The organism is Cereibacter changlensis JA139 (genome assembly GCF_003034985.1).
In the GTDB taxonomy this organism is placed as follows: Bacteria; Pseudomonadota; Alphaproteobacteria; order Rhodobacterales; family Rhodobacteraceae; genus Cereibacter; species Cereibacter changlensis.
Map to the genome: position 1 here is coordinate 1 of NZ_PZKG01000021.1, position 50,055 is coordinate 50,055.

At 65.4% G+C, this 50,055-nt stretch carries 41 protein-coding genes and 6 pseudogenes; 13 read left to right on the forward strand and 34 right to left on the reverse strand.

Going from position 1 to position 50,055, the window contains the following annotated elements:
* Window positions 1–263 (reverse strand): transposase (locus C5F48_RS06795; protein ID WP_146170564.1); only part of this gene is annotated, 263 nt, incomplete at its 3' end.
* Between the two features lie 813 nt (window positions 264–1,076).
* On the opposite strand from C5F48_RS06795, the gene repA reads away from it, so the two are divergent.
* The 3 genes from repA to repC all read left to right on the forward strand — a co-directional run bounded on the left by repA (window position 1,077) and on the right by repC (window position 4,686).
* The gene (gene repA / locus C5F48_RS06800) at window positions 1,077–2,285 is read left to right on the forward strand and encodes a plasmid partitioning protein RepA (RefSeq protein ID WP_107663157.1); all 1,209 of its coding nucleotides are present in this window, start codon (window positions 1,077–1,079) and stop codon (window positions 2,283–2,285) included.
* Window positions 2,285–3,307, forward strand: a complete 1,023-nt coding sequence (gene repB, locus C5F48_RS06805; protein WP_107663158.1) for a plasmid partitioning protein RepB — start codon at window positions 2,285–2,287, stop codon at window positions 3,305–3,307. The genes repA and repB overlap by 1 nt, the downstream gene beginning before the upstream one ends.
* A 254-nt stretch (window positions 3,308–3,561) precedes the next feature.
* Window positions 3,562–4,686, forward strand: a complete 1,125-nt coding sequence (gene repC / locus C5F48_RS06810) for a plasmid replication protein RepC (RefSeq protein ID WP_170139727.1) — start codon at window positions 3,562–3,564, stop codon at window positions 4,684–4,686.
* Between the two features lie 1,465 nt (window positions 4,687–6,151).
* Here repC and C5F48_RS25665 read toward each other — a convergent pair.
* From C5F48_RS25665 to C5F48_RS06825, 4 genes and pseudogenes are all read right to left on the reverse strand, one after another.
* The gene (locus C5F48_RS25665; protein WP_146170565.1) at window positions 6,152–6,331 is read right to left on the reverse strand and encodes a hypothetical protein; all 180 of its coding nucleotides are present in this window, start codon (window positions 6,329–6,331) and stop codon (window positions 6,152–6,154) included.
* A 345-nt stretch (window positions 6,332–6,676) separates the two neighbouring features.
* Window positions 6,677–7,840, reverse strand: a complete 1,164-nt coding sequence (locus tag C5F48_RS06815; RefSeq protein WP_107663160.1) for an ATP-binding protein — start codon at window positions 7,838–7,840, stop codon at window positions 6,677–6,679.
* A gap of 38 nt (window positions 7,841–7,878) precedes the next feature.
* A pseudogene (locus C5F48_RS06820) lies at window positions 7,879–8,691 on the reverse strand (recombinase family protein).
* A gap of 305 nt (window positions 8,692–8,996) precedes the next feature.
* Window positions 8,997–11,885, reverse strand: coding sequence for a bifunctional diguanylate cyclase/phosphodiesterase (locus C5F48_RS06825; RefSeq protein ID WP_107663161.1), 2,889 nt, complete (start codon window positions 11,883–11,885; stop codon window positions 8,997–8,999).
* A 424-nt stretch (window positions 11,886–12,309) separates the two neighbouring features.
* Here C5F48_RS06825 and C5F48_RS06830 point away from each other — a divergent pair, with 424 nt between their 5' ends.
* Window positions 12,310–13,017: a sensor histidine kinase gene (locus C5F48_RS06830; RefSeq protein ID WP_107663162.1), complete on the forward strand. Its 708-nt coding sequence runs from the start codon at window positions 12,310–12,312 to the stop codon at window positions 13,015–13,017.
* 542 nt (window positions 13,018–13,559) lie between these two features.
* Complete coding sequence (locus C5F48_RS06835; protein WP_107663163.1) at window positions 13,560–13,838, forward strand: hypothetical protein; 279 nt, start codon at window positions 13,560–13,562, stop codon at window positions 13,836–13,838.
* A gap of 214 nt (window positions 13,839–14,052) precedes the next feature.
* Here the strand turns inward: C5F48_RS06835 and C5F48_RS06845 are convergent, their stop codons facing one another.
* The 4 genes from C5F48_RS06845 to C5F48_RS06860 are packed head-to-tail and all read right to left on the reverse strand — an operon-like array spanning window position 14,053 to window position 15,963.
* Window positions 14,053–14,457 (reverse strand): OsmC family protein, encoded by a 405-nt coding sequence (locus C5F48_RS06845; protein WP_107663165.1) that lies wholly within the window; start codon window positions 14,455–14,457, stop codon window positions 14,053–14,055.
* Window positions 14,454–14,681: a thioredoxin family protein gene (locus tag C5F48_RS06850; RefSeq protein WP_107663166.1), complete on the reverse strand. Its 228-nt coding sequence runs from the start codon at window positions 14,679–14,681 to the stop codon at window positions 14,454–14,456. The genes C5F48_RS06845 and C5F48_RS06850 overlap by 4 nt, the downstream gene beginning before the upstream one ends.
* 11 nt (window positions 14,682–14,692) lie before the next feature.
* On the reverse strand, window positions 14,693–15,691 hold the full coding sequence (locus C5F48_RS06855) for a permease (RefSeq protein ID WP_107663167.1): 999 nt from the start codon (window positions 15,689–15,691) through the stop codon (window positions 14,693–14,695).
* Window positions 15,688–15,963: an ArsR/SmtB family transcription factor gene (locus tag C5F48_RS06860; protein WP_107663168.1), complete on the reverse strand. Its 276-nt coding sequence runs from the start codon at window positions 15,961–15,963 to the stop codon at window positions 15,688–15,690. Before C5F48_RS06860 ends, C5F48_RS06855 begins: the two co-directional genes overlap by 4 nt.
* A 342-nt stretch (window positions 15,964–16,305) precedes the next feature.
* Here C5F48_RS06860 and C5F48_RS25090 point away from each other — a divergent pair, with 342 nt between their 5' ends.
* Window positions 16,306–16,473, forward strand: a complete 168-nt coding sequence (locus C5F48_RS25090; protein ID WP_170139726.1) for a hypothetical protein — start codon at window positions 16,306–16,308, stop codon at window positions 16,471–16,473.
* Between the two features lie 35 nt (window positions 16,474–16,508).
* Entirely contained in the window at window positions 16,509–24,839 is an 8,331-nt protein-coding gene (locus C5F48_RS06865; RefSeq protein WP_107663169.1) for a glycoside hydrolase family 94 protein, read from the forward strand.
* Between the two features lie 42 nt (window positions 24,840–24,881).
* On the opposite strand, the gene fnrL is transcribed toward C5F48_RS06865, so the two are convergent.
* From fnrL to C5F48_RS06880, 3 genes are all read right to left on the reverse strand, one after another.
* Window positions 24,882–25,628 (reverse strand): transcriptional regulator FnrL, encoded by a 747-nt coding sequence (fnrL, locus tag C5F48_RS06870; protein ID WP_107663170.1) that lies wholly within the window; start codon window positions 25,626–25,628, stop codon window positions 24,882–24,884.
* Window positions 25,629–25,806: 178 nt separating this feature from the next.
* Window positions 25,807–27,135: a ferredoxin reductase family protein gene (locus C5F48_RS06875; RefSeq protein WP_107663171.1), complete on the reverse strand. Its 1,329-nt coding sequence runs from the start codon at window positions 27,133–27,135 to the stop codon at window positions 25,807–25,809.
* A 228-nt stretch (window positions 27,136–27,363) separates the two neighbouring features.
* A complete protein-coding gene (locus C5F48_RS06880) occupies window positions 27,364–27,603 on the reverse strand; it encodes a hypothetical protein (RefSeq protein WP_107663172.1) in 240 nt (79 codons plus the stop codon).
* Window positions 27,604–27,778: 175 nt separating this feature from the next.
* Here C5F48_RS06880 and C5F48_RS06885 point away from each other — a divergent pair, with 175 nt between their 5' ends.
* Window positions 27,779–28,510, forward strand: coding sequence for a Crp/Fnr family transcriptional regulator (locus C5F48_RS06885; RefSeq protein WP_107663173.1), 732 nt, complete (start codon window positions 27,779–27,781; stop codon window positions 28,508–28,510).
* A gap of 185 nt (window positions 28,511–28,695) precedes the next feature.
* Here C5F48_RS06885 and C5F48_RS06895 read toward each other — a convergent pair whose 3' ends face one another.
* From C5F48_RS06895 to C5F48_RS06950, 13 genes are all read right to left on the reverse strand, one after another.
* Complete coding sequence (locus C5F48_RS06895) at window positions 28,696–29,508, reverse strand: F0F1 ATP synthase subunit gamma (protein ID WP_107663175.1); 813 nt, start codon at window positions 29,506–29,508, stop codon at window positions 28,696–28,698.
* Window positions 29,501–31,015, reverse strand: a complete 1,515-nt coding sequence (locus C5F48_RS06900) for a F0F1 ATP synthase subunit alpha (protein WP_107663176.1) — start codon at window positions 31,013–31,015, stop codon at window positions 29,501–29,503. Before C5F48_RS06900 ends, C5F48_RS06895 begins: the two co-directional genes overlap by 8 nt.
* Window positions 31,005–31,757: a F0F1 ATP synthase subunit B gene (locus C5F48_RS06905; RefSeq protein WP_170139725.1), complete on the reverse strand. Its 753-nt coding sequence runs from the start codon at window positions 31,755–31,757 to the stop codon at window positions 31,005–31,007. Before C5F48_RS06905 ends, C5F48_RS06900 begins: the two co-directional genes overlap by 11 nt.
* Window positions 31,754–31,999, reverse strand: a complete 246-nt coding sequence (locus tag C5F48_RS06910; RefSeq protein WP_107663177.1) for a F0F1 ATP synthase subunit C — start codon at window positions 31,997–31,999, stop codon at window positions 31,754–31,756. Before C5F48_RS06910 ends, C5F48_RS06905 begins: the two co-directional genes overlap by 4 nt.
* Window positions 32,000–32,680: a F0F1 ATP synthase subunit A gene (locus C5F48_RS06915; protein ID WP_107663178.1), complete on the reverse strand. Its 681-nt coding sequence runs from the start codon at window positions 32,678–32,680 to the stop codon at window positions 32,000–32,002.
* Window positions 32,680–32,934 (reverse strand): N-ATPase subunit AtpR, encoded by a 255-nt coding sequence (locus C5F48_RS06920; RefSeq protein ID WP_170139724.1) that lies wholly within the window; start codon window positions 32,932–32,934, stop codon window positions 32,680–32,682. The genes C5F48_RS06915 and C5F48_RS06920 overlap by 1 nt, the downstream gene beginning before the upstream one ends.
* Window positions 32,935–32,942: 8 nt before the next feature.
* Window positions 32,943–33,224: an AtpZ/AtpI family protein gene (locus tag C5F48_RS06925; RefSeq protein WP_107663180.1), complete on the reverse strand. Its 282-nt coding sequence runs from the start codon at window positions 33,222–33,224 to the stop codon at window positions 32,943–32,945.
* Entirely contained in the window at window positions 33,221–33,640 is a 420-nt protein-coding gene (locus C5F48_RS06930) for a F0F1 ATP synthase subunit epsilon (RefSeq protein ID WP_107663181.1), read from the reverse strand. The genes C5F48_RS06925 and C5F48_RS06930 overlap by 4 nt, the downstream gene beginning before the upstream one ends.
* The gene (gene atpD / locus C5F48_RS06935) at window positions 33,637–35,049 is read right to left on the reverse strand and encodes a F0F1 ATP synthase subunit beta (RefSeq protein ID WP_107663182.1); all 1,413 of its coding nucleotides are present in this window, start codon (window positions 35,047–35,049) and stop codon (window positions 33,637–33,639) included. Before atpD ends, C5F48_RS06930 begins: the two co-directional genes overlap by 4 nt.
* 550 nt (window positions 35,050–35,599) lie before the next feature.
* On the reverse strand, window positions 35,600–36,277 hold the full coding sequence (locus tag C5F48_RS06940) for an ABC transporter ATP-binding protein (protein WP_107663183.1): 678 nt from the start codon (window positions 36,275–36,277) through the stop codon (window positions 35,600–35,602).
* Window positions 36,274–36,696, reverse strand: a complete 423-nt coding sequence (locus C5F48_RS25990) for an ABC transporter permease (protein ID WP_308812744.1) — start codon at window positions 36,694–36,696, stop codon at window positions 36,274–36,276. The genes C5F48_RS06940 and C5F48_RS25990 overlap by 4 nt, the downstream gene beginning before the upstream one ends.
* 18 nt (window positions 36,697–36,714) lie before the next feature.
* Entirely contained in the window at window positions 36,715–37,488 is a 774-nt protein-coding gene (locus tag C5F48_RS25995) for an ABC transporter permease (protein ID WP_245941510.1), read from the reverse strand.
* Window positions 37,488–38,489 (reverse strand): efflux RND transporter periplasmic adaptor subunit, encoded by a 1,002-nt coding sequence (locus tag C5F48_RS06950; protein ID WP_245941509.1) that lies wholly within the window; start codon window positions 38,487–38,489, stop codon window positions 37,488–37,490. The genes C5F48_RS25995 and C5F48_RS06950 overlap by 1 nt, the downstream gene beginning before the upstream one ends.
* Window positions 38,490–38,875: 386 nt before the next feature.
* Here C5F48_RS06950 and C5F48_RS06955 point away from each other — a divergent pair, with 386 nt between their 5' ends.
* The 3 genes and pseudogenes from C5F48_RS06955 to C5F48_RS26000 form a co-directional block, all read left to right on the forward strand.
* Window positions 38,876–39,832 carry a DnaJ C-terminal domain-containing protein gene (locus C5F48_RS06955; protein WP_107663184.1) on the forward strand — a complete coding sequence of 319 codons (957 nt, stop codon included), beginning with the start codon at window positions 38,876–38,878 and terminating at the stop codon, window positions 39,830–39,832.
* Complete coding sequence (locus C5F48_RS06960; RefSeq protein WP_107663185.1) at window positions 39,829–40,176, forward strand: hypothetical protein; 348 nt, start codon at window positions 39,829–39,831, stop codon at window positions 40,174–40,176. The genes C5F48_RS06955 and C5F48_RS06960 overlap by 4 nt, the downstream gene beginning before the upstream one ends.
* Before the next feature lie 145 nt (window positions 40,177–40,321).
* Window positions 40,322–40,659, forward strand: a pseudogene (locus tag C5F48_RS26000) (transposase); the annotation flags it as partial.
* An 83-nt stretch (window positions 40,660–40,742) separates the two neighbouring features.
* Here the strand turns inward: C5F48_RS26000 and C5F48_RS26005 are convergent.
* The 8 genes and pseudogenes from C5F48_RS26005 to C5F48_RS07000 all read right to left on the reverse strand — a co-directional run.
* Window positions 40,743–41,285: pseudogene (locus C5F48_RS26005) on the reverse strand (histidine phosphatase family protein); the annotation flags it as partial.
* Window positions 41,282–41,434, reverse strand: coding sequence for a hypothetical protein (locus C5F48_RS25670; RefSeq protein ID WP_211314674.1), 153 nt, complete (start codon window positions 41,432–41,434; stop codon window positions 41,282–41,284). The gene C5F48_RS25670 and the pseudogene C5F48_RS26005, both read right to left, overlap by 4 nt.
* Window positions 41,413–42,174 carry an ABC transporter ATP-binding protein gene (locus C5F48_RS06975; protein WP_211314673.1) on the reverse strand — a complete coding sequence of 254 codons (762 nt, stop codon included), beginning with the start codon at window positions 42,172–42,174 and terminating at the stop codon, window positions 41,413–41,415. Before C5F48_RS06975 ends, C5F48_RS25670 begins: the two co-directional genes overlap by 22 nt.
* A 258-nt stretch (window positions 42,175–42,432) precedes the next feature.
* Window positions 42,433–42,909 carry a hypothetical protein gene (locus tag C5F48_RS06980; RefSeq protein WP_211314672.1) on the reverse strand — a complete coding sequence of 159 codons (477 nt, stop codon included), beginning with the start codon at window positions 42,907–42,909 and terminating at the stop codon, window positions 42,433–42,435.
* Window positions 42,910–43,033: 124 nt separating this feature from the next.
* Window positions 43,034–43,297 (reverse strand): hypothetical protein, encoded by a 264-nt coding sequence (locus C5F48_RS06985; protein ID WP_107663186.1) that lies wholly within the window; start codon window positions 43,295–43,297, stop codon window positions 43,034–43,036.
* An 83-nt stretch (window positions 43,298–43,380) separates the two neighbouring features.
* A complete protein-coding gene (locus tag C5F48_RS06990; protein ID WP_245941508.1) occupies window positions 43,381–43,686 on the reverse strand; it encodes a hypothetical protein in 306 nt (101 codons plus the stop codon).
* Entirely contained in the window at window positions 43,683–44,462 is a 780-nt protein-coding gene (locus tag C5F48_RS06995; RefSeq protein WP_111467528.1) for a hypothetical protein, read from the reverse strand. Before C5F48_RS06995 ends, C5F48_RS06990 begins: the two co-directional genes overlap by 4 nt.
* 163 nt (window positions 44,463–44,625) lie before the next feature.
* Window positions 44,626–44,805, reverse strand: a pseudogene (locus C5F48_RS07000) (transposase); the annotation flags it as partial.
* Between the two features lie 400 nt (window positions 44,806–45,205).
* On the opposite strand from C5F48_RS07000, the gene C5F48_RS07005 reads away from it, so the two are divergent.
* Complete coding sequence (locus C5F48_RS07005) at window positions 45,206–49,180, forward strand: autotransporter domain-containing protein (protein WP_170139723.1); 3,975 nt, start codon at window positions 45,206–45,208, stop codon at window positions 49,178–49,180.
* A gap of 74 nt (window positions 49,181–49,254) precedes the next feature.
* Here C5F48_RS07005 and C5F48_RS07010 read toward each other — a convergent pair.
* A pseudogene (locus C5F48_RS07010) lies at window positions 49,255–49,920 on the reverse strand (IS3 family transposase); the annotation flags it as partial.
* Window position 49,921: 1 nt separating this feature from the next.
* On the opposite strand from C5F48_RS07010, the pseudogene C5F48_RS26010 reads away from it, so the two are divergent.
* Window positions 49,922–50,055, forward strand: a pseudogene (locus tag C5F48_RS26010) (IS30 family transposase); the annotation flags it as partial.

Sequence of the window (50,055 nt, forward strand, 5' to 3'; positions counted from 1 at the left end):
GCCGCTTTCTTGAGGATGTCACGCTCCGCCCGAAGCCGGGCGACCTCTTTCTTCAAGGCTGCAATTTCGGCCAGATCGGCCCGCATCTGCCCGTTCCCGGGGAACGCTGTGGCAGGGGTTGCGGTCAGTTCACGCATCCAGCGACGCAGCACGCTCTCCGCCACGTCAAGGTCACGGGCCGCCTGCGCTACCGCTACGCCACGGTCCGTCACCAGTCTGACGGCCTCGATCTTGAACTCACGGCTGAACTTCCGTCTCGTCATATCTGCACTCCAGTTCCTTGGGCACGATCTTATCTTCGTGTCCACGAAACCGGCAGCAGCTCATCAGGAGGATATGGTGCTGGCAACAGGCGTGGGACAGCGCTATCTGATCGAACTGGAAGCGGGCAAACTGTGAGCTGCTACCGCCGCTCAATCTGCCGCAGGCGAAGAACTAACTATGAGAGGCTGGTTCGAGACCGGCATGGTCGCAGATCTCACGCTGGGAACAATGGGGCCGAGCATGACTTTTGCGTCGGACTGGCTCTGTCTGGGCGATGCCTTTCAGGTCTCGCGGACCCAACCGCAGGCGGGCCGCGCGCAAGAGGTGCTGGAAATTCGAGTCTCGGGCGCTCTGTCGCCGCGAACAAAGACTTCTTTCGCACCTGCGAGCTCATCTTGTGGCGGCTCGTCCGAATCAACCAAGGCCACCCGCTAGGTTCAGCGATCGCCGGGCATTCTGTCGTGACAGGAAGCCGCGACGGGCTGCTCCGCCCGGCAATCGAATTTCTCAATGAAATCATCGGGCTGGAGGACCAGCTTTCCTGACGACCAGACGACCGGCAGCGGAGAACCTCTAACTCTCCAGGAAACTCCTTCATCATCAATGACTTACGAGATACGTTTTATCTACTGCATGAAGATGCTGCGGAATAATCCACAGGCCACCCCAGAAATTGGTTGCCCGTTCGGCACATGAGTGGCAATTCTGCTCATAGATGCCCCGGCTTCTCTTGTATGGAACTAGCCATGCACCGAGGGCTTCGCCATACAAGATCGAGCAAGAGCCCGACGACGGGCCGAAATGAGGGCAGTATGAACGAAACGAGCCTCCTGAGGCGGACGTTTGATTCAGACCGGATCACCGAGTTTGCGGAGAGCTTGGCGAGTTCGCTCGACCGACAGATGAAGAACGCCTATCGGCCCGAGGAGCGCAAGACCCTCCGCCTCTTCTCCGCGCGCGAGGTCTGCGAGCTCACGGGCATATCGAACTCGAACCTCAACACGCGGCTGGCGGACGATCCCGATTTCCCGCAACCGGAGACCGACGCGCGCGGCCATCGCTGGTTCAGCGCGGAGAAGATCGACCAAATCCGCGATCACATGTATCGGACGGGAAAGAACGTCCTGAGCTACCGGCCTGGCAGGCAGCCCGGCGACGCCATGCAGGTAATCTCGGTGGTCAACTTCAAGGGAGGCAGTGGGAAGACGACCACGGCCGCCCATCTGGCGCACAAGCTTGCCTTGGACGGATACAGAGTGCTGGCGCTGGATCTGGACGCGCAGGCGAGCCTGACGACGCTGTTCGGCTATCGTCCCGAACTTGAATTCCAGGAGCGCGGGACGATCTACGACTGCCTGCGCTACGATGAGGAACAGGTCGGCATCGAGCATGTCATTCTCAAGACCTACTTCCACAATCTCGATCTGGCGCCGGCGGGCCTTGTGCTCGCGGAATACGAGACGAACACGGCCTACGCGCTGAGCCAGCGCATCACGCCCAACTTCGCCGAGCGTCTCTCGATCCAGCTGGAACGAGTCCAGGATCGCTACGATGTGGTGATCATCGATTGTCCGCCCCAGTTGGGGTTCACCACCTTGACCGCCCTGTCGGCTTCATCCGCGCTCCTGGTGACGGTGGTGCCGAGCATGCTCGACATCGCCTCGATGTCGCAGTTCCTGAGCCTCGCCGGTGATCTGTTCAGGACGATCCAGCATCACACCAACAGACCTGAGCCGATCTCGTGGAACTTCGTGAAGTTCCTGCTGACCAGGTTCGAACCTTCGGATGGTCCGCAGACCCAGATGGCCGCCTATCTCCGGACGATCCTGAGGGATGAGGTCTTGACGAACCCCATGCTCAAGTCGACAGCCATCAGCGACGCCGGCATGACCCAGCAGACGGTGTTCGAAGTCGATCCGACCAAGCTGGTCCGCAAGACGCTCGACCGCGCCGTCCAGAGTTGCGCTGCGGTCACCGACGAGATCGAGGCCCTGATCCAGAGATCGTGGGGGAGAGTCTGATGGGCAGAAAGAACATCTTCGAGGCCGCCATCGCCTCCCCTGCCCCGCCATCGACCAACCCCTCGTCCCTGCGGCGGCCGGAGGCTCCCTCTATGGCGTCTCTGGGCAGCAGCCTGCGCGAAATGGCGGCCAACGGGATCCAGGATCTTGATCCCGCGCAGATCGACATGTCCGGCATTCAGGACCGCCTCGAGTTCGACGCCGAAGAAATCAGCAAGCTCGCAGAGAGCATCCGAACGCACGGGCAGCAGGTGCCCATCCTTGTGCGGCCGCATCCCGACCGGATGAACCGCTTCACGATCGTCTACGGTCGGCGGAGACTTGCGGCCATCCGCAGCCTCGGAAACGGCACACGCATCAAGGCCATCGTCCGCCATCTCGAAGATGATGCAGCGGTCATCGCGCAAGGCCAGGAGAACAATCTCAGGATCGACCCGTCCTTCATCGAGAAAGCGCTTTTTGTCGGCGAGCTCCGGAAGGCCGGATACGAGAACCAGGTCATTCAGGACGCCCTCGGCGTAGACAGAACCGCCATCTCCAAGATGATGACCGTCGTCGAGAATGTCCCCCACGACGTGATCCTGTTCATCGGCGCAGCCCCTGAACAAGGTCGCCGTCAGTGGACGGAGCTTGCGCAGATCGCAAGAGATGAAGCTATTGATATTGCTAGCCTTATCCCAACCGTGGCACCGGAAGGGAGCACGGGCGCGCAGCGCTTCGAGATCATCATCGAGGCTGCCAGAGACAAATCTGCCGCTTATGCGGCAAGGCTTGCCGAGCAGAAGAATGCCACTGTGCCCGCGGTCACAGTGGCAAAATCATCTTCAGGCGGCCGCCCGGCGACGAAGCGTTTCGACCTTGGCGGTCGACATGTCGGGACCATGAAGAAGACCGGCCGTAGCATTTCGCTGAATGTCTCCTTGAGACATCAGCCGCAGTTCGGACAGTGGCTCGAGGAGAATGCCGATGAAGTCGTCGCGCTCATCCATGACCGCTGGACGAAAAGCCGGGAAGAGGGCTGAGGCCCCTCCCCCATCATCAACCCGAGCAGAAAAGAAAGGAGCGCACCGGAGACCGTAAAAAGAAAGAGCCCCCCGAAGTGTCCCTCGGAGAGCCCAGCTAGTCTTGTCTTTTGCACCTTCATCACTAGCAGCCTCCACTGTGCCCGTCAACAACAACTGATTCAGTTGACGGTGAAGTTTTGCCTCCAGTCCTGTGAAGGATGGGCAGGGCGCGGGATACGCATGGGCCAGCGGTCGCCCGAAGCGATACAGGCATGTCATTTCAACGAGCAATTCCGCAGGTCAACCCTGCGAACGGCTTCGCTCTGCCCGGTGGCGGGGCGGATCCTATCTGGAGCATCTATCGCAACCTTCGTGATGCGGCGTCGGCTTTCGGCTTGAAACCGAAGGTCATGCAGACACTGGCGGCGCTCCTGAGCTGCCTGAAGCCCGGCAAGGGCACGATCTGCTTCGCATCCAACAACGAGTTGCAGCGCCGTCTGGCCGGGGTCAGCGACAAGACGATCCGCCGGCACATAGCCGAACTGGCGGCGGCAGGCGTTCTCCAGAGGCATGACAGCCCGAACGGCAAGCGATATAGCTCCCGCGATCCGCTCAGCGGCGAGGTTGAAGCTTACGGCATCGACCTTAACCCCATGATACAGAAGGCCCCACTTTGGGAGAAAGCTCTTGCGGAACTCGAGTCTGAAGCCGGTCGGATCAGACACTGCCGAACGAAGCTTCTGGCGCGCCTTGCCCGCATCGACGCCCACGGGGATATCCAGATCGACACCGACGCCATCAGGAAGATCCTGCGGCGCAAGTCGGTGACGTGCCAGGATATCGAAGGCCTGCTACACGCCGCGGAGAAAGCGCTCGGATCGATGGAAGGCAGCGCCCTGCCCTCCAGTGAGACCGCGGCCACGGCCGGTATCGCCGCACAACCTCAAATGTCCGCCTCTGGCGGTCAAAACGACCGTAATCTTTCTAAGTCTGAAACTAAAGACAAAGAAATAGATAGCACTCGACTGAACAGCACGACTACAAGCGGAACCATTGGCGAAGTGCTTGGGAAGCTGCACAGAGCTTGTAACGACGCGATGCAGTTTGCGCTCGAGCCCATTGGAAGTTGGCAAGGGGTCCATCGACACGCCAAGATGCTGGCGCCGATGATCGGCATCGACAAGGGTCTCATTGAGGCGGCCAGGATACGCCTCGGAGATGATCAAGCGGCCCTTTCGATCATCGCCATGGTCCAGCTGCAGCCCCGCGTCAGGAACATGCAGGCTTATTTCCGTAGCCTAATCACCGGCCGACGCTCGGACGGCTTCAATGTGGCGCGTCTGCTCGACAAAATGGAAATGTCGTCGATGCGCAGGAAACCTGGCTTGGCGGCGTGATCATGTTTGAACGGGACCGCTGCCGAATTACGGCCTCCCCTGCCCCAAACCACGGCTCGGCTCGGCTCGGCTCGCGTCGAATATCGAAGCCGCTCACGAATATCAACCAAGACTCAGGCCCTTACTCGCTGTCACAGTGACATGGCCCGGCCGCGGGTGCCGATCTGCCCTGCCCCAGCCAGTCAGTGGTCCTGGCCTGTGCCCGCGGGCACAACGGCAGCCAGTCGGTCCGGCACGAGGTCGCACAGGATCAGCCTTGTCGTCCATGTCCAGCCCGAGCGTTCCAGTCTCGGCAGAGCCGCTCCAGGAGGGCCTTCGGACTGTTCGTCGTCATGTTGGGGAACATTTGGTTCGAGTGGTCGAGGATCGTCAACATGGCCGGCGGACTCTCCTTGAGCGCTGAAACCAAGGGGCAGCGGTAAAGCGCGGCCATGGTGAAAGCGGGGGTGATCTCGCTCCGGAATATCCTGGTCTCGAACTCTTTGATCGGGTGACGATACGCCCTTTGCACTCTTTGCCGCTGTCGGTCAGCTTGTCGAAGTTCCCCGCAACCCGGGCTACGATGAGCGACACGCATTGGTCAGGATCCCGTCGTCAGAATGGACGACCCCGAGCTCCATCAAGTCGGCGGCTTCCATCTCCATCTCCGCCCTTCACGCGGGATCTCGATCATCGACCGCCGGAACGACATGAGACGCGTCATGACCAGCGCCACGCGATCACGCTTATCGATGGCGAGAGCAGCGGATCCTGCGACCGCCGAGCCGCGGTCGGCCACGCAATAGTCCCTGCTCCTGTTGTTTAGAACGCGAAACATTGAGGCCCGGAATACCCCATCCATGTTTTCGGAGACACGCAGATTGCTTCTGACATGGCTTCACTCTGAAAGATGCTAATCTGCGGCCCTAGCCACTGTGCCCGCGGGCACAGATCGGGAGGATTACGTGGGTCTACATGGCGGCGGCAAATAATGCGTTGCGCGAGGGCAGCCGATGCTCGGCATTCAGCCACTGTGCCCGCGGGCACAATTCTGTTTTCATCTTGATCTGCACTGGCAGACGTCGGGTCTGGCTATGAAACGCAGCTTGCTCACAGAGGTCCGCGGCACAGCCCCCGAAAGTATGTTGTCTACTTTGAGGGCGACGCAGACGGGGTAGGGGGGCCATGCGCCGGAAATGGTGATGGGCGGGCCTTCAGCCACTGTGCTCCGGGGCACGACGGGGCAGTCAACCATGCGCATATTCAAGACCCAAAGCGCCGTTGAGACCAAGGCCGAGTTCGCCCCCCGCCATTGCAGCCCTGCCGCCGACCACCCCACCCACGGACACAGAACGTAAAGCCAGCTTCACGTCCGCTTTGGAGTGATTTGTGGCGATGACGAGAGGTGGGGCGCTCTGGCCGATTGCCGTCCGGCTTCCAGCCACTGTGCCCGCGGGCACAGCGCACCGAACAGTCGCTGCGTGCCTCAGCCGTACAGGGGGCTGCCAGTGACCGAACCGTTGCGCGCCACGTCGAACGCAACACTGCCGACAGCATGCGAGGCGACAAAGGCGGCCTGCGCCGTGACGTGCGATCCGATAGCAATATACTCTGTTTGTGCGCCGGCAGGGGCAACCTTGGCCTGCTCTCTATGGTTGCGGCCCATCAGCCTGCGGACTCCCGGGCCTGCGTTGGGGAGGGGGCGGACCCAATGGATGCGCGGACGCAGCCGCTCAGGAGCGTCAACCAGCCGTTTGCAGCATCAAATAAGGTCACCGAGACGACGGTTCGCGAAGATCCCCTGCGCCTCGCCTTCCTGCAACGGCCGGCAAACCTCAGCCACGATTATGAGCCCGGCCAACCGTAAGCTATCAGCCGCAGTCACAGGCATAGAACCAGTCGTCGACATGGAACCTCGGCGTCTGGTGACGCCGAAAGTCTATCCCAGCCGCCCGCACAACTAATCCGCAGGGTCTCCTCGCCGCTTATAGCTCAGAAACGACGTCGGGCGCTACAGATCGCGCAGCTGACCCACCGCCGTTGCCAGAGGCATTGCGCGCAAACCTTCACCTGCGGGGACTTCCCGTTCACCAGCATAGACCAGCAACTTTCGATCAGCCCTGATGTCTTCGACCGCCAGATGAAAACCCCGCGACACCTTCGGAGCAGTTGTGCGTTTGATTTCGATCGCCCAGATTTCGTCACCAGGAAGCCGCAGAACAAGGTCGAGCTCAGCCCCTGCGGAAGTCCGGTAGAAGAAGGGTGCGGTTCCCGTTGGCGCTGCGGCGATAAGGTTCTCTATGCAAAACCCTTCCCAACTCCCACCGACCACCGGATGCCCCAGTACGCTTTCCATGGAGCCTAGGCTGAGCAAAGCATGGACGAGACCGCTATCCCTCACGAAAACCTTTGGCGACTTGACGAGGCGCTTGCCGGCATTCTCGTACCAAGGCTGCAGGCGCCGCACCAGCATGAGATCGACGAGCAAATCAAGGTATCGTCCCACCGTCTGACCTGAGACGCCCAGACCCTCGGCCAGCGCGGCGGCATTCAGCAGGCCACCCTGTGTGTGCGCCAGCATCGTCCAGAAGCGGCGCAGCGTAGTCGCCGGGATGCGCGGCCCGAGGGCAGGGATATCGCGCTCCAGATAGGTGCGGAGAAAATCCTCACGCCAGTCCATGCTGGACCGGTCGCTGTCTGCTTGGAAGCTGTCAGGGAAACCGCCACGCAGCCACAGGTCGTTCAACCTTTCCTGGCCTACTTCGTCCAGCAGGAGGGGCGGCATTTCGATATAGCGAACTCGCCCGGCAAGGGACTCAGCCGATTGATGTAACAGCACATTCGACGCCGACCCGAGAAGCAGGAACTGCCCGGTGCGGAACCCTCTACGCCGGCGCATGTCGATCTGCCCACGGAGGTTCTTGAACAGGTCCGGCATCTGCTGAACCTCATCCAGGATCACCAGCTTGCCGACCTGTTCATCCAGGTAAAGATCGGGCTCTGTGAGGATCTGTCGATCCGCGTCTCGTTCCAGGTCGAGATAGACAGATGGGCGTCGCTCTGCTAGCTCCAGCGCAAGGGTGGTCTTGCCAACCTGCCGTGGCCCCAAAAGGACAGCAGCCGCTTGGCTTTCAAGAGCGGATAGCACGGTCTGACTGGTTCGGCGTTGGTACATACCTTGCAATTACTCCATAGCGTGGATGATTTCCAAGGTTATTCTAAGCCAGTCAAGTCCGGCCCCTCGGCCCGTTCCAACAGCATCTGGTGACAACTGTCAGTTCGTCCGGCTGGGGGATGTGCTCCGCGCACAGCCTCCAGCCGGTTGCCGACGGCCTAAAGGGTGCTGATGGCGACGCAATGACGGGCAGGCGGTCGTCGGTCTCGCGCCTACCGGCTCGGCCCAGCACGTTCTCGGGCAGGAAGCCGTCGCGAACATAGGCATTCATGGCGCGCGGCAGTCGACTCTGTGTCCACTCACGCTCGCGGGGCAGGGGGCCGTTGACAATGCGCACCACGTCTTCCCAGGCCATGTCGGGCCGCAGGCGGCTCACATGGGCCACGCAGTCCTGCGCCATCTCGTTCAGGCACTCCATGTAGCGGTCCTGCCGCGCCAGCCGCGCCTTACGCCGCGCCGCCGGATCGCGGGCGCGCTGGCCCGGGTTCCCGCCGACCCGGCCTTTGGCGGGAGCGCTGGCGAGCTCGGCTTTCGTCCTTTCCCGGATCAGGGCGCGCGCGAACTCGGTCGCGCACCCAGAGCCTGCAACGACGGGATGACCGTGCATTTGGCCTCAAGCCGCTCGACAGCCTCGAGGAGATGCGGCAGCGACCGAGCAATGCGGTCGATGGGCGCGACCACCAGCGCATCGCCCCTGCCGATCTGCTCCGGCGCCGGGGCCAGCTCCGGCCGCGCCCGCCCGCCCGCCCGAAGCCCGCTCTTCATGGCTGCGGCGCAGCAGCCGGCGGATTCTTTGCCCGCGGCCGGGGCAGGGGGGCCTGATCCCGGGTCGGGACGCGGGCCCGCCCGATTGGGGGGCGTCAAGCCAGCCGTGCGCGGCGGCCGCTGAGGTGCAGACGCGATAAGCGCTACTTATCGGGGGTGAAACTGATCGGGGCGGGACTGACCGGTTGTGATCATAATAGGGATCTAACTGTCACAAGAGGTGCATCTTATTGAATTGTAAGTAAGAATGCCATGTCCACGAACGCCCGGCGGTTGCGCCATGGCGGGATCGACGCGCCTGAAGCTCAAAGGCGCCGTCGCTTGGGCGACAGCCCGAACAGCGGAAGCCAGACGACACCGAGGATAGCACCGCCCTTGAGGCGCGGCCCCATCAATCCGCTATGCCGCGGCTTCCGACCTGCTCCTTCAGATCCACCACCACAACCCCGGCCTGCGGCCATCCCTCCGCCTCGGCATCCTTTGGCGCGACAGCTCGACCATAGAGATAGCCTTGCCCCAGATCACATCCTCTCGCCCGCAGATAGCTCTCCTGCTCCCTGGTTTCGATACCCTCGGCCACCGTGGTGATGCCCAGCCCGCGAGCCATCTGCAGAACGGCCTCCACGATCACGGCGCTCGCTGTGTCCGCCTGAGGCAGGCTGGAGACAAACGATCGGTCGATCTTCAGGACATCTACCGGGAACTCGTGGATATGTGTGAGGGAGGCATAGCCGGTGCCGAAGTCGTCCAGGGCCACCGTCACGCCTGCCTCGCGCAGGGTCACGAGAGCGGCGCCTACCCTGCCGGCCAGCTGTCCCAGGAAGACGGACTCGGTGATTTCGACCTCGAACCCGGATGGCGGAAGCCCAACCTCCGCCAATCGGGTGAGAAAACGTTCGGCGAAGTCCCCCCGAGCAAAGTCCGAGCCGCTCACGTTGAAGGCCACCTTGCCGACCGTCACGCCTCGACTTTGCCAGTATTGGCAGTCAAGCAGTATGCGGTCGAGCATGCGCGAGGTGATCTTCGGCGCGAGCTCGGCATCGTCCAATGCTGCGGCGATTTCGGCGGGAAGCTGCACCTGGCCTTGCGCATCCGTCCACCTCAGCAATGCCTCGACACCAACGCGCCGGCCTGTCCGAAGGTTGATCTTTGGTTGGTAGAAGGGCTGGATCCGACGGTCCGCCAAAGCGCTGCGTGCCTTTTCCAACATCGCCAGACGCTGTTCCATGGCAAGCAGCAGGGCCGGTTCAAAGCCGCGGATGCTGCCGGGATGGTCGGCTTTGGCGGCATAGAGGGCAAGGTCAGCGCTTTTTCGGAGATCCTGCGGGCGTAAGGCGTCCCTGGGCCAGAGCGCCGTGCCGATGCCGAGGCTGATATGCACCTTCTGTTCCTCGATATCCACTGGATCCAGAAAGCTCGATAATATCCGGTGGCCAGCCTCCAGCAGGGCGCCTTCAGCATGCAGTTCCGGCAGCACAACGGCAAATTCGTCCCCTCCCAGGCGCGCCACCGTCTCCTCGGGTCCGACACAGGAGCGCAGCCTGCGGGCCACTTCCCGCAGGACGGCATCTCCCGCTGCGTGGCCCAAACTGTCATTGAGGATCTTGAACTTGGTGAGATCGATCAGGATCAAGCCGACAAGCTGCCCTGTATCTCCTGCGCGGGCTATCGCCTCGTCCAGCCGTTCAACATAGAGGAGCCGGTTCGGCAGCAAGGTCAGCGGGTCGTGAAGCGCGCCCCACCGCAGGTTTTCCTCAATCGCCTTACGCTCGGTGACGTCAACCATCGAACCGACAGCCCGCGTTACCCATCCTTCCTCATCTCTGACAAGCTGCGCACGGGAGAAGGCGTGAAGGTAGCCGCCGTTGGGCATCCGGAACCGGTATTCGGCGATCCATGGGTTCGCGGTCCCCTTCATGGCTCTCTTGATCCCTTGCACGACGCGCCGGCGGTCATCCGGGTGTATGCGGTCGCACCACCAGTCCCATGAGGTGGAAAGTCCAGTCCGCTCGCTGCCGAAAACCGTCTCCAGAGCGCCGCTCCACTCGATCCGATTGGTGGCCGCGCTCCAGTCCCAGATGATGTCATTGGAAGCGCCGGATGCGAGCCGGTAGCGTTCCTCGCTTTCGCGCAGCGCCAGCTCTGCCTTGACCTGATCGTCGATGTCATCCAGCACGCCATACCAGGCGATGATGTTCCCATCCTGACCACAGCGCGGACGCGCCCTTGCCCGAAACCAACGATAGGCGCCGTCCGCCTGCCGGATGCGGTAGCGGCCATCCGCGGTTGCGGATGCGCCTGCGGCAATGGTCTCGGTCCACATGGCGAGCACGCCGGGAAGATCATCCGGATGAACGACGGATCGCCAGCCATCCCCCAAGCCCGCCTCATTCGGGAGACCCACCAGCTCGCCCCACCTAGGGGCGATTTCGATGATGGAGCCGGCGCCATCGCCAAGCCAGGGAATTTGTGGATTCAGTTCGATCGACGCCCGGTGATGATCCTCGCTTCGACGCAAGGCATCGATAGCCTCGGCAAGCTGCGCCCGGTCCGCCGCTGTGGCTTGGGCCACCCGGTCGTTGCGATAGACCACGCCGAGACCCGAGCCGATGATCAATGTCGCAGCCAGAAGAATGATGCTGGTCAGGCTGTCCGGTTCCAGCGTCGTGCCCTCAGAGATGACAACGCCGGACGGCACGACGGTCAGCGCCGCCATCGCCACGAAATGAAGTCCGAGGATGGCTAACGCCAGTGCCGCCGCCGTCGGCAGCGCAAGTGGTGACACCGGGCTACGCTGCATGAACCAACCCGCCAGGCCGCTGAGCCCGACGCCTAGAGCAAGCGCCAACAGAATGAGGGGGGTGTCATGCAGGAAGTCGCCGCCAAACCGCAAGGCGGACATGTCCAGGAAGTGTGCGGCGGCGATTCCAGCTCCCGCGATGCACCCGCCGATCAATCCGTAACTGCGCGCTCCCGCAAAGGCCACAAGCCATCCGGTCGTCGAAAGCAGGATACTGGCTGCGAGGGCATTGACGGCGCTGGGGAGATCGACCTGGATGTTCAGCACGGGCATGAAGCCCAGCATGGCTGTAAAGTGAGCGCTCCAGATCGAAACGCCACAGATGACTCCCGCCATCACCAACCAGGAAGTGCGGCGCGACGCGATACCGCGTTGCAGGAGGATGCCGGTCGTAATACTGCCCAGAAATCCAAGAGCCACTGCGAAGGCGACTTGTCGAAACTCGTGCTCGACTGCGATGCTGGTGTAGATGCGCCACATGTGCCGATACCTCGCCTGGGCCCCAGCAGCCGGGCCATGCCATGTGCCATTCGGGGTCCTCGGCCGCTGTCGCAGATCCTGAAGGACGACAGAAAGTCAGCGAGCAGGAAGAGCCCGACGAAATCGATTGTACTGCCAGGTCGCCGGATCCTCCAGCGCTAAGGAGCGATCGCCACAAGCTGTGGTTGTGGGCCTTCCTTTCTGGGCTGCTGGGGCCCCGGACGGCAGGATGTTCATTGTTGCGCGTCAACCAGCATGCGACGGACATGCTGGTTGACGCGCTACACGGGGCGTCGGCGACAACGTGCCAATCCTCGTCAGCCGTGGCGAAATGCCCCATCGCCAGCATGTGCCCCAAAAATGTGCGCGACATGGCCTAACCGACTGTATATTCGACGATAATCCAGCTTGCGATTCGTGACGAATGGCCCGCTATATCCGCTTTTCCAATGCTCGTAATGGGAACCTCTTCATGGACGCCGCCACGCATGAACTCCTCGAAAACGTCGACGCGACGGAGGCGGATCATCGTATCGCCAATCATATGGCCATGCTGTCCGGATATGTCCGGCTGAAGGTCGGCGAGCTGTCCGCTATGCCGGATGCGCCGGAAAAGATCACCACGCTGCGGCTGGTCGAGAGCATCGGCGCCCAGATCGCCGCGGTCGCGGAGCTGCACCGCATGCTGACCGCGCGGAGCCGGTTGCACTCCGGCGACATTGGCGCACAGCTCTCCAGTATCTGTGACGCGTTTCGGGCCGGACCAGCCTGCAAGGCGCTGATCAGCTATGACGGGGATCCGGATTGCCTTCTGCCGGTGCACAAGGTGCTGCCGGTCTCGCAAATCGTCAGCGAGATGGTCACCAATGCGCTGAAGTATGGTCACCGTGCTGGCTTGGTGGGAATGGTCAAGGTGAGCTGTCGGAAGATGCCTGACGACGGCGGGCTGCTGATTTCGGTCGAGGACAATGGCAACGGGCTGCCAGACGTGACGGCCGGGGCCGGTTCGGATCCGCTTGCTGGGGGGGTAGGAGTGCAACTGGTCCGCGCCTTGGCCAGGCAGGTCGGGGGGGCGATCAGCTACGACTCCTCGCCGGACGGGCTTACCTTCCGCTTGCTTGTGGAGGCCTGAACAAGATGAAGCGCGCCAATCTGCCGTAAGATGCGAGCGCATACCACGGAAGATGGCCAACTTGGTGCGCTTACGGCAACTCGGGCCGACGCCCAACAGAGGGTCGAAAGCGACCGGACGGTCGCGCCTTCGCCCTGGGATGAGTGGGTCTTCGGACCGAAATCAGGTCGGGCTCGGGAGAAAGGTGGCGGCATCCCCGTTTTCGGAAAGCGCGTTCGGAAGGGGCAGTCTGATGCTGCAGCGCAGCCCGTCCGGCTCAAATCGGAGTTCAACCGCGCCGTCGAGCGACGCGTGGAGATGGCCGGGTCCAAGCCAAGTCGTCCATTCTGAGTGCGGCACACCCGCTTGTCCCGGCCGCCCGCCCTGCGGAGGCGAAGTTCGATCTTGTGGCGTCATGAGCCACTCTAGCCACCTCCGCGATGTCGGCGGCGCGTGTCCATTCGACGCACGGGCGCCACCATGCCAATCGCCTGAACCACGATTGCCCGTCATCTCGTGAGGGGATAACCAATTTTGCTCGGAAATCTCACGGGATCAGCATCATGAATGACGACTTCGGAAAACACGCCACCCAGGTCCCGCGCCTGGTGATGGAGCACTACGCTGATCTATCTCCAGCTGGCAAAGCTGTCTTTCGGAAGATACTCGACCATGTCAAATCACTGACCGCAGAGGAACTCGCATCTGGCGAATGTGGCGACTTCGAGGAAGTGACCGGCGAGCTTTCGGTGGAGTTGTCTGACGAAGACAGGATCACTTTGCTTATGCTTGTGAATGCCTTGAAGTCAGAAGACTCCTGGTCGGGCAGGCGGCTCAACTAGCCCGCCACAGAACTTGCGCCATCAAGACGGACCTTCCACGCAGAGCATCTCGTCCCACGGGCGGGAGATCGCCCTGCGCATATGGGCCTTCAGGGTGTTGATACCATCCGTGGAAGCGACCCGTAGCATCGACGCGCCATCCGGCAAGACCTGTCCCGCCCCCGCGGGGCCGAGGTCGGCTGGCGGGTGGTGGTCGTGGTCATGGGGCATCTCGTCAGACCTTTCGGGTCAGGGCCCCTTCCAGCGGCACCGCGCCAGACAGCGTGTTCGAGATCGTGCCGTATTTCAGGATGTTGCGATGCAGGAGGTCCAGTCGCTGGTCCGTCTCGGCGCTGTCCACGGTGATTTGGTAGCGGATCAGCGTCAGCTTTGGCGGTGCGTCCTGCCGGATCGCCTCCAACGCAACCTCTGCGCCCTCGATCTGAAAGGCCAGCATTGGCGTCACCCGCTCGATGCCTTTCAGCATGCAGGCGGCAAGGGCGGACAACAGCAGTTCCACCGGGTTCATCGCATCGCGACGCCCCGCCAGGTCGGTGTCCAGCACAACCTCTGCATCCTTCGCCACCGCCAGACTGCCGTGGCTGTCGATGCGACGGGCGTGGACCCGGTATTCGGTCACAGCAGACGGCCGATCTCATCTGCGCTCAGCACCTTACCCGCTGACAGCACCTTTTCATCCACGACAAGGCCCGGCGTGGATATCACGCCATAGGCAGCGATTTCGGCGAAATCGGTGACCTTGATGATCTCGGCCTCCTTGCCTGCCGCTTCCGCAGCTGCTTTGGCATTCGCGCCAAGTGTGACGCATTTCTTGCAGCCCGAGCCGAGGATCTTGATGATCATGATGTATCCTTTCAGATGAACCAGGTGGTGAGGGCATTGAAGGCGAAGCCGATGATCAGGATGCCCACCGTCACGACGCCGGTGAAGGTGGCCAGCAGCGGCAGCTTGACCACGCGTTTGAGCAGGATCAGCGAAGGCAGCGACAGCGCGGTCACCGCCATCATGAAGGCCAGCACGGTGCCAAGCCCCACCCCCTTGCCCACCAGCGCCTCGGCAATGGGGAGCGTGCCGAAGATATCGGCATACATCGGGATGCCCACCAGCGTGGCGACCGGGACCGCCCACCACTTGTCCTGCCCGAGCAGCGCCCCGATGGTTTCGGCTGGCACCCAGTTGTGGATCGCCGCGCCGATACCGACCCCGATCAGCACATAGGGCCAGACCTTGCGCACGATCTCCATCACCTGATCACGGGCGAAGACCACACGTTCGGCCCGGGTCAAGGTTTCCTCCGCATCCGTGACCGGAACATTGCGCACAAAGCCGGCGACCTGATCCTCCATCCCCAGCTTGCCGATGATCGTGCCGCCGATGACCGCGACCAGCAGCCCGACGCCGACATAGGCAAGCGCAATCGGCCAGCTGAAGATCGAGGCAAGCAGGATGACCGAGGCCATGTCCACCAGCGGGGACGAGATCAGGAACGAGAACGTCACCCCCAGCGGCAGACCAGCGGCGGTAAAGCCGATGAACAGCGGGATGGAGGAGCAAGAGCAGAACGGTGTGATCGTGCCCAGCAGCGCCCCGAGGATGTTCGCGCCGATGCCCGACCGACCACCCAGAATGCGGCGGGTGCGCTCGGGCGGGAAATAACTCTGGACGTAGGAGATGGCGAAGATCAGGACGGAGAGCAGGATGAAGATCTTGATGACGTCATAGACGAAGAACTGCACCGATCCGCCGATGCGCGACGCCGGGTCCAGCCCCACCGCCTGCACCCTCGAGGTCACCAGCTCGGAAAGCCACTGCATCCGCAGAAGCTGGTCATTCATCCAGGCGAAGACGTTCACGCCATCACCTCGTCGACCAGCGCTGCCGCCAGAAGCGCCCGCAGAGGCGGCGGCAGGTCGGGTCGGATCCGGTAGCGCACCCATTGCGCATCCCGCCGGTCCACAACCAGTCCGGCGTGCTTCAGCACCTGCATGTGCCGCGACATCCGGCTCTGCGTCGCCTCAAGGCGCCGCATCAGATCGCAGACGCAATGCTCGTCCCCATCCTGAAGGATCCGCATCGCGGCAAGTCGGGTGGGCTCGGCCAGCGCGGACAGAGCGGTGAGTATCATGGGAATTCCTCAGCTTTTGCGCAGTTGCGCATGAGCTGATGAACAGCGCCTTGATGCAGATCAGGACTGCCAGCGGCTTCAATAGCCTCTACGCCTCTCGCTCAAGCTGCCTTGTTCCGTTTCAGCTTGGGTGCAAGACCGCCTTCGTGGACGACTGCGAAGCAAAGGCACTGGCACATCGGCCACTGACGCAGGTTAGCAGTCCCGGCCAGGCAATGCGGTAGCATCGCGCTCGAGCTGTGCTTTGCATGCCGATCTGACGGGCTGCCAGCTTTGGGGAGAACCAAGCCGAGGCAGGTGGTCGAAGTCAGACCTGCCCAAAAATGATGAGAGGATTTTGCCATGAACTGGGACGAGATCGAACAGAAATGGCGAGAGATGGCGCGTAGACTACATTCGCAGCCCGCCAATCTATCGCCGAGCATGGGGTTTTTGGGCTTGGTCGATGCTGTGACGACCGGTCCCGCTGAACCAGCCGCGACCCCTTCCGCTGTATTGCCCGCCGAGTGAGACGGACGCCAGCAGGACGCGAGCCGCTTCGACACGTGCTGCGAGACTGTTTGCTCTGGCAGTTCGACGCAAGGTCTGCGCCCGGGACGCCCTGGCTCGACGAGACGCCGATCCGCGGCGAGTTGTTCGGACTCGAGCGGCTGGAGGACCATGCGAGAAGTCTGGCGCGGGTGCAGTCCGTTGGCGGACGGCCTCCTCGCGTGCTGCCGCTGAACCGGCGGCTGAAGGACAATGCCTCGGTCCTGCTGGCGGCCTATCGCTTCAACGGGACCGCGCTGCTGAAGCAGCAGGCGGTGCCGCCCGCCGCGCAGTGGCTGCTGGACAACTATCACCTCGTGGAAAAGCAGTTGGCGCAGATCGCGTCGGACCTGCCGCCGGGCTACTATCGGCAGCTGCCGAAACTGGCCGTCGGGCCCTTCGCCGGCTATCCGCGCGTGCTGGAACTGGCCTGGGCCTATGTCGCGCATACCGACAGTCTGGTGTCGGGTCCGGTTCTCGGCCGCTTTGTCCAAGCCTATCAGACGGTCCAGCCGCTGACGATCGGCGAGCTGTGGGCGGTGGCCATCACGCTGCGCATCGTGTTGATCGAAAACATGCGGCGGCTCGCGGTCCAGATCAACGAGGCGCATCGGCTGCGGCTGGATGCCGACAGGCTGGTCGACGCGGCAGCGGGATCGCTGCTGCCCGCGGAGGTGAGCGGGCTCTGCTCGGGCGATCTGCCCGAGATCTTCGCCGCGCAGATCGGCAAGCGGCTGCGCGGCAGCGATCCGACCGAGACCCCGCTGCTGGGCTGGCTGGAGACGCGCCTGGCCCGGCAAGGCACCGGGCTGGACGATGTGGTGGACCGGGCGCAGGCGCGGCAGGGCGCGTCGAACGTGACGATGCGCAATCTCGTCACCAGCATGCGCACCCTGTCCGAACTCGACTGGGCGGTCTTCTTCGAGGAGATAAGCCGGGTCGACGCCCGGCTCGGCGCGGAGTCGGAGTTCGCGGCGATGGATTTCGCGACGCGCGACTCCTACCGAGCGGCCATCGAGACGCTGGCGCGCGGGTCTTCTGCCAGCGAGCTGGAGGTGACACGCGCGGCGCTGGACCAGGCGGCGGAGGGGCTGACTGCGCGGATGCGCGATCCGGGCCATGCGCTGGTCGGCGCGGGGCGGGCGGCGCTGGAGGCGCGGATCGGCTATCGCGCCCCGTGGCGGAGCAGGACGCTTCGACAGATCGGACGGGTGGGGCTGGGCGGCTACGGCGCCGCCATCGGGCTGACCTCGGCGGCGCTGCTGGCCGCGTCGGGCTGGGCGCTGGCGGTGCTGGGCCTGCATGCGGTGGCGCTCGTACCCTTGGGTCTGCTGGCGCTGCTGCCGGCGACCGACGCCGCGACGGCGCTGGTCAATCTTGTCGTGACACGCGGAGTGGCCCCTGCGCCGCTGCCGGGCCTCGATCTCGCCTTGGGGGTGCCGGAGCGGCTGCGGACGCTGGTTGCGGTGCCGGTGCTGCTGACCGGGCCGCAGGATCTGGCCGAACATCTGGAGCGGCTGGAGGTGCATCACCTGTCCAGCGTCGGCGGGGCGGTGCATTACGCGCTTCTGTCGGACGGTCCGGATGCGGCGACCGAGACGACGCCGGCCGATGCGGCGCTGATCTCGGCGGCGGGGGCCGGCATCGCCCGGCTGAATGCGCTGTACCCTTCGTCCCATGGAGACCGGTTCCTGCTTCTGCACCGCCGCCGGTGCTGGAACGCCTCCGAGGGCTGCTGGATGGGCTGGGAGCGCAAGCGCGGCAAGCTGGACGAGCTGAACCGGCTGCTTCGGGGGGCCGATGACACCAGCTTTCTGCCGGCGACCGTGCCGCAGGACGTGCAGTTCGTCCTGACCCTGGATGCGGACACGCGGCTGCCGCGCGACACGGTGAGCCGGCTGATCGGCAAGCTGGCGCATCCGCTGAACCGGCCGCATCTGGACCCGGAGCGGCAACGGGTGACCGAAGGCTACGGCGTCCTGCAACCCCGCGTCACCGCCGCGCTGCCGGTCGGCCATGAGGGGTCCCCGTTCCAGCGCATCAGTTCCAGCCCCGGTGGCATCGAGCCCTATGCCTCCGCCGTGTCCGACGTCTATCAGGATCTGTTCGGCGAGGGGTCGTTCACCGGGAAGGGCATCTACGACGTCGATGCCTTCGCGGCGGCGCTGCATGGGCGCGTGCCGGAGAATGCCATGCTGAGCCATGACCTTTACGAGGGTATCTTCGCGCGGGCGGCGCTGGTGTCCGATGTGGAGGTCATCGAGGATTTTCCGGGGCGCTACGACGTGGCGGCGCGGCGGCAGCACCGCTGGGTGCGGGGCGACTGGCAGCTCTGGCCCTGGGTTTTCGGGGGGCGGCGGCATGCGCTGACCCCGCTGGGGCGTTGGAAGATCGCGGACAACCTGCGCCGCTCGGTGGTGGCGCCGTCTGCCGCAGCGGCCATCGCCGTGGCTTGGCTGTTGCCCTTGCCGCAGGCGGCGATGGCGACGGGGGTGGTGCTGGTGTTCCTGACGCTGGGGCGTGTGCTGTCCCTGCCATTCGCCATTCTCCCGGGTCGCGCGGGGATCACCTCGCGCAGCCATTTCGCGGCGCTGGCGCTGGATGCCTCGGCGGCGCTGCGCCAGATCGGGCTGGAGATCGCGTTCCTGCCCGACACCGGCTGGCGGATGCTCGACGCCATCGGGCGGACGGTGTGGCGACTGGCGGTCAGCAAGCGGCGACTGCTGGAATGGGTGACGGCGGCGCAGTCGGCGGGCCGGACGCGGCCGGGGGTCGCGGGCAGCTACCGCGTCATGGCGGGCGGGGTGGCGCTTGGCCTTCTCGTCGCCGCCCCCGCGCTAATGAACCCGGCGGTCCTGCCGCTTGCGCTGCCCTTCGCGCTGCTCTGGCTGGCGGCCCCTGCGCTGGCCGAGCGGATCAGCCGGCCCGGAACCGTGTCGCGCGCGCGGGTGACGCCGCAGGACGCGATGGCCCTGCGGCTGATCGCCCGGCGGACCTGGCGCTATTTCGAGGTCTTCGTGACCGGGGCGGGCAACCATCTGCCGCCCGACAATTATCAGGAGACGCCGCTGCCGGTCGTCGCGCACCGGACCTCGCCCACCAACATCGGCCTCTATCTGCTGTCGACGGTCGCCGCCCGCGACATGGGCTGGATAGGGCAGGGGGCGGCGCTGCGCCGGTTGGAGGACACGCTGGCCACCATGCAGCGGATGCAGCGGCATCGCGGGCATTTCTACAACTGGTACGACACCACCGACCTGCGGGTGCTGCCGCCGGCCTATGTCTCGTCGGTCGACAGCGGCAACCTTGCCGGTCATCTGCTGGCCGTGTCGCGGTCGTGCCGCGACTGGCAGGCGCCGGTGACGCCGGAATGCCTGCGCGCGGGGCTGGACGATGTGCTGGCGCTGCTGCGCGTGGCGGGCGGAGAGGGCGACACGGTGCTGGCCGATCTGCTGGAGCGGATGCGGCAGGCGGCGACGGAGGCCCTGCCGGGGCTGGCGGAGGAAGCCCTGGCCCCGCCCTTCGACGCGGAAACGGACGTGGGGGTCTGGATGACCGCGCTGCGCGACCGGCTGGCGGAGCACCGCGCAGACGCCGGAGTGGACTATACCGATCGCTTGCGGGCGGTCGGACGGATCGCCCGCGACATGGCGCTGGCGATGGATTTCGCCTTCCTGCTCGATCCGGACAAGAAGCTGCTGTCGATCGGCTTTTCCACCGAGAGCAACAGTCTGGACCTGAACTGCTACGACCTGCTCGCCTCGGAAGCGCGGCTCGCCAGCCTGTTCGCCATCGCCAAGGGCGATGTCGAGACGCGGCACTGGTTCAGGCTGGGGCGCGGCGCAATGCCGGTGCATGCCGGCTCGGCGCTGATTTCCTGGTCGGGCAGCATGTTCGAATATCTGATGCCCTCGCTGGTGATGCGCGCGCCGCAGGGGTCGCTGCTGGAGCAGACCAACCGGCTGATCGTGGCGCGGCAGCGGGATCATGGGCGGCAATCGGGCATCCCGTGGGGCGTCTCGGAATCGTCCTACAATGCCCGCGACCTGGAGATGACCTATCAGTATTCCAATTTCGGGGTGCCGGGGCTCGGGTTGAAACGCGGGCTCAGCGAGAACCGGGTGATCGCCCCCTACGCCACCGGGCTGGCGGCGATGGTCGATCCGGCGGCGGCGGTGCGCAACTACGAGGCGCTGCGCACCCTCGGAGCCGAGGGGCGCTTCGGCTTCTACGAGGCGGTGGACTTCACCGCCAGCCGCCTGCGCGAAGGCGAGACGGCCGCCATCGTGCGCAGCTTCATGGCGCATCATCAGGGCATGACGATCACCGCCATCTCCAATGTGGTGCAGGACGGCCTGTTGCGCAACCGGTTCCACGCCGAACCGCTGGTTCAGGCTGTGGATCTGCTGTTGCAGGAACGGGTGCCACGCGATGTGAACGTGGCCGCACCGCGCGCCGAGGAGGTGCTGGTCGCCGCCGAGGAGAACATCGTCACACCGACGGTCCGCCGCTTCGACCTCGCCGGGGCGGAGCCGCCGACGGCGCATCTGCTGTCGAACGGCAGCTATGGCGTGATGCTGACGCCGACCGGGGCGGGGCAGAGCCAGTGGCGCGGTCTGGCCGTCACGCGCTGGCGGGCCGACGCCACCCGCGACGCCTTGGGTTCGTTCATCTACGCCCGCGACGTCGCCCGGGGCGGGCTCTGGTCTGCCGGGGCCATGCCGGTCCAGGGGCAGGGGGCCAGCAGCGCGGTGTTCAGCGAGCATCAGGCCACGTTCACGCATCGTGAGGGGTCGCTGACCACCACGACGGAGGTGGTGGTTTCGGCCGAGGACGACGCCGAGGCCCGGCGGGTGACATTGAGCAATAGCGGACGGCAACCGCGCGAGATCGACCTGACGTCCTATGCCGAACTGGTGCTGGCGCCCGCCGACTCGGATCTCGCGCATCCGGCATTCTCCAAGCTGTTCGTTGTCACCGACCATCTGCCGGAGCTGGGTGTCATCATCGCCACCCGTCGCCGCCGGTCGCCTGACGAGCCCGAGATCTGGGCAGCCCATATCGCGGTCGTCGAGGGCATCGAGACGGCGCCGCTCCAGATCGAGACCGACCGCGCCCGTTTCATCGGTCGCGGCCGCACGCCGGGCGATGCCGCGATGAGCGCGGCGCCGCTGTCGGGCGCCATCGGCACGGTGCTGGACCCGATCTTTGCGCTGCGCCGTCGGGTGCTGGTGCCGGCGGGCGGCGTGGCGCGGGTGACGTTCTGGACCATGCTCGCCGACAGCTCCGACAAGCTGCTGGACCTTGTCGACCACCATCGTGACGCCTCGGCCTTCGAGCGCGCCGTGACGCTGGCCTGGACCAAGGCGCAGGTGCAGTTGCGCCACCTAGACGTGACCAGCGCCGAGGCCGCGGATTTCCAGCGGCTGGCCGGGTTCATCCTGCGCGGCGATGGGCGTCTGCGGGTGTCGCGCAGCCGGATCGCCGCGGGGGCCGGGCCGCAGTCGGGGCTCTGGCAGCATGGCATCTCGGGCGACCTGCCCATTGTGGTGCTGCAGATCGAGGATATCGAGGATATGGATCAGGTGCGGCAGCTGCTGGCCGCGCATGAATATTGGCGGGCGCGGCAGCTGTCGGTGGACCTGGTGATCCTGAACGACCGCGCGGCGAGCTATGTGCAGGATCTGCAGATCGCGATCGAGACGGCGGTGCGGTCTTCGCAATCGCGGCCCCGCACCGATGCCGGGATCGGGCAGGGCGCAGTGCATGGCCTGCGCGCCGACAGGATCACGACAGAGGCGCGGGCATTGCTGCTGTCGGTCGCGCGGGTCGTGCTCGTGGCCCGCCGGGGCAGTATCGGCCAGCAGATCGAGGCGCTCCCGCAGGTCTCACTGCCGCTGCCGGCTGTCGTGGCCCCGCCCTCGATGGCCGATCCGGGGCCGTTTGCCGATGGGCTGGAGTTCTTCAACGGGACCGGGGGGTTCGGCGAGGATGGGCGCGAATATGTCACCGTTTTGCGCGACGGGGCGACGACGCCTGCGCCTTGGCTGAACGTCATCGCCAACCCCGCCTTCGGCTTTCAGGTTTCGGCCGAGGGCAGCGGCCACACTTGGGCCGAGAACAGCCGCGAGAACCAGCTGACGCCGTGGAGCAACGACCCGGTCTGCGATCCGGCAGGCGAGGCGGTCTATCTGCGCGATCTGGACAGCGGCGTGGTCTGGACGCCGACCGCCCTGCCGATCCGCAGCGCCGGGACCTATATCGCAAGCCACGGCTTCGGCTACAGCCGTTTCGCGCATCAGGCGAACGGCATTGAGGCCGAGATGGTGCAGTTCGTGCCGATGGATGATCCGGTGAAAATTACCCGGCTGAGGCTGACCAACTGCTCGGCTCGCACCCGGCGGCTGTCGGTCACGGCCTATGCCGAATGGGTGTTGGGCGCCGCGCGCAGCGCAACCGCCGCCTATCTGGTGACGCAAGCCGAGGGCGGCAGCCTGTTTGCCAGCAACCCCTGGAGTTCGGCCTTTCCCGGCCGGGTGGCCTTTGCCGACATGGGTGTGGGCGTCGCGGGCTGGACGGGGGACCGGACCTCGTTCCTCGGGCCGAACGGCAGCATGGCGGCGCCTGCCGGGCTGGCGCATCCGCTCTCGGGGCGGGTCGGCGCGGGGCTCGACCCCTGCGCCGCGCTGCAACGCGAGCTTCGCCTTGCGCCCGGCGAGAGCGCCGAAGTGGTGATGCTGCTGGGCCAGGCCGCCGATATGGCAACGGCCCGCGCCCTGATCGCGCGCTACCGCAGGCTCGATCCGGAAGCGGTGCTGAACCAGGTCACCGGGCACTGGACCGGGCTGCTGACCGCGGTTCAGGTGAAGACGCCCGACCGGGCGATGGACATCCTGCTGAACGGCTGGCTCATGTATCAGACGCTGGCCTGCCGGATCTGGGCGCGGGCCGGCTTCTATCAGGCCAGCGGCGCCTATGGCTTCCGCGACCAGCTGCAGGATGGCATGGCGCTGACCTTCTCGCGCCCCGAGATGACCCGCGACCACCTTCTGCGGGCTGCTGCGCGGCAGTTTCCCGAAGGGGACGTGCAGCACTGGTGGCTGCCGCATTCCGGGCAGGGAGTGCGGACCCGGATCTCGGACGATCGGGTCTGGCTCGGCTATGGTGTGGCGCGCTATGTCGAGGTCAGCGGCGATGCCGCGGTGCTTGACGAGCAAATCCCGTTTCTGGAGGGGCCGCAGCTGCCCCCCGGCGTGCATGACGCGTTCTTTCTGCCGCAGCAGTCCGGGCAGAGCGCCAGCCTGTTCGAGCATTGCGCGCGGGGCCTCGATCAGGCCACCGTGCTGACCGGAGCCAATGGCATGCCGCTGATCGGCACCGGGGACTGGAACGACGGCATGAACCGGGTGGGCGAAGGTGGCGCCGGGACGAGTGTGTGGCTCGGCTGGCTGCTGATCGCCACGCTGGACATGATGGCCCCGCTGGCCGAGAGCCGCGACCCCGACCGGGCGGCCAGATGGCGCGCGCATGCGGCAGGGCTGCGGATCGCCATCGAGACCGAGGGATGGGACGGCGAATGGTATCGGCGGGGGACGTTCGACGATGGCTGCCTGCTCGGCTCCGCCAGTTCGGAAGAGTGCCGCATCGACAGCATCGCGCAATCCTGGGCCGTGCTGTCGGGAGCCGCCGATCCTGACCGCGCAACGCGGGCGATGGCGTCGCTTGACGCGCATCTGATCCGGCGGGATCCGGGCCTTGCCTTGCTCTTCACCCCGCCGTTCGACCAGACGCCGCTCGATCCCGGCTACATCAAGGGCTATCCGCCCGGCCTACGCGAGAATGGCGGGCAATACAGCCATGCCGCGATGTGGGCGATCCTCGCTCATGCCAAGCTGGGAGACGGCGACCGCGCGCAGGCGTTGTTCGCGCTGCTGAATCCGATCAACCATGCGCTGACGGCCGAAGACGCCAGCCGCTACAAGGTCGAGCCCTATGTCGTCGCCGCCGACGTCTATTCCACCCCGGCGCATGAGGGGCGGGGCGGCTGGACGTGGTACACCGGCTCGGCGGGCTGGATGTATCGCGCGGGGATCGAGGGGATCCTGGGCGTGGAGCGCCGCGGCGACAGTCTGCGCCTGTCGCCCTGCCTGCCGTCGGCGTGGCAAGGGGCGGAGGTGGCGCTTGCCCTTGGCGAAGCGCGGTTCGAGATCCTCATGGAGAGGCGGGGAGAAACCGCCACGGGTGAGCCTCGCGGCCTGCTGGACGGGCGTCCGCTGCGGACCGATGGCAATGCCGTGATCGTGCCGATCCGTCCCGGTGCGCATCGCATCGGGATCGCGGTGACCTAGCCGCGATCCCGCCGCCGGGAAAGCTGGCGAGGCCGTGTCGGCCTAGGCCACAAGACCTCCGTCAGCGTCATCGCCGGCAACTTCGACAAGCTGGGGCAGGTCGGCGACCTGCACCCGGCGAATGCCGGAAAGGCCGATCACGCCGTCCCGCCTGAGCGAAGACATCTGGCGGCTGACGGTTTCTTCGGTCATGCCGAGAAAGTCGGCCATTTCCACCCGTGACAGCGGCACCTCGAAGTCCTGCAGATCCCCCGGAGGCTCTGGGCTGCGCGTCGTGGTCCGGCGCATCACCATGATCAGGAGTGTCGCGACCTTTTCGCGCGCCGTCTTGCGGCCCAAAAGCAGCATCCAATCCCGCGCCGCGTCGAGTTCATCAAGAGTCATCTCCAGCAGGCGCTGGTTCAGATGCGGCATGGCGAGAAGCAGATCCTCGAAGGGTTTTCGGCGAAAGCAGCACATCAGCATGTCGGTGGTGGCCATGAGGTCAAAGGCCGCCACCGTGCGTCCGGGCCTGCCTATGAAATCTGCGGGCAGCAGCAGTCCCACCATTTGCCGGCGCCCGTCCTCCATATTGAGGTTCAACGTGGCGACGCCGCTCACGATCGAGGCCACGAAGTCCATCCGGTCTCCGGCGTAGACGATCGTCTGGCCAGCCTGGAACCGCCGATAGAATTTCACGCTCTCCAGCGTCCTCATCTCCGCGGAATCGCAACGGGCGCATATCGCGCTCGCCCCGATGGGGCAGGTCTTGCATTGGTCCATCGACAGTCTTGAAGTCTGGAGCATCATGATGTTGATCCCGCCAATCGCGCATTTCAGGAAATGGCCGGACCGGCAGAACCTGCCCCTCGGCCAGGCATGTCCGGCGAGTCCCTAACGGGTCGCCGGACCCTCTTCGCGTAGGGCGGGTTGCTGCCGGATCCTCTGCGCCGCGGATGGCCATCGGATTGGGCGCAGGCGCAGGCCGCTACCGCATCGCAAACAGTTCCTGATGGAACCGCGTGGCGACCGGATGGCCGTTCGCGGCCAGATCGGCGCGCAGCGCGGCGCCGAACCGCGCCGGCCCGCAGAACCAGATGCTCGCCTCGCGCCAGTCCGGCGCCGTCTCGCGCAGGCGCGCGCCGGTCAGCAGACCATCACGCTCGTCGACCATGAGGTGCAGCGTCACCCCGGCCGCTTCGGCATCCGCCGCCAGCGCCGCCAGCGCCACGGCGTCGAAATCACGCGTGGTGTGGAACAGGTCGATCTGCTCGGCCCGGTCATCCGGCATCCGCGCGAGATGCTTCATCCGGGCGATGAACGGGGTGATGCCGATGCCGCCGCCGATCCAGATCTGCCGCTTCATGCCGTCATCGAAGGTGAAGCGGCCATAGGGGCCCTCGATGGTCACGCTCTGCCCGACATGCAGCGCGCCGGGCAGCTGGCGGGTATGATCGCCCAAGGCCTTGGTGATGAAGGCTATGCGCGGATCGGTGGCATTCCACGCGGAGGCGATCGTGTAGGGATGCGGGCCTTCCGAGGCATCCGAGGTGGCGAAGGCAAACTGCCCCGGCTTGTGACCCGGCCAGCCGGCGCCCAGCCCGATCTCGGTCTCCAGCGACTTCACGCCGGGATAGCTGCGCAGCGACAGGATCGTGCCGGTGACCTGACGATTGCGGCCCGACCGCCGTGTCACCAGCCAGACGGCGGCAAGGCTCCCGCCGGCCAGCAGCGGCGCCAGCACGACCGCCACGACCGATGTCCAGAGGGCGGGGTTCAGCAGGATGACCGCGTGATAGACCAGCACCAGATAGGCCAGCGCGATCAGCCTGTGTGTCCTGTAGAACCAGTGGTAGGGAAACCGGCGCCCGAGCGCCAGCGCCACCAGCAGGACGACCGCATAGAAGGCCCATTCGCCCAGACCCTCCGCCAGCCCTCGCTGCATCCCCAGAAACTGCCGGACCCCTTCCAGAGGCGCATGTTCGCCGCGCGGCTGGCGCTGCATCAAACCGAGCCCGGCTGCCCATTTCGGCGCCTGCGTCACCGTCCAGTGCAGGACGGCGAAGCCGGCCGCTGCGATCCCCAGCCACTTGTGCAGCCGGTACATCTTGTCCAGCCCGCCGAACCAAGTCTCGGGCCAGCGCGGCCGGAGCGCCAGCACCAGACCGAGGCTCATGCAGGCGATCGCCATCGCGCCACTGTATTGGATGAGATCTTGGCGCAGGGCGAATGCGGGCGCCGTCCGCAGGAGGGCGATCAGCCAGAGGAGCGTCAGCAGGCCAAGCCAGCCCCAGAATGAAAGCTTCAGTCTCAACATATCAAACCCACCGATGAAACGGCGCACAGCCGCGCCCCTCTCGATCCTAGGCTGCCCCTGCGCGCATGGCGCTAACGGGGATCAGTCACGGCAACTTGTTCCGCCGTCATTCCGAGCCATCGTGTGGCGGGCCCGGCTTGAAGTCGGGCCGCTCAATTGTTATGGTATAACACTCCGTTCAATGAACTTAATGGGCCGAAGCCGCGTTGTTCTGCGGCGGCTTCTGCGCTACCGTCTGCGGACCGAGTTTCCTCCGGCAAGAATGCTGTTGATGAGAGTAGCAACGGCAGCGTGCAGCTCCGCCTTGCCATCGTTGCCCGGGTCGTTGGTGTGGGCGGCGGCGGCATCCTGCAGGATGCCGATTATCTCGCGTTCTGGAAGAATGTTGCGATCGTTCAGCGCCAGCAGCAGAGATTCGCAGATTGCAAGTGCGGCCGTGCCGGCGACGTCTGCTTGTGATAGGGGCATCGGGGGACCTTCCGGGTGTCAGGCCACGGCAGGAACTGCCCTAGCGAGTGAACACACCCGCAGTATCGCATATGTGGCGAAGGGTAAGCTGATCCACAGCAGCATCCCGCGGTTCTTTTGAGTTAAACCATTTAAGTTCCGTTCTGCGGGATCTGACCAATGAAGAGGCGCGCCGATGCAGGTCAAGGACACAGCTTTTGCGCGCAAGCTGGGCGCATTCGTGGCGCTGTCTGATGCGGAACTGGACATCCTGAGCGCGATGCACGGTCGGCGCCGCACGTTTCCCGCGGGCCGCGACATGGTGCATGAGGGGCAGGTGAACCGCTCGGCCTATGTCCTCGCCGCCGGCTGGGTCTGCTCCTACAAGACCTTGCCGGATGGCGGACGGCAGATCGTCGACTTCCAGATACCGGGCGACTTTCTCGGGCTGAGATCGGTGCTGTTCCGCACCGCCGATCACAACATCGAACCCGTGACCCGTGTCGAAGCCTCGGAGGTGCAGTTCTCCGACCTGTTCGAAGGGTTCGCCCAATCGCCCCGCCTCGCCACGGCGGTGCTTTGGGCCGCCTCGCGGGACGAAGCCATGGTGGTGGAGCATCTGGTCGGCATCGGGCGCCGCAACGCGCAGGAGCGCACGGCGCATTTCCTGCTGGAACTCGGCGCGCGGCTGACGCTGGTGGGGCTGGCGACGCCGCGAGGCTATGCCTGCCCATTGTCGCAATACCTGCTCGCCGATGCGTTGGGGCTGAGTGCAGTCCATGTGAACCGCGTGCTGCGCGAATTCCGCGAGGCGGGTCTGGTCACTTTCCAGAAGGGTCGGGTCGAGATCCACGACCTTGCCGGGCTGGTGGCGCTGGCCGATTTCGACGTGGCCTATCTGGATCACGACGGACCGCTGCTGAAGTAGCGCCGGATGAGCCTCCACCGGCCGAACCGGACGCCGATCCCGGTGGTGACCCCGGAGACCGCCCCGCCCTTCATCCCGATCCCGCCGGAGAATATCTCCGCCATCTCGTGGCGACGGAGACGTCGACACCTCCTCCACCATCCCCGATCAGGTGCCGCGACTGCACGGGCTTCCACCCCCAGCCGCTAGCCTCTGGCCGCCATCGCTCCGGCGGCGATCTCAATGATCTCCGCTGTGATCGCCTCCTGCCGCAGTCGTCGCGCCAAGGCTTCAAGTCCGGCCAACTGTTCTTCGATCTGGCGTGTGGCTGCGGACATGGCGGCCATCCGGGCCTCGTTTTCCGCAACGAAGGCAAGGAGGGCGGCGCGGGTCACAAGGGCATGCAACAGGTCCAGGCCGAGGCTCGCCATCAAGTCGGCGGCGGGCAGGTTGGTGAGAGGCTGATGCGGCGCCATCGGGGTGCTGGTCGAGGTGAGCGGGAACAGGGCAAGGCGCTGGACCCGACCTTGGCCTTGGCTCCAGATCGTATGAACGACACTGACCTCGCGCAGCTTGCCTTCGCCAAACACGGCATCCAGCAACCGGTTCGCAAACCTCGGCAGGCTGGCTGATCGCGACGGCATCGCCGCCAACCAGATAGGGGCCAAACCCCGACCGGCGGCAATCGCAGCCCCTCTGCTGCCGATCAGGAAGATATCGGCGTCCGGGCTGCCTTCGGCAAGGCCGTCGAGAACCCGTTCCGAAAACCCGCCGACGAAGCCCTGTTCTGCGCAGAACACCACCAGCGCGGGACGGGAGGAGGGCGTCGCCTCGGCCTCGCGCAGCCCCGCCGTTGCCTGCGCATGCGCATCGGCCAGAGTTGCGGCATATCCCTCAACCGCGGCGATCTGAGCCCGGGCCGTTCGGGCGCGCGCGCCGGCGATGCCGGTCATGGCACGCACGACGCTGCCGAGCTGCCGGATGCCGTCGATCCGGCTGCTGAGATCGGCCTCAGACATCGGGGCCGCCGAAGGATGAGGCCAGTTTTCCCAGAACCTCCAGCAGCGCCGCGCAATCTTCATCGGCCAACCTGCCCGAGGCCATCACCGCGGCCGATGCCTTCGATGCAGAGCTATCCAGCGCCGCCGGCAGCGCTGCGCGCAGGGCGGTCACCTGTGGCAGCGTCAGGCTGTCCAGCAGGCCCTTCTGAACGGCCAGCACCAGCGCCACCTCGTCCACCAGCCGCATCGGGGCGTGTTGCGACTGGCGCAACACCGCGCGCAGACGCTGTCCGCGCGTCAACTGCGCCTGCGTGCGCGGCTCGATCGTGCCGCCGAACCGGGTGAAGACCTCCATCTCCAGAAACTGGGCATAGTCCAACCGCAGCGACTTCGCGGCGACGCGCAGGGCATGGGCCTGTGTCTTGCCGCCCACCCGGCTGACGGACACGCCGACATCGACGGCAGGTTTCTGCCCCTCTTGGAACAGCGTCGCATCCAGCACGATCTGCCCGTCGGTGATGGAGATCAGGTTGGTCGGAATATAGGCCGACAGGTTGCCCGCCTCGGTCTGGGCGATCGGCAGCGCGGTCAGGGACCCGCCGCCGCCCGCCGCCGACAGTTTCGCCGCGCGCTCCAGCAGGCGGGCGTGGACATAGAAGACATCGCCGGGATAGGCCTCGCGCCCCGGCGACTGCCGGGTCAGCAGCGCAATCTCGCGGTGCGTCGCAGCGTGCTTGCTCAGGTCGTCGATCACGATCAGCGCGTGCTGTCCCCTGTCGCGGAAGTATTCGGCCATGGTCATCCCGGCGAAGGGGGCGATCCATTGCAGGCCGGGCGACGTGGCGGCGCCCGCGACGACCACGATGCACCTGTCGAACGCAGCCTGCTTTTCCAGAGCATCCACCGCCCGGCGCACGGCCGAGGTCTTCTGCCCGATGGCGACATAGATGCAGACCATGTCGCTGCCCTTCTGCGCAATGATCGTATCGACGGCGAGCGTGGTCTTGCCGGTCGCCGGATCGCCCACGATCAACTCGCGCTGCCCGCGTCCCAGCGCGAAGAGGGTGTCGACCACGAGCACGCCGGTCTGGACGGGCTGGGTGACCAGATCGCGCTCGATGATGCCCGGAGCCTCGCGTTCGACCGGCAGGGTCGCCTCGAAGCCGACCGATCCCTTGCCATCGAGCGGTCGGCCCAGCGGATCGACGATCCGGCCCAGCAGGCCGGGTCCGACCGGCACGCGCACCACATCGCCGGTGCCGCGCACTGCGTCGCCGGCTTGCAGGGCATGGGCCGCGTCCAGCAGGACACAGCCGATCCGGTCAGGTTCGAGCACCTGGGCAAAGCCGAACTGGCCCGCCTCAAAGCGCAACAGCTCATCCAGCCGCACATCGGGCAGGCCGGAAATCATCGCCACACCGTCGGCAATCTCTTCGACCCGGCCGCGACGCTCGGCCATCGGACCAAGGGGCGTCGACCTTACGCGTGCGGTGGCGTCGTGCAGCCAGCCTGGGTCATGCGGCATCGGACACCGCCGCGTCAGACGCTGCGAGGGACGCCGCGATCCGGGCCAGATCGGCGGCCCAGGAGTTGCGCAGCGTGACATGCGGGCTGTGCAGCTCATATCCGGCGATCAGCGCGGGGTCTGCGCGGAAGGTCAGGGTCACCGGCTGCCCAAGCGCCGTGGCGACGATCTTCGCGATGCCTTCCTGCGCTGCGCCGTCCTTCGGCGTCGCGCTGACGATCTCCGGGGTCGCCCCGGCCAGCGACCTGCGGTCGGCGTCGGACAGGCCTGTCAACCCTTCCGCCAGCCAGCCCAGAAAGGCGGCATCTGTGGACGCCGCATCCAGCCGCGCCACCAACTGCCCGGCGATGACCAGCGCCAGCCGCTCGGCGTCCTGCCTCGCGGAGGCTTTCAGCGCCTCGGCGGCCTGCATGCGATCGACCCTGGCGGCGCTTTTCAGGGTTTCCGCCTCGGCCCGCGCCGAGGCCATCACCGCGCTGCGCGCCGCCTCGGCTTCCTTGCGGGTCTCGGCGAGGAGGGCGTCGCGCTCGGCCGCAAGCCCTGCGCGGATGGCCTCGATCTCGGCCAGGGCGCCCTCGGCCTCCGACCGCTTGGCCTCGGCCCCCTGCAGCAGGGTCGCGACATCGGCCTGCCTCGCGGCAATCGTTGCAGCGACCGGCTTCCAGAAGAACCGGTGCAGCAGCCAGACCAGAAGCAGGACATTGATCGCTTGAAAGCCAAGCGTCCAAAGATCGAAACTCACGGCAGCATCGGATTGGCGAACAGCAGGAGCAGCGCAACCACAAGGCAGTAGATCGCCGTGGTTTCGATCATCGCAAGACCGACGAACAGGGTTCGCGAGATCGTGTTGGCCGCTTCGGGCTGGCGGGCGATGGCGTCCATCGCGGCGGCGACGGCGCGGCCCTCGGCCAGCGCCGGACCAAGCGCGCCGAACGATACCGCAAAGGCGGCGCAGGCGATGCTGACGATATTCACATAATCCATTCAGGACTCCTCGGGTTTGGCTGCGCCCTTTTCGACGGCGCTGGTGATGAACACCATTGACAGGATGGCGAAGATGTAGGCCTGCACCGCACCGGTCAGCAGATCGAGCACCATCAGGGGAATAGGCACCACCAGGGCCGCCAGCGACCCGACGATGGCGATCACGAAGACCCCGCTCACCACATTGCCGAACAGGCGCACGAACATCGAAAAGCTGCGGGTGACGCTTTCGAGAATGTTGAGCGGGATCATCACGGGATTGGGCAGCGCGAAGCCGCGCAGAAAGCCGCGCAGGCCGCCTTTCCGAATGCCAAAGAAGATGATCGACAGGAACACCATCGCCGCAAGGGCGGCGGGAGTTTCCATCGTGGCCGTGGGGGGTGTCACGCCGGGGATCAGCGAGGACCAGTTGGCGACCAGGATGTACAGGAAGAGCGTTCCGACGAAGGCGCGATAGGGTTCGGGGGCCGCTCCGGTCACCGCACGGATCTGGCCATCGACCGTGCCGACAAGCAGCTCCGCCGCGGCCTGGGCCTTCGAAGGCGCCAAAGCCAGGCGGCGCTTCAGGAGGATGGCGCCAAGAACCAGCACCGCCATGATGGCCCATGTCACGACCACGGCAGGCATGATCGGGACGGGGCCCGCCATGAAGAGCGCTTCGGATTGCAGCGGGCTGTCCATCAGGTAGCCCGCCGCATCACGAGACGGCGCCCGATCAGCAGACCCAGACTGGCCGCCAGCAAAGGACCCGCACCCTGCATCGCCGCGGTGACGAGCGCGCCGCCCAGGCCCGCCATGCGCAGCAGGACGAGGCCGATGCCAAACGAGGGTCCGCCACGTCGCCCTGACAGCATCAGAGCGGCGCTGTGCCGCACCATGCGGAAATAGATCAGGCCGATCCCCGTGCCGCCCGCCAGCCAGAGCGCAAGTATCATGATCTCCCTCATGCGCTGCCGATCCAGCGCCATGCGAACCAGCCGCCAAGGCCAAGGCCGATCATCAGCAGCGGTGCGGTCCAGAACACCCCGGTATCAAACCGCCCGTCGAGCCAGCGGCCAAGGAAAATGCCTCCCAGCATCGGCGCCACGATGATCCAGCCCAGCACGCCGATCTGCGCCAGCCGCCGTGCGACCGAGGCCTCGCCGTCCCGCGCCCATGCGGCGCGCCGCGCCTGATGCGCGCGCACCGCGTCCAGCAGCGGGTCCTTGTCGGTCGGTTCGGTCAAAGGCCCGCCCCCCGATGCCTGGGCTGCAAACGGGTCAGCATCCTGCGCATGACGTCCAGTTGCAGACGTGCGGCTTCGACATGCTCGACCCGCTCCTCGTCCAGATCCGAGCGGAAGCGGGCCAGCACATCGTGATCGAGGATCCCGAGGTCATCGCCCGTCACCGCCTCGCGCGTGGCGACGGCGACATGGCCGCGGCGAACCGTCAGCGCGCCGCCGCGCACCGCGCAGAAATGCGCGGCCCCGTCCGAGGTGGTCCAGGAAATCACCGACAGGGCCAGCCGCGTCAGGAAATCCGCATGTCCCGGCAGGATGCCGAAGCTGCCGCTGGCGTCGGCGGCGCGCAGGCTGGTCACCGTCTGGTCGACGACAACCACCAGCGGCGTCATGATGCGGAGCGAAAGCGACCCGGTCATGCGGTGGCCTCGCCACGTTCCTTCGCGCGGGCGTCGGCGATCGTCCCGACCATGTAGAGCGAGGCTTCGGCCCAGCCGTCGGCTTCGCCATCCAGTATGGCGCGACATCCGGCCAATGTGTCGGTACGGCTGACGGACTGGCCGGGCGTGCCGGTGAATGCCTCGGTCACCACGAAGGGCTGACTGAGAAAGCGTTGCAGGCGCCGGGCGCGGGTGACGATGCGCTTGTCGGCGATGCCCAGTTCCTCGATCCCCAGAAGCGAGATGATGTCCTGAAGCTCGGCGAACCGCGCAAGGGTCTCGCGCACCTCGCCGGCGATCCGGTAGTGGTCCTCGCCAACCACGGCAGGATCCAGCAGCGTGGAGGATGACGCCAAGGGATCGATCGCGGGATAGAACCCCTGACCCGCCAGGGCGCGCGACAGCACGATGACGCAATCCATGTGGCCCGAGATCGTGGTGACCGCCGGATCGGTGAAATCATCCGCGGGCACATAGACTGCCTGGATCGATGTGACCGCGGCCCCCGCAACCGATGCGATGCGTTCCTGCAACCCGGCCACTTCGGTCGCCAGCGTCGGCTGATAGCCCACGCGCGACGGCAGACGGCCCAGCAGGCTGGAGACCTCGGCCCCCGCCTGCACGAAGCGGAAGACGTTGTCCATCAGCAGGAGGACGTTCCGATGATCCGTGTCGCGGAAATATTCCGAGATGGTCAGAGCAGTCAGCGGCGCCCGCCAGCGCGCGCCGGGGGGTTCGTTCATCTGCCCGTAGACCAGCACCGTCCGGGGCAGGACACCGGATGCAGACATCTCTGTCAGCAGTTCGTGTCCCTCGCGCGAGCGTTCGCCGATCCCGGCGAAGACCGAAATGCCTTGGTATTTCTCGACCATTGCATGGATCAGTTCCATCACCAGAACCGTCTTGCCGACGCCTGCGCCGCCGAACATCGCGGCCTTGCCGCCCCGGGCCATCGGGGTCAGCAGGTCGATCACCTTGATGCCGGTCTCGAACACCTCGGTCGTCGCGCTCTGTGCCGCCAGCGGCGGGGGCGCTGCGTGGATGGAACGGCGCGGGACGTCACCCGGCAACACTTCGCCCAGATCGCGCAGGCCTCCCGTCACGTCCAGAATCCGGCCCAGCACCGCCTCGCCCACCGGCGCCAGGATCGGCGATCCGGTCGGCCGCACGGCTACACCCCGCGCGAGCCCCGCAGTCGCCTGCAGGGCCACCGCGCGCAGGGTCGTCAGGTCCAGATGGCTTTGCACTTCGAGCATCAGAGGGCCGGGCCGGTCCCACTCAACCAGCAGAGCGTCGTTCAGCGCAGGAAGCGCGCCTGTGTCGAAGCGCACATCGACGACGGCGCCCCGCACGGCATGGACCCGCCCGGTGGGGTTCACCTCAGGCATTGGGTTTCCTTCTCGGATGACACGGCGCGCAAGTCTGTGCGAACGGTGACCCCCTTGTGACCTGTTCGCCCGACCGCTGCACTGATTTGCATCAGGGACGACCTTAACAAATGCGACGTGACCCAAGCTGAAGATTCGTCTTAGGTCGGATGCGTCGTGAAGAAACTCTTGCCGCAGGATCATCTTTCTGCCCGCCCCAGTTCGAAGTTCCCAGAGCTTCTCCACGGCGGCAAGGTGAACACCAGCAACGGAGTGACCATGACCTTGCCTGGGTCAGTGCTACCGACCTTGCCATCCTGCAAGCGGCTAGACTGTCCGGGGTCAGGCTTGCCCTCCTGATAACCCGGAACAGTGGGTCTGGAGATCGCCGCAGACACAGCTCAGACGGCCACGGCGACCGCGCGCCGCCTCGCGGTCCTTAGTCTTTTCAACACCAAGTTTTCGAGAACACGGCACTTGCCCGTCAAACGGGCCTCTTTCAGGGTGGCGGTGTCCGAGGATGCGGCGTCTACTCGCTGCAGTGGGTGCAGCCTGAAGGGATGTTCACCAATCACCCTGTTGCCAGTCCATCCGCAACAACGAGCTGCCGCCGACAAAGGGCAGCGATCCTTTCGTCGTGAGTCGAGATCAGGAAAGTCGTTCCTTCCTCGCGGTTGATCTCGGCGATCAGGTCCATCACCTGGCTGGCCGAGGCACGGTCGAGGTTGCCGGTAGGCTCATCGGCCAGCACGAGTTCGGGGCGGTTCATCAACGCGCGCGCCACGGCCACCCGTTGCTTCTGGCCGCCCGAAAGGTTGGCGGTTGGAAAATGGATACGTTCGGCCAAACCCATGCGATCCAGAAGCGCTTGCCCTCGTGTGCGGGCGGCTAGAGTCTCTCGCCCCTCCCGGACCGCAGTGGGGAAGAGCACGTTTTCCAGCGCAGTGAAGTCAGGCAGCAAGTTGTGGAACTGAAACACAAACCCGATGTGCAGATTGCGGAACTCAGTCAGCGCGTGGTCGGATGCGGTTGTCAGATCGACCCCGAGCATCGAATGGCCTCCCGACGTCGGATGCATCAACGTTCCGAGGATGGTGAGGAGCGTGCTCTTGCCGGACCCCGAAGGACCCAGTAGCGCCGCCAGCTCTCCTGTCGTCATCACCAGGTTCAGGCCGCGCAACACATGGGTTGCGGCCTCTCCCAAGCCGAAAGTCTTGACCAGATCCCGCACTTCCAGCAGGGCCGTCATTGTCCGATGGCCGTGATTGGGTCCAGCCGCGCCGCCGCCCGCGCAGGCAGGATGGAGGCGATGATCGCTCCCAACGTGGTCAGAAAGATGGCAAGGCCGTAAGCCCCTTGGGAGATGTCGATGGGCAATCCACTTTGCCCTGGCCCCAAGCTCTCACGCCCCGGAAAGGTCAGCAGTACGAAATACCCCGCAGCCGCGCCAAGCAGCCCGCCCATCAGGCCGATCAACGCGCCCTGTGACACGAAGACCACCATCACGAACCAACGTCCTGCGCCCATCGCCCGCATGATCCCGATCTCGGGTCGGCGGCGGTAGGTGGAGAGCACAAGCGCCGACGCCACGCCGATTACTATGGTAAGCAGGGCAAAGGCCTTTAGGATATACCCCGTCTTCGCCTGCGCCTGCAGGGCTTCCAGCAGTTGCTTGGCCTGCTCGGTCTAGGACTTTGCGTCGAGGCCCGTTAGCGCCCTGATCCGCGGGGCAAGAGTATCAGCGGCGTAAAGATCGGCCAGCTTGATCTCGAGCCGCGTTATTCCCTGCGGCATCTTGAACAGCGTCCGCGCCGTGGGGAGGCTCACGTAGGCCTGCCGACGGTCTGGCCCGCCCGAGCCCATCTCATAGATCCCAGTGATGGTCTGGAAGGCCTCGATCCCGACAGTGCTTTGCAGCCGGACCGTCTGGCCTATCCGCAAATTCATGTCCTCTGCCAGTGTCTTGCCCACCAGCACCCCGCCCGCGCCGAGGGTGGCGGTGCCTTCGGTAACGTAGCCCGCCAGATTGGCGATCACGGACTCGCGTCCCTGCTCCAGCCCATTGATAGACACTTGCGTGACCTGCGCGCCGCGCGCCAGAAAACCCGAACCATTGATCTGCTGCGAGGTGCCGATGACCCCCGATAGCGCCTCGATGAGCGGGATGAAAGCGGCAGTGTCTTTAAGTATCGCCGTGGCCTCAGTGGTGGGCTCCTGCACCAGCAGCACGGTCCGCCCATCAGGGGGCAACAGCATGGCGGGCTCCACCGCTTCGGCCTGAATGGTCACGTGGGCCATGTCGCCCGCTGTGCGCGCCATGATGAACTCGGCCAACCCTCCGATCAGCGCTGACATGAAAATAAAGATAAACACACCGATTGCGACCCCGAACACGAGAAGGGCGGTCTGTGCTTTACTGGCCGTCACATAACGGATCGCAATCTTCAGCGCATAGAGCATCAGGGAGCCACCCTGATGACTTGCCCGTCAGCAAGGCCTGTTGCGTCGGCGATCACCACATCACCGGGGGCCAGCCCCTCGGTCACGATCAGCCGCGGTGCGGGCCAATCGATCACCTTTACAGCGCGGCGTCGCGCATGGCCGTCGGAGAAGAGCAGGACCGCAAAGCCCGCTGCATCGGTGACAATAGCGGCACGGGGCACTGTGTTGGCGGCTGCACGGTCATCAACGATGATGTTCGCCGTGACGGTCAGGCCGATTGGCGCCCTAAGTGCAGAATCGGGAGCCAGCTTTACCGCCAGCCCGCCTGTAGCGGGATCGACCCACTGCGACACGAAACTGACATGCCCTGTACGCACCAGTTCTTCGCCAGACAGCTGCAGTGCCGCAGCCTGGCCAGTGCGGATCTGCGTTGCATAGGACTCGTCCACGTCGGTTTCGACCACCAGTTGGCCAAGGTCGGCAATCGTCAACAGAGATGTAACCGGATCGGCGCTTTGCCCCAGATCAGCGTGCAGGATCAGAACAGTCCCAGCAATCGGCGCACGGATGGTGAACTTCGTCAGTTGGATCTGTGCCTGCTCCAGTAAGGCCGTCATCCGGGCGACCTCTTGCGCGGCTGTCTGCTCGGCGCGGGCGGCGCCTTCCAGCACCATTCGGGCAGCATTGCCGCCAAGTGCCCGGGTGCGCTCCAGGATCGCTTTCGCATCCTCCTGCGCCACCAGTACTACATCCAATCCAGCCACAGCCTGCTTCACAATGGCCTGCTGAGCCGCGGTATCGAGCTGCACCAGCGTGTCGCCGCGGACCACGGTATCGCCCTCGGCGACCAAGACTTCGACCACTGTCCCGCTGACCAGCGGTTGCACATCCACAGATGTCACGCCCGCTATCCGCCCATTCACGGCTAGTATTCGCGTGACGGGACCCAAGAGCACCGTTTCGACCGCCACCACGGGTATCGTTGCTGACCAAGACTGCAGAACCATCAGCCCGGTCAAGCCGGCTATCATAAGGCTCCCCGCCACCCACAGCCACCGGCGGCGTTCGGGTTCGGGTTGGGCGGCAGGGGCGTTGTTAAGCGGCCGCGCGACAACAGGAAGCGTCTGCTGCGCCGTCTGCGCGGGCTGCGATGACGCAGTTTCCGCCGTGGTCCTGAGGACGGTGTCCTCTCTTGAAATGGGCATGATTTTCCTAAGGCGGGGCGTAAGAGCCGTTTCCGCCGCGAAGACTGCGTCGCAAGCCCGTGAGCGGTAGTGTAGGCGGGTGCGCAGCTGCAGGAGTTGATCTGCATCAGCGACGGAGCCGCAATGACCTGCGATAGAAAACCTTGCCCTGAGCGGGCGCGCGGGCAGTCTTGTGTCCGACAGGAACGGGGAATGGACCGATGAGCGCCGATCCCTATGAAACCCTCGGAGTGCCGAAGACCGCGACTTCCGCCGAGATCAAGACCGCCTATCGGAAGCTCGCGCGCAGCAACCACCCAGATCTGCACCTTGATGACGCAGGCGCCGAAGCGCGGTTCAAGACGATCAGCGCCGCCCATGACATTTTGAAGGACCCGGCCACCCGCGCCCGGTTCGACGCGGGCGAGATCGACGCCGAGGGGACCGAGCGGCCGCCGCGCCGGTACTACCGCGACTTCGCCGAGGCGCCGGACAATCCCTATCATCAGTCGCGCGGCTCTCGTTCGCCATTCGACGGGCAAGGTGATCCGGCGGGTATCTTCGCCGAATTCCTGCGGCAGCGGGGCGGTGGAGCGCAGGACAGCTCTTCAGGTCAGAGTTTCGCAGCCCGGGGTCAGGATCTGCGCTATGCGCTCGAGGTCCCATTCCTGGATGCCGCACGCGGGGCGGAGATGCACGTGACGCTTGGCGAGGCGAATGACGTCTCGGTCCGGATCCCTGCCGGGGCGCAGGATGGCGAGACCCTGCGCCTGCGGGGCAAGGGCGCGCCCGGCTTTGGCGACGGGCCGCCGGGGGATGCGCTGATCACCTTGTCGGTGGCCGCGCATCCGGTGTTCCGGCGCGCGGGCGACGATATCCTGCTGACCCTGCCCATCACCATCGACGAGGCCGTTCTGGGCGGCAAGGTCATGGCTCCCACGATCGGCGGGCCGGTCTCGCTCACGATCCCTGCAGGCGCCAGCTCCGGTCGGATCATGCGTCTGCGGGGGCGCGGGATCACGCGGGCAGGGCAGAAGACCGGTGGAGATCAGCTCGTCGAGCTGAAGATCGTGTCGCCCCCGGTCATCGACGATGCCTTGCGCAACTTCTTCGCAGACCGGCGCAAGACGCAGATCCATGACCCACGCCGGGACATGATGATGGAGGCCGGGACATGATGGATCTCTACTCCAATGATCACATACTCACCCTGGTGCCGGGCATGACCCCTGAACGGCTCTTCGCCTTCCTCGAAGCGCGGCTCGTCATCCCCACGGTTGAACCAACAGCGAGCGCGTCCATCCAGCTTTTCACACCGCTCGACGTGGCCCGCCTGCGGTTCCTGTGCGAGCTCGTCGACGATTTGGACTTGGATGAGCGAACGCTGGGTGTCGTGATGGCTCTGCTCGACAAGCTGCACGCGGCGCGACACGATCTTCGATGCCTGGCATGCGCCATCGAAGCAGAGCCGCCCGACGTCCGGACACGTATCGGCCTAGCCCTGACGCGTCTGAAATCATGATCCGACTGCGGAAATGTGGATGCATCCTTGATGACCATGTCGTCCTCAACATGCCGCAGGAGCGGCTTCCTGTTGCGCCCCTGACTTGCCACGGGATTTTTCCTCCATCTGATACTGGCGTCCGGCCCGAGGAGAGGACCGAGCCATGAAGAGCTCGAAGTTCACCGAGGAACACACCATCGGTATCCTGCGGGAGCAGGGTCGACGCACACGTCGACGGTGCGAAGACAGCGGAGCTGTGCCGCCGACATGGGATCAGCAGCGCGACGTCATACGCCTGGAAGGCCGAGTTCGGCGGGATGGGTGTTTGCGGCGCGCGGCGGCTGAAGACGCTGCCCGGCTGAAGCATCTCTTGGCGGGATCCCTGCTTGCTCAGGCTGCATTGAAGGATCTCCTGTCGCGAAAGTCGAAACGCCCGCCGCCGAGCGCGAAGCCCTCGCGATCCTCGTGGAGCAGCACGAGATGAGCGAGCGGCGGGCCTGTGCCGGCTGGAGGACGCAAGGCCAAGCCGTCGGCGTTGAGTCCGGCGCGTCGAGCGACAGCCCGCCCGGGGTGACGTTCAGCGCCTCGAGCCGGGCCAGCCCGTTGCGGAAGCCGAGCACGGTGAGGCGGGCCGGTCCCACAGGCAGGATGTGCCGCGGGGCGAGGCCGGCCAGCCGGTCCAGGAGCGCCCGGATCACGCCGCCGTGGCAGACCATCAGCACGGTAGCCTGCCCCTCCGCCTGCGCCTCGTCCACGGCGCGGCCGGTCCGGGCGCTGAACGCGGCCCAGGACTCGCCGCCCTCCGGCACGTGGCTGCCCTCGCGCCAGCCCTGATAGAGGCCCGGGTCCAGCGCGTCGATGCTCTCGCCGGTCCAGTCGCCGACCGAGATCTCGCGCAACAGCGGCTGCAGCCGCGCCTCCGGATGGCCGAGCAACGTCGCGCTCCGCCGGGCGCGTTGCAGGTCGGAGGTCAGCACCAGATCCGGCGCCAGCCGGGCGACCAGCGGGGCCAGCGCCCGCACCTGGTCCTGCCCCCGCTCCGACAGCGGGATGTCGGCCTGGCCCTGCAGCCGGCGTGTGGCGTTCCAGACGCTTTCCCCGTGGCGGACGAGCAGCAGTCGTTTCATGGCAGGCGGTTTCCTTTCGGGTCGATGATGGCGGCGGGCGCGGGAGGAAGGCGGAAGTGCAGCTCGGAGGGGACCGGCCCGGCCAAATCGGTGACCGCGGTGACGCGCTTGCCCTCGGCGAGGCCGGTTACCAGCCGGCGACCGGCCATCGGCACCACCTCGACCAGCTGGCGGCGAAGGTATCCGGCCCGGGCGCGTCGGCCAGCGCCAAGTCCTCGGCCCGCACCATGCCTTGCCCGGTGGCCCCGCGCAGCGCCGGGTCGGGCATCCGGCCGAACCAGGCCCCGGCCTGCACCGGAATCAGGTTGGCCGGCGGCGTGCCGATGAACCGCGCGACGAAGGCCGAGGCCGGGTCCGACAGCAGCCGTTCCGGCGGGTCGAACTGCTCGATCCGCCCGCCGTTTATCACCGCCACATGGGTGGCCATCGTCATCGCCTCGATCTGGTCATGGGTGACGTAGACCGCCGTCGCCCCGGTGGCGCGGTGCACGCGCATCAGCTCGGTGCGCATCTCGACCCGCAGCGTGGCGTCGAGGTTGGACAGCGGCTCGTCGAACAGGAGCACCCGCGGGCGCGGCGCGATCATCCGAGCGATGGCGACGCGCTGCTGCTGCCCGCCGGAGATCTCGCCGGGATAGCGCGCGGCGAGACCGGCGACGCCCAGCATCTCCATCGCCTCCGCCGCCCGGGCCCGCCGCTCCTCGCGGCCGAGATCGGCGACCCGCAGCGGCCAGTCGACATTGCCGGCCACGGCCATGTGCGGCCAGAGCGCGTAGGACTGGAACACCAGCCCGGCGTTGCGGCTGCCCGGCTCCATGACATAGCCGCGCGACGCATCGGCCACGGTGGTGTCGCCAAAGCGGATCTCGCCGGCGGTCGGATGCTCCACCCCACCATCATCAGAGCCCTGTTCAATACTGCCGCGCCGCTTCTTTGACAGATTGGCGTTTTCAGCGTCATAGCCGCTCCAACTCGAGATTTTCCAAAGCCCTTGAGGAGCGGTGTCAGGCGAAAAGGCGCGTCATCGTATCGAGATTGGCGATGATCGCAAGCTACCGGAATTGTTCCTGCCTTGCGTCAGGAAAACAGCGCGGCTTGCAGTAGACTGGCAGTCACCGCTTGGGCCTCATGCCGCAAACCGCCGAAATCATCGTTCACGAGCAAATTGCCCGCGACGGATTGGAACAGCCGTGGATCCATCCTCTCGACCACGGCCAGAGCTTCTCAAGAAGCCGACGGGAACGCTGACAGTGTTGCGGTGACACAGTTGGAGCCAAGCGCCTTGGCCGTGGCCGCGATGTCGAACATGTCGCGCGGCTGAAGTTGAGCGCCCCGAACACAACCTTCTTTGCGAGGATTCGGCGGGCGTCTCTAGCCTCACGCGCCGCCCACGGATTTCGGAAAGCGTGAAAGGGTCCTCTGTGACGGGGCCGCAGCAGATGAAGTCAATCTCGCCGACCCCGTCGAATACGATCTTCAAGGCACGTGTGCCGTCGGTCTCGTAGTCGCTCGCCGCTATTTCCAGGCGGTAGCCCTGCGTTTCGGGGTTCAAAAACGGCAAGTACTGGGCGTCACTGATGAAGAGGTCGATGTCATGGCTTTCGCGATGCCCGATCTGCAGCATGAGGGCAGTCCCACCCCCCAAAGCTCCAGTCATGCATGCCGATCCCTTGGCTATTCGCTTGGTCGATGATCGCCATCGCCATGTCGAAGAGTTCGGGCCAGCGGCTCGGAAGTGGGGTGTTCATTCAGACTGCAAGCGGCAGCCGATAACCGGCCAAGGTCGAGAACTGCTGCGCGACCTTGGCCACAGCATCCTTGCTCACGCCCATCTCGTCGATGAACGAGCGTTGCAGTTGCGGCGAGACTTCGGACAGAAAAGCAAAGACGCTACAATCGCAGGTCTCGGCACTCTTGATGTCGGCAATTCTCTCGGCCAGTTGGGTAGCCGTCACCAGCACGCCGTAGGGCGCGCTGACTGTCGACATCACCTTTGCGGCGACCGAGGCCATTCCATCATTCCTGTGCATCTATCTGTTGCCGAATGTAGTGGATGAACCTCTACAAATCAACAAAGCCGCTCGCCTACGGGTCCTTATCGGTTCCCGTCGATCCATTTTGACATCAGTCCCTTGTCGCGGAAGCATTCTTCCGGGACGGCGCGCCGCTTGATGCGCGCGAGCCGCTCAGCGAAGGCCACCTGCTTGGAGGAGGGCAGGCGGTCGAGATCGGAGATCGGTTTCATCCGGGCCTGTGCCTCGATCCAGGCGCTCAGGGACCGGCGGTCCTGCTGAACTTCCCAAGGGAGGAGGGTTTGGTTGCGCAGGGCGAGCGACTGCGCATACCCTCGTCTGGAAGCAAGCAGTGGCTGCGACGCGACCGACGCAGCCCTCATGTTCATGACTCGCCCGCTTCAGCGGCCGCACGCAAACTGCTCGACGGTCTCGTGGTACTTCTCGAGAGCCGCGGTCTCCCGAAAGCCCGTGCGGTAGGTGCTTTACATCCAGCGCGACCTGTGCCCGAGCAGGGTCTGCGCAGCCCAAGCGGCATCGGGCCTGTGGACGCGCACAAGGTCGGTAACAAGCGTGCGCACGAGGTGCCCGGATATTCCGAACTCCTCCTGCAGCAGCGCTGAGCTGCTGCAGGATGGTAGGTCGAGAACGCACCGTCCTCCAACCCGACGAGATTAGCGCCATCGAGCTCCTCCAAGCGTGCCGCCACCAACCATTCCGGCCGCCCGGCGAGGACATGGAGGTCGATCATCCGGCTGGTGATCGGCCAATAGGGTCCGAGGTCCTTCCGGCCCCGGGTCTTCGCCTGGCGGAACTCCGCCCTCCAGAGCCCGTCTTTCTGCCGCACGATCTCGCGGCCGATCCGAAACTCAGAAAGATCGCCCTGCCGATCCACCCCGTTGAGCAGAAGCGCCAAGACCACGGCCTTCCGTCTTAGCCGAAAGGCGGCCGCGCCATGCGCGGGAAACGCGTTTGCCTCATCGAGGCAGCGGTTTGCGGCATGCAGCAGATCCGAGAGCCCGTGCTTCGACAGGAATGTCCGGATCTTGGCATGCTTCGTCGGCGTCGCATCCGAAGCCTCCGACTCCAGCGCGGTATGGATCTCGAGGAACCGCTCCTCGGCCTCCGCCGAGAGCTGCGATCCGCGACGGGCGAATAGGATCACTCGCTCAAAATAGTCTGCTGCCGTGCGCACCGTGACGGGTTTACGCGCCTTGCCCGTCTCCTCGGTCAGGCGGAAGAGGAAGCGCAGGAACGCTTCCGCCAGATCGGCGGAAAATTCCTCCGGCAGCTCGACCCCCTGTCCGGCGGCCCAGTGCCGCGCCGCCGCGCATACCCGTTGCGCAAGTCGTGCGGTCGCCGCTGCGCTCGTGCCGACCCGCGCCGATCAAGCCGTCGACATCGGCTTCCATGATCAGTTGCAGCACTGCCTCGGCGATGTTGCGCAGCAAGTCGCCCTGGTCATGCTTGGCCAGAAGCTCGGACAGATCCATGTTGGTCTTGGTCATCGGGGTCTCCGTGTGTTCCGTGGTTGAAGTCGCCAAACTCCACCTCGACCATACACTTCGGTGACCACCCGGGATCACACCGTCGACGGCGACGAAATTACACAACGCTCGCGGACACGACCCGCGGTAGGCCAGCAGTTGCTCCCCTCGCTAGTTTCTTTCAATTCCTGTTGCGCCTCAGTGGGGCCACATACCTAACTTTGCGGTATCTTTTGGCAAGCCCCCGTTATTCATTTGCCAAATTGATCGGTTTAGCCCCTTGCTCGGCAAGCGCCCGCGATCCGCCGGCGGGGAGTGAATTCACCACATGTCCTGTCCTGATCGCTCTGCGCGCGTCAACTCGGCGCGCCTGCCTGCCGTATTTGCCGCTCCCACGACGTCTCATCTGCGGTGGCTGTTCATGGCCGGGGCCGCCGGCGCGGCGCTGGTGGCTGGCGGGACCGCCGTCGTGGCGGAAACGGCGGTCTGGAACAGCGGCGGAGGCAGCAACAAGCTCTGGGACTCTGGCGCCAACTGGCAGCTGGGCAGTGCGCCTTCGGCGACGAGCACTGCGACGATTGATGGTGGCGCGGTGAAGAATGCCGCTGTCAGGACCGCGGTGACGGGCGCGGCAGTCGCAGGCTCGCTCGACATCGGCCGGGACGGGGCGGCGGCCAAGGCGACCCTGGTGCAGACGACGGGCGCGGGCACGCTGACGGTCGGCGCCCTGCATCTCAAAGCGGGAAGTTGGCTCCAGATCCTCAATTCCACTCTTGCGGCCGATATCGCGGCGCTGACGACGGGCGCCCTTGTCATTGACGACAAGGCTATCCTCGACATCAGCGCGGGCAACATTGTCGCGGTCGCCTCGGAGCTGACCCTTGCCGGCACGGCGCAGGGGGCCGGCACTCTGATGGCCGGCTCGATCACCCAGACCGACGGGCGCATCGGCGCGGAACATGTCGTGACCGACAGCTATGTCATGTCCGGCGGCAAGACAGCGACGACGACGGTCAGCTTCGCGAGCAGTTTCCTGTTGTCCGGGACCGGCGCAGTCTCGGATGTCGGGGCGACGCTGACCGGTGGCGAGGGCTCCATCATGGACCAGACGGGCGGCAGCATGGGCGGCAACGTCTCCGGCATCGACAGCTACAGCCAGTCGGCGGGCGTGATGGGCGTCGTCTCCGACGGGTTCATGAACGGCAAGGTGACGACAGCGACCTACAGCCTTTCCGGCGGAAGCCTCTATGGCGCGGCGGAGGTCTCGAGCCTGTTCGCGCTTTCCGGCTCCGGCAGTGTCGAGGCGGGCGCGCTCTTAACCGGCGGTGCCGGCTCGGCGATGACCCAGTCGGGCGGGACGATGGCCGGCAGTCTTGCGGGCGCCGGCAGCTATGCCCAGTCCGCCGGGCTGCTGAGCGGCAGCGTGGCCACAGGCGTCTACGCCTTGACCAGCGCGTCAGCCAGCTCGACAGGGGGCCATATCACCGCATCCGATCGCTTCGATCTGGCTCTGGACGAGGGCGAGACGTTGGTCGAGGCGAAGCTGTCGGGTGGCGGCGGGTTGAACAAATCCGGCGCGGGCACGGCGGTGCTTGCTAATGGCGCCAATGATTTCGGCGGCGCAGTCACGATCGAGGCGGGAACGCTTGCGGTGATCGACGACGCCTTGCCGGACTACGCTTCGGTCAGCGTCGCGGAGGGCGCGACTCTGCTGATGAACATCGGCATCGACACGCTGTTCATGGGGGCCGTCGTGGGACTGGAGGGGGAGCTGGTCAAGCAGGGCGGGGCGACGCTGACGCTCGGCGGCGATGTCTCGATGGGCGGATTGCAGGTGATCGACGGCAAGGTCCAGATCGGCACAGGCCTGACGGAGAACACCGTTTCCTTCGACTACGCCATCGTGGACGCAGGAGCGACCCTGCATGTAGCGAGCGGCGCCACGCTGACGATCCGGGTCCCGAACAATCTCGTCAACAATGGCGTCTTCATAAACGACGGCACCGTGAATGACGACCTCGACAACACCGGGCAATTCGACAACAACGAAATCTACAACGCCAATGTGTTGAGCAACACCAGTTCGATCAGCAACAACGCGCCCGGGCTCTGGACCGGCGACATCCTCGGCAACGATGGCGAGATCGACAACGCCTCCGGCGCCGAATGGGTCGGCGATGTCGAGGGCAATGCGGGGACTGTCAGCAACTCCGGCGACTGGGTCGGCGATGTCGCGGCGAATGGCGCGACGGTCAGCAACGCCAAAGGCGCGACCTGGACTGGCAGGGTCGGCGCCAATTCCGGCACGGTCTACAACCGTGGCGACTGGGTGGGCAGCGTCGGGACGAACGACTACGCCATCAACAACATCGGGGGCGTCTGGGCCGGCGACATCGAGACCAACGACAGCCAGATCGCGAATACCGAGGACGGCGTCTGGAATGGCGATATCCTGGGCAATGCCAACGCGATCTTCAACTATTCCGGCGCCACCTGGAACGGCGATGTCGTCGCCAATGGCGACGTTGACACCTGGGCGCCGATCGACAACCGCGCGCAATGGAATGGCGACATCAAGAGCAATGCCGGCGGTATCCTCAACAATGGCGGAACCTGGGATGGTGACGTCGAGGCGAACGCCGGGGACGTGGCCAACCTTGCGGGTAGCTGGACGGGCGATGTCCTGGCCAATGCGGGCTCGGTGACCAACGAAGCTACCTGGTCCGGCGATGTGCTGGGCAACGCCGGCCTGATCTCCAACGACGGCGACTGGGCCGGCGACGTGCTGGCCAATGCCGGCAGCATCGTCACGAGCGGCGTCTGGGACGGGGACTTCACCAGCGCCGGACTGGTCGCCGCCGAAGGCCAGATCAACGGCGCCTTCACCAACAGCGGCGCGTTGCACGTGACCGGCGGGTTGAGCGGCATCACCACGCTCGCCTCCACCGGCATTCTCAGCCTTCAGGGCGGCGGGGCGGCGCAGACCCTCACCGTCGGAGCCCTCTCCTTCGGCGCCGGGTCCTCCCTGCGTCTCGATGTCGACGCTGCCGGGGGCGCGGACAGGCTGGTCGCTGGAACGGCGACCCTTGCTGGCGGCGTAAGCCTTTTCGCCAGCAGCACCGGCGGCGCCTACAGCCGCGACACGGTCTACGAGATCCTGACGGCCGACAGCATCACCGGGACCTTCGACACCGTCAAAACCGATCTGGCGTTTCTCGCTGCGCAGCTGGACTATGACGAAACAGCCGTGAGCCTGACGCTGAAGCGCAATGACATCGGCTTTGCCGAGACCGGCCGCACCGCCAACCAGCGCGCGGCCGCGGCCGGGGCGGAATCGCTCGGTGCGGGCAATGCGATCTATGACGCCGTGCTGTGGCTCGGTGAGGAGCAGGTGGGCCAAGCCTTTGACCAGCTGTCGGGCGAGGCCTATGCCTCGTTCGAGACGGTCTCGCTTCGGTCGGCGGTGATCCTCGCCGATCTCGTCACCGCGCATCTGGACAGCAGCTTCGGCCCGACAGGAGGGTCACCGGTCGCCAGCCGCGGGCCAGCCGGCCCGTCTCGAGCCGCCGGCGTGTCGGACGCCTCGGTCTGGGCCAGGATCTATGGCGGCTCGGCCAGCCTCGGCGGAGATGGCGACACGGCGGATGTCGATGCGACGACGGGCGGGTTCGCCGCTGGAATCGACAGCCAGGTCGGCGACTGGCGCCTTGGCGCGATGCTGCATGCCGGGCAGACCAACGCCGACGCCGATGACCGCGCCACTGCGGGGGAAAGCACTGACTATGGCCTCGGCCTCTATGGCGGTCGCCAGTGGGGCGCGACGAGCCTGATGCTCGGCGCCACCTACACCCGGCATGACTGGGAGATCGACCGCAGGGTCGCGATGTCGGGCTTCGCTGACGGACTCAGCGCCGACTACGCTTCGGACACCTCGCAGATCTTCGCCAAGGTGTCACATGACTTTGCAGTGGGTGACCTCTCGCTGTCGCCCTACGCCAGTCTCGCCTATGTCCACCAATCCGCCGGGAGCTTCGACGAGACCGGCGGCGCTGCGGCCCTCAGCAGCGGCTCCGCTTCGATGAACGCCATCTTCACCACCCTCGGATTGAACGTGAGTCGCGCCTTCATCGTTGAAGGCATGCGCCTGACAACGAAGGGGGGCATCGGCTGGCGCCACGCCGAAGCTGACAGCTCCGGCAGCATGCGCAGGCTGGCGGGCGGCGATGCGTTCTATATCGTCGGAGCCGGGGTTCCTTCCGACATGGCGGTGCTCTCCGCCGGCTTCGACCTGGAGCTTGGCGCCGACAACACCATAGGCCTGGTCTATGACGGTCAGATCGGCGAGCACGGTGCCGAGAGCCACATGCTCAACGTCTCCTGGAACATGCGGTTCTAGATCGCCGCTGAAGGACCCGACGCTGGACCCCGGCCGATACGGTCTGAGCTGCTGCCGGTTTCGTGGACAGCAGGTTAAGCTAGCATAGCGCGGGCATCGAACTCCATCGGGCTGAGGTAGCCCAGTTTCGAATGCCGTCTGCGCGGGTTGTAGAAGCGCTCGATGTAGTCGAACACGTCGGCACGGGCTTCGTCGCGGGTGCGGAAGACCTTGCGGGCGATCCTTTCGGTCTTCAGCGAGGAGAAGAAGCTCTCCATCGCCGAATTGTGCCAGACGTTTCCGGCCCGGCTCATCGAGCAGGTGATACCGTTGTCGGCCAGAAGCCTTTGAAACTGCTCACTGGTGTATTGCGACCCCTGATCCGAATGGTGCAGAAGCGCATCGGCCTTGCCGCGTCGCTAGACCGCCATCATCAGCGCATCCATGACCAGTGGCGCATCCCGGTCGGCCTTCATGGACCAGCCAACCGCGCGCCGCGAAAACAGGTCCAGCACGACCGCGACATACAGCCAGCCCTCGGCCGTCCAGATATAGGTGAAGTCGGCCAGCCACTTCTGGTTCGGCCGATCTGCTTGGAAGTCCCGGTCCAGGATGTTGTCGGCTATCACCGACCGTTCGCCGTCGTCCTTGGGCTTTCCACGGCGCCTGGGCCGCGCTCTGAGGGCATTGAGCCGCATCAGCCGTTCGATCCGATGAAGCCCGCAGGCAAGCCCTTCCTCGAGAACATCACGCCAGACGCGGGGGCAGATCATTGATGCCGTATCGATCCGGGACGGACCGGCCGAGATCGAGGATCGCGCCATCCCGGGCCACTGGGAAGGTGATCTGCTGAGTGGTGCAAGAAACAGCCACATCGCCACGCTGGTCGAACGCAA

Bases quoted from the DNA above. Each gene is read 5' to 3' on its own strand.
- repC (WP_170139727.1), top strand. From the start codon at position 3,562: ATGTCATTTCAACGAGCAATTCCGCAGGTCAACCCTGCGAACGGCTTC.
- C5F48_RS06900 (WP_107663176.1), bottom strand. From the start codon at position 31,015: ATGCCGCATGACCCAGGCTGGCTGCACGACGCCACCGCACGCGTAAGG.
- C5F48_RS06830 (WP_107663162.1), top strand. From the start codon at position 12,310: ATGGCCCGCTATATCCGCTTTTCCAATGCTCGTAATGGGAACCTCTTC.
- C5F48_RS06875 (WP_107663171.1), bottom strand. From the start codon at position 27,135: ATGTTGAGACTGAAGCTTTCATTCTGGGGCTGGCTTGGCCTGCTGACG.
- C5F48_RS25670 (WP_211314674.1), bottom strand. From the start codon at position 41,434: ATGGCCGGTCGCCGGCTGGTAACCGGCCTCGCCGAGGGCAAGCGCGTC.
- repA (WP_107663157.1), top strand. From the start codon at position 1,077: ATGAACGAAACGAGCCTCCTGAGGCGGACGTTTGATTCAGACCGGATC.
- C5F48_RS06915 (WP_107663178.1), bottom strand. From the start codon at position 32,680: ATGGACAGCCCGCTGCAATCCGAAGCGCTCTTCATGGCGGGCCCCGTC.
- C5F48_RS06940 (WP_107663183.1), bottom strand. From the start codon at position 36,277: ATGACGGCCCTGCTGGAAGTGCGGGATCTGGTCAAGACTTTCGGCTTG.
- C5F48_RS06825 (WP_107663161.1), bottom strand. From the start codon at position 11,885: ATGTGGCGCATCTACACCAGCATCGCAGTCGAGCACGAGTTTCGACAA.
- C5F48_RS06815 (WP_107663160.1), bottom strand. From the start codon at position 7,840: ATGTACCAACGCCGAACCAGTCAGACCGTGCTATCCGCTCTTGAAAGC.
- C5F48_RS25665 (WP_146170565.1), bottom strand. From the start codon at position 6,331: ATGGGCCGCAACCATAGAGAGCAGGCCAAGGTTGCCCCTGCCGGCGCA.
- C5F48_RS25995 (WP_245941510.1), bottom strand. From the start codon at position 37,488: ATGCTCTATGCGCTGAAGATTGCGATCCGTTATGTGACGGCCAGTAAA.
- C5F48_RS06850 (WP_107663166.1), bottom strand. From the start codon at position 14,681: ATGATCATCAAGATCCTCGGCTCGGGCTGCAAGAAATGCGTCACACTT.
- C5F48_RS06985 (WP_107663186.1), bottom strand. From the start codon at position 43,297: ATGGCCTCGGTCGCCGCAAAGGTGATGTCGACAGTCAGCGCGCCCTAC.
- C5F48_RS07005 (WP_170139723.1), top strand. From the start codon at position 45,206: ATGGCCGGGGCCGCCGGCGCGGCGCTGGTGGCTGGCGGGACCGCCGTC.
- C5F48_RS06990 (WP_245941508.1), bottom strand. From the start codon at position 43,686: ATGAACATGAGGGCTGCGTCGGTCGCGTCGCAGCCACTGCTTGCTTCC.
- C5F48_RS06885 (WP_107663173.1), top strand. From the start codon at position 27,779: ATGCAGGTCAAGGACACAGCTTTTGCGCGCAAGCTGGGCGCATTCGTG.
- C5F48_RS06955 (WP_107663184.1), top strand. From the start codon at position 38,876: ATGAGCGCCGATCCCTATGAAACCCTCGGAGTGCCGAAGACCGCGACT.
- repB (WP_107663158.1), top strand. From the start codon at position 2,285: ATGGGCAGAAAGAACATCTTCGAGGCCGCCATCGCCTCCCCTGCCCCG.
- C5F48_RS06880 (WP_107663172.1), bottom strand. From the start codon at position 27,603: ATGCCCCTATCACAAGCAGACGTCGCCGGCACGGCCGCACTTGCAATC.
- C5F48_RS06980 (WP_211314672.1), bottom strand. From the start codon at position 42,909: ATGCTGCAGATCGGGCATCGCGAAAGCCATGACATCGACCTCTTCATC.
- atpD (WP_107663182.1), bottom strand. From the start codon at position 35,049: ATGCCTGAGGTGAACCCCACCGGGCGGGTCCATGCCGTGCGGGGCGCC.
- C5F48_RS06895 (WP_107663175.1), bottom strand. From the start codon at position 29,508: ATGTCTGAGGCCGATCTCAGCAGCCGGATCGACGGCATCCGGCAGCTC.
- C5F48_RS06860 (WP_107663168.1), bottom strand. From the start codon at position 15,963: ATGATACTCACCGCTCTGTCCGCGCTGGCCGAGCCCACCCGACTTGCC.
- C5F48_RS06835 (WP_107663163.1), top strand. From the start codon at position 13,560: ATGAATGACGACTTCGGAAAACACGCCACCCAGGTCCCGCGCCTGGTG.
- C5F48_RS06910 (WP_107663177.1), bottom strand. From the start codon at position 31,999: ATGGATTATGTGAATATCGTCAGCATCGCCTGCGCCGCCTTTGCGGTA.
- fnrL (WP_107663170.1), bottom strand. From the start codon at position 25,628: ATGATGCTCCAGACTTCAAGACTGTCGATGGACCAATGCAAGACCTGC.
- C5F48_RS06960 (WP_107663185.1), top strand. From the start codon at position 39,829: ATGATGGATCTCTACTCCAATGATCACATACTCACCCTGGTGCCGGGC.
- C5F48_RS25090 (WP_170139726.1), top strand. From the start codon at position 16,306: ATGAACTGGGACGAGATCGAACAGAAATGGCGAGAGATGGCGCGTAGA.
- C5F48_RS06930 (WP_107663181.1), bottom strand. From the start codon at position 33,640: ATGACCGGGTCGCTTTCGCTCCGCATCATGACGCCGCTGGTGGTTGTC.
- C5F48_RS06920 (WP_170139724.1), bottom strand. From the start codon at position 32,934: ATGATACTTGCGCTCTGGCTGGCGGGCGGCACGGGGATCGGCCTGATC.